This window comes from Streptomyces sp. NPDC050388 (assembly GCF_040655635.1).
Classification (GTDB): Bacteria; Actinomycetota; Actinomycetes; order Streptomycetales; family Streptomycetaceae; genus Streptomyces.
Window position 1 is genome coordinate 114387 of sequence record NZ_JBFAKH010000004.1, and the last position, 56392, is coordinate 170778.

The 56392-nt window shown below is 71.6% G+C and carries 53 protein-coding genes (2 of these 53 only partly in view); 27 read left to right on the forward strand and 26 right to left on the reverse strand.

Translation table 11 applies throughout. The features are described 5' to 3' along the window. A protein-coding gene (locus tag AB0I73_RS03830) for an MFS transporter (protein ID WP_363033433.1) crosses the window boundary here: on the reverse strand, positions 1-592 show its beginning. It extends 761 nt beyond the left edge of the window; the window shows 592 of its 1353 coding nt (coding positions 1-592); its start codon is at positions 590-592; its stop codon lies off the left edge, out of view. Between the two features lie 454 nt (positions 593-1046). Here AB0I73_RS03830 and AB0I73_RS03835 point away from each other — a divergent pair, with 454 nt between their 5' ends. The 8 genes from AB0I73_RS03835 (at position 1047) to AB0I73_RS03870 (ending at position 7553) form a co-directional block, all read left to right on the forward strand. Continuing rightward, on the forward strand, positions 1047-2270 hold the full coding sequence (locus tag AB0I73_RS03835) for a cytochrome P450 (RefSeq protein WP_363033435.1): 1224 nt from the start codon (positions 1047-1049) through the stop codon (positions 2268-2270). Then, positions 2263-2577 (forward strand): 2Fe-2S iron-sulfur cluster-binding protein, encoded by a 315-nt coding sequence (locus AB0I73_RS03840; RefSeq protein ID WP_363033437.1) that lies wholly within the window; start codon positions 2263-2265, stop codon positions 2575-2577. The genes AB0I73_RS03835 and AB0I73_RS03840 overlap by 8 nt, the downstream gene beginning before the upstream one ends. A gap of 9 nt (positions 2578-2586) precedes the next feature. Further along, complete coding sequence (locus AB0I73_RS03845) at positions 2587-3825, forward strand: FAD-dependent oxidoreductase (RefSeq protein WP_363033439.1); 1239 nt, start codon at positions 2587-2589, stop codon at positions 3823-3825. Continuing rightward, complete coding sequence (locus AB0I73_RS03850) at positions 3822-4607, forward strand: protocatechuate 3,4-dioxygenase subunit beta (RefSeq protein ID WP_363033441.1); 786 nt, start codon at positions 3822-3824, stop codon at positions 4605-4607. The genes AB0I73_RS03845 and AB0I73_RS03850 overlap by 4 nt, the downstream gene beginning before the upstream one ends. Before the next feature lie 9 nt (positions 4608-4616). Next, a complete protein-coding gene (locus AB0I73_RS03855; protein ID WP_363033443.1) occupies positions 4617-5117 on the forward strand; it encodes a hypothetical protein in 501 nt (166 codons plus the stop codon). A gap of 20 nt (positions 5118-5137) precedes the next feature. Beyond that, a complete protein-coding gene (locus tag AB0I73_RS03860; protein ID WP_363033445.1) occupies positions 5138-5911 on the forward strand; it encodes an enoyl-CoA hydratase/isomerase family protein in 774 nt (257 codons plus the stop codon). A gap of 74 nt (positions 5912-5985) precedes the next feature. Further along, complete coding sequence (locus tag AB0I73_RS03865) at positions 5986-6363, forward strand: thioesterase family protein (protein WP_363033447.1); 378 nt, start codon at positions 5986-5988, stop codon at positions 6361-6363. Beyond that, the gene (locus tag AB0I73_RS03870) at positions 6360-7553 is read left to right on the forward strand and encodes a flavin reductase family protein (protein ID WP_363033449.1); all 1194 of its coding nucleotides are present in this window, start codon (positions 6360-6362) and stop codon (positions 7551-7553) included. Before AB0I73_RS03865 ends, AB0I73_RS03870 begins: the two co-directional genes overlap by 4 nt. A gap of 66 nt (positions 7554-7619) precedes the next feature. Here AB0I73_RS03870 and AB0I73_RS03875 read toward each other — a convergent pair whose 3' ends face one another. Then, positions 7620-8519: a D-alanyl-D-alanine carboxypeptidase gene (locus AB0I73_RS03875; protein WP_363033451.1), complete on the reverse strand. Its 900-nt coding sequence runs from the start codon at positions 8517-8519 to the stop codon at positions 7620-7622. 218 nt (positions 8520-8737) lie between these two features. Between AB0I73_RS03875 and AB0I73_RS03880 the strand changes: the two genes are divergently transcribed. Together AB0I73_RS03880 and AB0I73_RS03885 are read left to right on the forward strand one after the other, a co-directional pair. Further along, positions 8738-9391, forward strand: coding sequence for a GntR family transcriptional regulator (locus tag AB0I73_RS03880; RefSeq protein WP_202274811.1), 654 nt, complete (start codon positions 8738-8740; stop codon positions 9389-9391). Beyond that, complete coding sequence (locus tag AB0I73_RS03885) at positions 9388-10704, forward strand: MFS transporter (protein ID WP_363033453.1); 1317 nt, start codon at positions 9388-9390, stop codon at positions 10702-10704. The genes AB0I73_RS03880 and AB0I73_RS03885 overlap by 4 nt, the downstream gene beginning before the upstream one ends. A 79-nt stretch (positions 10705-10783) precedes the next feature. Here AB0I73_RS03885 and AB0I73_RS03890 read toward each other — a convergent pair whose 3' ends face one another. Beyond that, the gene (locus AB0I73_RS03890) at positions 10784-11608 is read right to left on the reverse strand and encodes a maleylpyruvate isomerase family mycothiol-dependent enzyme (protein WP_363033455.1); all 825 of its coding nucleotides are present in this window, start codon (positions 11606-11608) and stop codon (positions 10784-10786) included. A 216-nt stretch (positions 11609-11824) separates the two neighbouring features. Here AB0I73_RS03890 and AB0I73_RS03895 point away from each other — a divergent pair, with 216 nt between their 5' ends. Next, positions 11825-12643 (forward strand): carbon-nitrogen family hydrolase, encoded by an 819-nt coding sequence (locus AB0I73_RS03895; RefSeq protein WP_363033457.1) that lies wholly within the window; start codon positions 11825-11827, stop codon positions 12641-12643. Between the two features lie 51 nt (positions 12644-12694). Here AB0I73_RS03895 and AB0I73_RS03900 read toward each other — a convergent pair whose 3' ends face one another. From AB0I73_RS03900 to AB0I73_RS03920, 5 genes are all read right to left on the reverse strand, one after another. After that, complete coding sequence (locus AB0I73_RS03900; RefSeq protein WP_363033459.1) at positions 12695-13075, reverse strand: VOC family protein; 381 nt, start codon at positions 13073-13075, stop codon at positions 12695-12697. A 26-nt stretch (positions 13076-13101) separates the two neighbouring features. Next, positions 13102-13593, reverse strand: a complete 492-nt coding sequence (locus AB0I73_RS03905; RefSeq protein WP_363033461.1) for an LURP-one-related family protein — start codon at positions 13591-13593, stop codon at positions 13102-13104. Positions 13594-13686: 93 nt separating this feature from the next. Continuing rightward, positions 13687-13935: a DUF6458 family protein gene (locus AB0I73_RS03910; protein WP_363033463.1), complete on the reverse strand. Its 249-nt coding sequence runs from the start codon at positions 13933-13935 to the stop codon at positions 13687-13689. Between the two features lie 102 nt (positions 13936-14037). Further along, a complete protein-coding gene (locus AB0I73_RS03915; protein WP_363033465.1) occupies positions 14038-15345 on the reverse strand; it encodes a M18 family aminopeptidase in 1308 nt (435 codons plus the stop codon). A gap of 159 nt (positions 15346-15504) precedes the next feature. Further along, complete coding sequence (locus AB0I73_RS03920) at positions 15505-17331, reverse strand: acyl-CoA dehydrogenase (protein WP_363033467.1); 1827 nt, start codon at positions 17329-17331, stop codon at positions 15505-15507. Between the two features lie 220 nt (positions 17332-17551). Here AB0I73_RS03920 and AB0I73_RS03925 point away from each other — a divergent pair, with 220 nt between their 5' ends. From AB0I73_RS03925 to AB0I73_RS03935, 3 genes are all read left to right on the forward strand, one after another. Then, a complete protein-coding gene (locus AB0I73_RS03925) occupies positions 17552-18037 on the forward strand; it encodes an SseB family protein (protein WP_363033469.1) in 486 nt (161 codons plus the stop codon). A 196-nt stretch (positions 18038-18233) separates the two neighbouring features. Beyond that, on the forward strand, positions 18234-19214 hold the full coding sequence (locus tag AB0I73_RS03930; protein ID WP_363033471.1) for a pirin family protein: 981 nt from the start codon (positions 18234-18236) through the stop codon (positions 19212-19214). 176 nt (positions 19215-19390) lie between these two features. After that, entirely contained in the window at positions 19391-20470 is a 1080-nt protein-coding gene (locus AB0I73_RS03935) for an AI-2E family transporter (protein ID WP_363033473.1), read from the forward strand. Here the strand turns inward: AB0I73_RS03935 and AB0I73_RS03940 are convergent. Then, positions 20462-22624, reverse strand: coding sequence for a SpoIIE family protein phosphatase (locus AB0I73_RS03940; RefSeq protein WP_363033475.1), 2163 nt, complete (start codon positions 22622-22624; stop codon positions 20462-20464). The genes AB0I73_RS03935 and AB0I73_RS03940 overlap by 9 nt on opposite strands. A 170-nt stretch (positions 22625-22794) precedes the next feature. Between AB0I73_RS03940 and aspS the strand changes: the two genes are divergently transcribed. Continuing rightward, positions 22795-24558 carry an aspartate--tRNA ligase gene (aspS, locus tag AB0I73_RS03945; RefSeq protein ID WP_363033477.1) on the forward strand — a complete coding sequence of 588 codons (1764 nt, stop codon included), beginning with the start codon at positions 22795-22797 and terminating at the stop codon, positions 24556-24558. Positions 24559-24655: 97 nt separating this feature from the next. Here aspS and AB0I73_RS03950 read toward each other — a convergent pair whose 3' ends face one another. The 4 genes from AB0I73_RS03950 to AB0I73_RS03965 form a co-directional block, all read right to left on the reverse strand. Beyond that, positions 24656-25570: a hypothetical protein gene (locus AB0I73_RS03950; protein WP_363033479.1), complete on the reverse strand. Its 915-nt coding sequence runs from the start codon at positions 25568-25570 to the stop codon at positions 24656-24658. 65 nt (positions 25571-25635) lie between these two features. After that, entirely contained in the window at positions 25636-26001 is a 366-nt protein-coding gene (locus tag AB0I73_RS03955; protein ID WP_109381492.1) for a PH domain-containing protein, read from the reverse strand. 102 nt (positions 26002-26103) lie between these two features. After that, positions 26104-27831: a methionine--tRNA ligase gene (gene metG / locus AB0I73_RS03960; RefSeq protein ID WP_363033481.1), complete on the reverse strand. Its 1728-nt coding sequence runs from the start codon at positions 27829-27831 to the stop codon at positions 26104-26106. A gap of 129 nt (positions 27832-27960) precedes the next feature. Then, positions 27961-29628 (reverse strand): VWA domain-containing protein, encoded by a 1668-nt coding sequence (locus AB0I73_RS03965; protein WP_363033483.1) that lies wholly within the window; start codon positions 29626-29628, stop codon positions 27961-27963. A 277-nt stretch (positions 29629-29905) separates the two neighbouring features. Between AB0I73_RS03965 and AB0I73_RS03970 the strand changes: the two genes are divergently transcribed. Next, positions 29906-31993, forward strand: a complete 2088-nt coding sequence (locus AB0I73_RS03970) for a PhoX family protein (protein WP_363033485.1) — start codon at positions 29906-29908, stop codon at positions 31991-31993. Between the two features lie 117 nt (positions 31994-32110). Here AB0I73_RS03970 and AB0I73_RS03975 read toward each other — a convergent pair whose 3' ends face one another. From AB0I73_RS03975 to AB0I73_RS03985, 3 genes are all read right to left on the reverse strand, one after another. After that, entirely contained in the window at positions 32111-33112 is a 1002-nt protein-coding gene (locus AB0I73_RS03975) for an endonuclease/exonuclease/phosphatase family protein (RefSeq protein ID WP_363033487.1), read from the reverse strand. 97 nt (positions 33113-33209) lie between these two features. Next, positions 33210-34169, reverse strand: a complete 960-nt coding sequence (locus tag AB0I73_RS03980; RefSeq protein ID WP_363033489.1) for a hypothetical protein — start codon at positions 34167-34169, stop codon at positions 33210-33212. A gap of 181 nt (positions 34170-34350) precedes the next feature. After that, positions 34351-34791 carry a hypothetical protein gene (locus AB0I73_RS03985; protein ID WP_363033491.1) on the reverse strand — a complete coding sequence of 147 codons (441 nt, stop codon included), beginning with the start codon at positions 34789-34791 and terminating at the stop codon, positions 34351-34353. 138 nt (positions 34792-34929) lie between these two features. Between AB0I73_RS03985 and AB0I73_RS03990 the strand changes: the two genes are divergently transcribed. Together AB0I73_RS03990 and AB0I73_RS03995 are read left to right on the forward strand one after the other, a co-directional pair. Then, positions 34930-36132, forward strand: a complete 1203-nt coding sequence (locus AB0I73_RS03990) for a PP2C family protein-serine/threonine phosphatase (protein ID WP_363033493.1) — start codon at positions 34930-34932, stop codon at positions 36130-36132. 110 nt (positions 36133-36242) lie between these two features. Beyond that, positions 36243-37409, forward strand: coding sequence for a hypothetical protein (locus AB0I73_RS03995; protein WP_363033495.1), 1167 nt, complete (start codon positions 36243-36245; stop codon positions 37407-37409). A gap of 249 nt (positions 37410-37658) precedes the next feature. On the opposite strand, the gene AB0I73_RS04000 is transcribed toward AB0I73_RS03995, so the two are convergent. After that, positions 37659-37826 (reverse strand): hypothetical protein, encoded by a 168-nt coding sequence (locus AB0I73_RS04000; RefSeq protein ID WP_363033497.1) that lies wholly within the window; start codon positions 37824-37826, stop codon positions 37659-37661. A 98-nt stretch (positions 37827-37924) separates the two neighbouring features. Here AB0I73_RS04000 and AB0I73_RS04005 point away from each other — a divergent pair, with 98 nt between their 5' ends. Together AB0I73_RS04005 and AB0I73_RS04010 are read left to right on the forward strand one after the other, a co-directional pair. After that, positions 37925-39268, forward strand: coding sequence for a helix-turn-helix domain-containing protein (locus AB0I73_RS04005; protein ID WP_363033499.1), 1344 nt, complete (start codon positions 37925-37927; stop codon positions 39266-39268). A gap of 59 nt (positions 39269-39327) precedes the next feature. Further along, the gene (locus AB0I73_RS04010) at positions 39328-39597 is read left to right on the forward strand and encodes a hypothetical protein (RefSeq protein WP_363033501.1); all 270 of its coding nucleotides are present in this window, start codon (positions 39328-39330) and stop codon (positions 39595-39597) included. 26 nt (positions 39598-39623) lie between these two features. Here AB0I73_RS04010 and AB0I73_RS04015 read toward each other — a convergent pair whose 3' ends face one another. After that, a complete protein-coding gene (locus tag AB0I73_RS04015) occupies positions 39624-40439 on the reverse strand; it encodes a hypothetical protein (RefSeq protein WP_363033503.1) in 816 nt (271 codons plus the stop codon). A 266-nt stretch (positions 40440-40705) separates the two neighbouring features. On the opposite strand from AB0I73_RS04015, the gene AB0I73_RS04020 reads away from it, so the two are divergent. After that, positions 40706-41701 carry a nucleoside hydrolase gene (locus tag AB0I73_RS04020; RefSeq protein ID WP_363033505.1) on the forward strand — a complete coding sequence of 332 codons (996 nt, stop codon included), beginning with the start codon at positions 40706-40708 and terminating at the stop codon, positions 41699-41701. A gap of 73 nt (positions 41702-41774) precedes the next feature. Here the strand turns inward: AB0I73_RS04020 and AB0I73_RS04025 are convergent, their stop codons facing one another. Beyond that, positions 41775-42743, reverse strand: a complete 969-nt coding sequence (locus AB0I73_RS04025; RefSeq protein WP_363033507.1) for an LAETG motif-containing sortase-dependent surface protein — start codon at positions 42741-42743, stop codon at positions 41775-41777. Positions 42744-43134: 391 nt separating this feature from the next. On the opposite strand from AB0I73_RS04025, the gene AB0I73_RS04030 reads away from it, so the two are divergent. The 4 genes from AB0I73_RS04030 (at position 43135) to AB0I73_RS04045 (ending at position 46457) form a co-directional block, all read left to right on the forward strand. Beyond that, a complete protein-coding gene (locus tag AB0I73_RS04030) occupies positions 43135-44847 on the forward strand; it encodes a glycoside hydrolase family 13 protein (protein ID WP_363033570.1) in 1713 nt (570 codons plus the stop codon). A 241-nt stretch (positions 44848-45088) separates the two neighbouring features. Then, the gene (locus tag AB0I73_RS04035; RefSeq protein ID WP_363033509.1) at positions 45089-45460 is read left to right on the forward strand and encodes a DUF6479 family protein; all 372 of its coding nucleotides are present in this window, start codon (positions 45089-45091) and stop codon (positions 45458-45460) included. A gap of 171 nt (positions 45461-45631) precedes the next feature. Continuing rightward, positions 45632-46012 (forward strand): MerR family transcriptional regulator, encoded by a 381-nt coding sequence (locus tag AB0I73_RS04040; protein WP_363033511.1) that lies wholly within the window; start codon positions 45632-45634, stop codon positions 46010-46012. A 241-nt stretch (positions 46013-46253) separates the two neighbouring features. Next, complete coding sequence (locus AB0I73_RS04045) at positions 46254-46457, forward strand: cold-shock protein (protein WP_004985680.1); 204 nt, start codon at positions 46254-46256, stop codon at positions 46455-46457. Between the two features lie 242 nt (positions 46458-46699). On the opposite strand, the gene AB0I73_RS04050 is transcribed toward AB0I73_RS04045, so the two are convergent. Then, entirely contained in the window at positions 46700-47026 is a 327-nt protein-coding gene (locus AB0I73_RS04050) for an antibiotic biosynthesis monooxygenase (protein WP_202274736.1), read from the reverse strand. 46 nt (positions 47027-47072) lie between these two features. Further along, on the reverse strand, positions 47073-48047 hold the full coding sequence (locus AB0I73_RS04055; protein WP_363033514.1) for a hypothetical protein: 975 nt from the start codon (positions 48045-48047) through the stop codon (positions 47073-47075). Between the two features lie 489 nt (positions 48048-48536). Between AB0I73_RS04055 and AB0I73_RS04060 the strand changes: the two genes are divergently transcribed. Further along, positions 48537-49634: a substrate-binding domain-containing protein gene (locus tag AB0I73_RS04060; RefSeq protein WP_363033572.1), complete on the forward strand. Its 1098-nt coding sequence runs from the start codon at positions 48537-48539 to the stop codon at positions 49632-49634. Between the two features lie 25 nt (positions 49635-49659). On the opposite strand, the gene AB0I73_RS04065 is transcribed toward AB0I73_RS04060, so the two are convergent. From AB0I73_RS04065 to AB0I73_RS04080, 4 genes are all read right to left on the reverse strand, one after another. Beyond that, positions 49660-50031 carry a hypothetical protein gene (locus tag AB0I73_RS04065; protein WP_109379030.1) on the reverse strand — a complete coding sequence of 124 codons (372 nt, stop codon included), beginning with the start codon at positions 50029-50031 and terminating at the stop codon, positions 49660-49662. A 128-nt stretch (positions 50032-50159) separates the two neighbouring features. Beyond that, the gene (locus AB0I73_RS04070) at positions 50160-51491 is read right to left on the reverse strand and encodes a lipase family protein (RefSeq protein ID WP_363033516.1); all 1332 of its coding nucleotides are present in this window, start codon (positions 51489-51491) and stop codon (positions 50160-50162) included. A 564-nt stretch (positions 51492-52055) separates the two neighbouring features. Next, the gene (locus AB0I73_RS04075; RefSeq protein WP_363033518.1) at positions 52056-53576 is read right to left on the reverse strand and encodes a DEAD/DEAH box helicase; all 1521 of its coding nucleotides are present in this window, start codon (positions 53574-53576) and stop codon (positions 52056-52058) included. A 288-nt stretch (positions 53577-53864) separates the two neighbouring features. Continuing rightward, entirely contained in the window at positions 53865-54068 is a 204-nt protein-coding gene (locus AB0I73_RS04080; RefSeq protein ID WP_109379033.1) for a cold-shock protein, read from the reverse strand. 306 nt (positions 54069-54374) lie between these two features. Here AB0I73_RS04080 and AB0I73_RS04085 point away from each other — a divergent pair, with 306 nt between their 5' ends. Further along, entirely contained in the window at positions 54375-56300 is a 1926-nt protein-coding gene (locus tag AB0I73_RS04085) for a cellulase family glycosylhydrolase (RefSeq protein ID WP_363033520.1), read from the forward strand. 67 nt (positions 56301-56367) lie between these two features. Here the strand turns inward: AB0I73_RS04085 and AB0I73_RS04090 are convergent, their stop codons facing one another. After that, positions 56368-56392, reverse strand: the final stretch of a protein-coding gene (locus tag AB0I73_RS04090) for an isochorismatase family cysteine hydrolase (protein ID WP_363033522.1). 533 nt of this gene lie beyond the right edge of the window; only the last 25 of its 558 coding nucleotides appear in the window; its start codon lies off the right edge, out of view — the gene reads right to left on this strand; it ends in the stop codon at positions 56368-56370.

The window sequence follows — 56392 nt, forward strand, 5'->3', positions numbered from 1 at the left end:
CCTTGCCGAGCAGGGCGTTGAAGGCGCCCATCACGGTGATGGCGAGCATCATCCCGAGCGGCACGCCCATCTGCGGGAAGGACCCCATCCGTCCTCGGTGACCGGTCCTGGCGTGTTCCACGGCGAGCATGGCCGCGCCGCCCCACTCGCCACCGGCGGAGAGCCCCTGGAGGCAGCGCAGGAGGATGAGCAGGATCGGGGCCGCGATTCCGATGGCCGCGGTCGTCGGCAGCAGGCCGACCAGCGTGGTCGACACGCCCATCAGCCCGAGCGTCAGCACCAGGACGATGCGACGGCCGAACCGGTCGCCCAGATAACCCGAGACGACGGCGCCGAGCGGACGGAAGAAGAAGCTCACCCCGGCGGTCGCCAGGGCGGTGAGCTGGCTCCACTGGCCGAGCCCGCTGAAGAAGAGGTCACCGAAGAGCAGGGCCGCGACCTGCGCGTAGACCAGGAAGTCGTACCACTCGATGGTGGTGCCCACCAGCGTGGCGTAGACGACCCGGCGGCGTTGCTTCTGCTCGCCCCCTGGAGCGGGGCCGGTCGCCAGGGCGACCGACGCTTTGGGCTCAGCGGTCTGATTCGCTTCCATGACGTCCTCTCTCGACTGGATACCGCTACGGAAGTGCCGCCCCCGAACCGACGATGAGCCGCGACACGAGAAGGCTCGTTCCGGGCACGGGACAGTGCGGCTCAGCAAGGTGTTGAGTGATCAAGGGCACACGCTCTCCCCCCTTTCTTGACTTGTCAAGAGTCAATTTGACAACTGCGGAAAAGGCGCACCTGTCCGCAGTCGGGAGCTCCAGGGTCTCCGTGAGCCTCGCTCGCGGCCGGTCGGCGGGGTTCGGCGACCCCCTGGCCGGCGCGATCGCGTGCCGGTCGGGCCTTGCGCCGCCTCGGTCGCCGAGATCCGTTGACAAATCATCAACCGCCGGGACAGACTCGGCCACCTGTTGACGAAACAACAAGCGGTCGTTGTGGCCGCTGAGGGAGGGTGGAGACGGATGGCGGTGGTGGATCAGCGACCGGCGGCCGCGCGATGCCCCGTGACCAGTGGTTTCAGGCCGTTCGACCACGACGGCACCTACGAGTTCTTCTCGACGGCCCGTCGCGAGGCGCCGGTGTTCTACAACGAGGAGACCGACTACTGGGTCGTCACGAAGCGGGAGGACGTCCTCTCGGTGTTCAAGGACCCCGAGCGCTTCTCCGCCTCGAACGTCCTGGACTCGCTGGAGGGCTACCCCGAGGAACTGACCCGGTTCCTCGCCGACAACGGCTTCACCGTCGAACCGGTGCAGTCCAACACGGACCGGCCCCGGCACACCCGGATCCGGCAGAGCGCCGGCCAGTTCCTCAACCCCAAGCGCTATCGCGAGTACGAGCCGCGGATCCGCGAGCTGGTGCAGGAGTACGTGGCCGGCCTGCGCGGCAAGGACGAGGTCGACATCGTCGCCGAGCTGACGCACGAGATGCCCGCGCGCGTGGTGTTCATGCTCCTCGGTGTCGACGACGTGGACCCCCTGATGATCAAGCGGTGGGCGCTCAACCGCGCCACGATGATCTGGGGCAAGCCGACCCGGCAGGAAATGATCGATGCCGGCCATGAGCTGAACGACTTCTTCCACTTCTGCAAGGAGATCGTCGAGGACCGCAAACGGGCACCGCGCGACGACTACCCCAGCAAACTGCTGGAACTGCGCGGGGGCGACGACTCGGTACTGACCGAGAACGAGATCGTCTGCCTGGTGTTCGCGCTGCTGCTGGCCGGTCACGAGGCCGTGACCAACGGTCTGACCATCAGCATCCTCACGCTGCTGGAGAACCGCGGGACCTGGGAGGAACTGGTCGCGGATCCGGCACTGATCCCGCGTGCGATCGAGGAGGTCCTCCGGCACAGCACCCCGGTCATGACCTGGCGGCGCAGGGCCCTCGAGGACGTCGAACTCAGCGGCGTGACCATCCCCGCGGGAGGCAAGGTCCTGCTGAGCCTGGCATCGGCGAACCACGACGAGGACCGGTACGAACGGCCGTCGGACTTCGACATCCACCGCCCCGACGCACGAGGTCACCTGTCCTTCGGATACGGCATCCACGTGTGCATGGGCGCCCCTCTGGCACGCATCGAAATGAAGATCGTGCTGGAAGAACTCATCAACGCCTTCCCCGGCATGGAGCTGGTGAAGGGACAACGACCCGCATGGACGAAGACGATGGCCCACCGCGGTCCGCAGAGTCTGCTGGTCCGGCTTGGAGGTTCTGACCATGGCTGAGGTGACCTGGATCACCACCGACGGCGAGCGCATCACCGCCGAGGTCGACGACGGCGTCAACCTGATGGAGGCAGCCGTGGCCAACGGCGTGCCCGGCATCGTCGGTGAGTGCGGTGGCGGGATGATGTGCGCCACCTGCCACGTCTACGTCGAGTCCGACCACCGGACCGGCGAGCCCGGCCCGATCGAGGCCGACCTGCTGGACTTCGCCGACGCTCCTCGACGCGACGGCAGCCGGCTGAGCTGCCAGATCTCCGCCCGGCCCGAACTGGACGGAATCACCGTCGAAGTACCGCCGGCCTGGTGACGCCGCGCCATGACACACGGAACCGCGATCATCGGCGCCGGACAGGCCGGTCACACCACGGCCGTGCACCTGCGCGCCGCGGGCTATGACGCGCCGATCACCCTGATCGGCGCCGAAGCCACCGTCCCCTACCAGCGCCCACCCCTGTCCAAGCGCTACCTGCTGCGAGAGATCGGGCAGGAGCACCTCAGGCTGGGCGCACCCGCCGGCCGCGCGAAAACCGAGGTCGACCTGCGCACCGGCGAGCGGGTGGCCCGGATCGACGTCGCCCGGCAGGTCGTGGTCCGGGCGGACGGCAGCACTCTTCGCTACGACAACCTGGTCCTGGCGACCGGTGCGCGGGCCCGACGACTGCCCGACTCGCTGGTCGACGGGCTTCAGGGCGTGCACGTGCTGCGCACACTCGCCGACGCCGACGCCCTGTCCGGGGCACTCGACGAGGCGACGTCGGTCCTCGTCCTCGGTGGCGGTTTCATCGGTCTCGAGTTCGCCTCGGTGGCGGCCCGCCTCGGACGTCGCGTCACCGTGGTCGAGCGTGACCGGCTGCTCCAGCGGGTCGTCAGCGAGCAGGCCGCCGACCATCTCCGCTCGGAGCACCTGCGCAACGGGGTCGAGATCCTGGAGGGCCGCGAACTGCGGTCACTGGACGGTGAGAACGGCCGCGTGGTCGCCGGTGTGCTCACCGACGGGACGCGGATCGACGCCGATCTCGTCCTGGCGGGGATCGGCGCCGAACCGGAAGCCGAACTCGCCGCTCAGGCCGGCATCGCGGTCGACAACGGCATCACCGTCGACGAACTCGGCCGGACCAGCGCCCCCTCGGTCTACGCGGTGGGTGACTGCGCCAACTTCGCCTGGCAGGGCGGCAGGCTCCGCCTGGAGTCGGTCCAGAACGCGGAGCACATGGCGAAGGCGGCAGCGGCGCACATCGCGGGTCGCACGGCGCCCCCGCGGCCGGCGCCCTGGTTCTGGTCGGACCAGTACGACGTCCGACTGCAGATCGTCGGCCTGACCGGCGACGGCGACCACGTCGTCAGGAGAACCGCGGAGGACGGTGCGGGCTTCTCGCTGTGGCACTACCGCGGGGACGACCTGAGGGCCGTCGAGGCACTGAACGACCCCGGCGCCTTCCTGACGGCCAGGAGGCTGCTGGACCGCGGCATCAGTCCCGCGCGTCACCACCTGGCGGACGAGAGCGTCGGCATCCGGGCCATTGCCGCACAAGCACTGGGGAGGGCAACCTCATGATCGAATCATTCGATCCGCCGTTGGCGGACTCCAACTCCAGCGTCAGTACGCTGCGCGTGCCGTTGGCGGCACCGGTCCATCTGGACAAGGAGTGGTTCCACCACCTGCCGGGCCCCGCCTTCGGGCAGTTGAAGCTCGGCGCGTTCGACCACGACCTCACGGTGCAGGGCGTCTCGGAGCCCATCGGCACCCGGGTCATCGTGCACGGAACGGTCACCGACAGCGGCGGCATCCCGGTCAAGAACGCCCTGGTCGAGATCTGGCAGGCCAACGCCGCCGGTGGCTATCGCGACTCCATGGACGTGTCGGGCTTCCCGCTCGACGCCAACTTCTACGGAGCGGGCCGCTGCCTGACCGACAGCCGGGGCGCCTACCGCTTCGTGACGATCCGTCCGGGCCCGTACCCGGCGATGTTCAAGGACGGCGCGCGTGCTTGGCGGGCGTCCCACATCCACTTCTCCGTCCTGGGCGCCGGGGCCGCCGGCCGGCTCGTCACCCAGATGTACTTCGAGGGCGACCCGCTGATCCGCATGGACCGCATGATCAACGCCGTCCCGGACCGACGGGGACAGGAACGCCTGATCGCCAGGCTCGACGAGGAGAACTCCATCGCTCAGTCGTTCGGTCCCCAGCGCACGCTGGCCACCGTCGACGGCAGCGGCGCGGTCGTCCCCCCACCGGAGCGGACCGACCCCGGCGCCCTGCTGACCAGGAACCCCTCGGCGCTGGCGTACCGGTTCGACATCGTGCTCCGCGGCTCGGCCGCGACCCCGTTCGAGTGAGGGATGGTCATGATTCTCACCCCCGCGCAGACCTGCGGCCCCCTGTTCGGCTTCGCCATGACCCCGCCCGGCATCACCCGGACCGTCGCCGAGGACGATCCGAGTGCCGTCGTGATCGAGGGCACGGTCCTGGACGGTCAAGGGGACCATGTCGACTACGGCGCGTTCCTCGAGTTCTGGAGCCGGGAGCAGGCATGCCGGGTCCGCACCCTCGAGGGCCGCTTCCGGGCCGTCGTGCGGAAACCGGAGCCGGTGACGCTGCCCGACGGCAACCGGTTGGCGCCGCACCTGAGCATCTTCCTCTTCACGCGCGGCCTGGCAGGACCGCTGGCGACGAAGGTGTACTTCCCCGACGAGGAGCAGGCCAACGGGTCCGACGCGATCCTGCGGCAGGTCCCCGAGGCCAGGCGGCCCCTCCTGATCGCACAACTCACCGACGTCGAGCGGCACCTGCGGTACGACATCAGGCTGCAGGGCGAGCGCGAGTCCGTCTTCTTCTCCATCGACTAGAGCACGAACGAGGCTGAACCGTGGAAGCGAACCTCCTTGTCGAGCGCCAGGGCCATGTGCTGGTGCTCACCCTCAACCGTCCCCGCAAGCTCAACGCCATGGACAGCGCGCTCTACGAGCGGCTGATCGAGGAGCTCCGGGGAGCCGACCAGGACGACGAGATCCGTGCGGTGGTCGTGCGCGGGGCGGGGACGTCCTTCTGCACGGGCGCCGACACCGGTGAGTTCGCCGAACTCACGCCCGACAACACCGAACGCGTCGAGTACCGCGCCGGACTCACCTACGGTCTGCACAAGACCATTCCCGAGATCTCCAAGCCGGTGATCGCCGCCATCCACGGCTACGCCGTCGGCGGCGGTTGCGGGCTGGCCCTGGCCTGCGACATCACCATCGCGTCGGCCGACGTGCGCATGGGCTACCCCGAGATCAAGCACGGTCTCGTCGCAGCGGTGGTGATGGCCAACCTGACCAAGCAGCTCGGCCGCAAGGCGGGGTTCGAGCTGGTGGCCAGTGGGCGCCTGGTCGGCGCCGAGGAAGCCGAGCGGATGGGCATGGTCACGCGGGTCGTCCCGCAGGGCGAGGAGTTCGCCGAGGCGATGAGGACCGCCGAGGCCCTGGCGGGGCAGGTGCCCATGTCGCTCCAGGCCACCAAGCGCCTGTTCCACGCGGTCGCGGATCTCCCACTGGCCGAGGGCCTCGTGCGGGGCCGTGAGGCGAACGAGGAGATGCGTGAGTACCGTGCCGAGGCGCTCAAGGAGTTCGGCGCCTCCGTCAAGGCCGCGAAGGCCGGCTGAGGATGCCGATGACCGATCAGTCGAGCACCGGGCCCTCGGAGCCCCGCGCACACATCGTCGAGGACACGCTCCGGGTGAGCGACCTCGACTTCCAACGCCACATGGGCAACACCGCGTTCACCGAGATCCTCGCCAATGCGCGCTACGCGTTCATGAACGAGCAGGTGAGGCCGGCGGTGGGGTTCGAACCGATCATCGCGCTGGTCCGGCTGGAGGTGGATTTCAAGGGGCAGGTCCACCACCCCGCGACGATCACCACCGAGACCCGCCTCGACCGCGTCGGCCGCAGTTCGCTGGCACTGGCGCAGCGCATGCTGGTGGGCACGCGGCTGGTCGCGACGTCCCGATCCGTCTTCGTGCTGACCGACCGTTCCAGCGGTGAGGCCACGCCCTGGCCGCAGGAGATCCGCGCGCTGGCCACAACCCCCGAACTTGAAGCGAGCCACCCGTGAGCGGCGGCGCGGTGGACTCCGCCGCCTTCCGGCAGGCCCTCGGGCATCACCCCACGGGGGTGGCCCTGATAGCCAGTACCGACGCGGACGGGGAACCCGTCGGGATGATCGTGGGCACGTTCACCTCGGTTTCCCTCGATCCGCCCCTCGTCGGCTTCCTGCCCACGCGGGACTCCGCGAGCTTCGCCGCGATCAGGAAGTCGGGGCGCTTCACCGTCAACATCCTCGCCCACGACCAGGAAGACACCTGCAGGGCGTTGTCCCGACCCGCGGACAGGAGGTTCGAGGGACTGGCGTGGTCGCCTTCCGGGAACGGGTCGCCGGTCCTCCCGGACGTGGTGTGCAGCATCGACTGCAGCCTCGAGGCCTGCACCCCGGCAGGAGACCACTACTTCGTGACCGGCTCGGTCGAGAGCCTGGAGATCCATCGTCCGGTCGCCCCGCTGTTGTTCTTCCAGGGGGGGTTCGGAGGCTTCGTCCCGGGGTCCTTCGTCGCGCCGAGCGATGCGATCGTGGCCGAGAGCGTGCAGACCGTGCAGCACATCCGCGACGGCATGCGACGCCTCGCGCACGCGGCCGACGGGGAGGTGACCGTGTACGCCAAGGTCGCCGACCACGCGGTGGCCGTGGCGACGGTCGCCGGCCCGGACGTGCCGACGTCCACGCTCCTCGGTTCGAAGTGGCCGCTCACGCCTCCCTTCGGCGAGGTGTTCCTGATCGGCGCTCCCGAAGCGGAGGTCGAGCAGTGGATGAACAGGGCGAGGTCCGCGGGCGAGGAGCTGCTGCGCACGTCCCGGGAACGTCTGGACCATGCGCGCAAGCACGGCTGGGCCGGCTCCTACGCCGGGGACGCACGGGACACGCTGCTCTTTCCCGCGTTGACCGAGTACGGCGTGGAGGGGGTCACGCCGGCGAGGCAGCGTGAGATCCAGGCGATGTTCCGGGCCGCGGGGGAGGACCTCCGGCCGGTGGACCTCGAACCGGAGGGGCAGTACCGGGGCGCAAGTCTGGTGGCGCCCATCCGTGACAGGCACGGGCGGTGCGAACTCATGCTCCGGCTGTGCGGGATCCCGCCGGTCTCCGGATCCCGGATCGAGGTCCTGGCCGACGAACTGTGCCGCCTCGCCCGGGAAGCCGAGAAGTCCGTCGGCGGTTCACCCGACCCGCGGATCCTGGTTCCCTCCCCGTGACCCCGCACGTGACGGGGGCTCACCCGGTGCGGGTGAGCCCCCCTGTGCGTCCGGTGCGGATCAGGCCTAGGCCTTGCTGAAGCCGTAGCCCAGGAGCTTCTTGGCGTCCGTCTCGCGCTGGGCGGACGAGGTGGAGGCGAGGACCGTGCCGATGACGGTCTTGCCGTTCCGCGTCGCGGCGAAGACCAGGCAGTACTTGGCCACCGCACCCGAGCCGGTCTTCACGCCGATGGTGCCGCTGTAGCTGCTGAGCAGACCGTTGGTGTTGGTCCACGGCGCCATCGTGCGGGTGCTGCCCGTCTTCGTGGTGGTCTTCGCCGTGTACTTCTTCGTCTTGACGATCGCGCGGAAGTTGGCGTTCTTCATCGCACTGCTCGCGATCTTCGTCAGATCGCGCGGCGTGGAGTAGTTGTTGCCCTTGCCGATGCCGTCGAACGAGTCGAAGTGGGTGTTCTTCAGGCCCAGGTTCTTCGCGTCGGCGTTCATCTTGCCGATGAAGGACTTCACGCGTGCGGCCCGCGTCGAGCCGGTACCGAACTTGTCCGCCAGGGCGTACGCGGCGTCGCAGCCGGACGGCAGCATCAGCCCGTACAGCAGCTGGCGCACGGTGACCTTGTCGCCGACGATCAGCCGCGCGGACGACGCGTTGTTCGCCACGATGTAGTCGCTGTACGCCATCTGGATCGTGACCTTGGCGTCGAGGTTCAGGTTCTTCTGCGCGAGCACGACCTTCGCGGTCATGATCTTCGTCGTGGAACCGGTCGAGAGGCGGGTGTCGGCGGCCTTGGTGTAGAGGGACTTGCCGGTCCCGTTGTTCATCACGTAGCCGCCCTTGGCGGCGATCGTGGGCGCGGCGGCGGCCTGCGCGGGCGCCGCGTGGAGGGCTCCGGAGGCCAGCACGGCGCCCGTGGCCACGACGACGCCGACGGCTCTGCGAAGACGGATGCCCTGAATGACGGTATTCAAGTGAGGTACCCCGATTGCGTTGAATGCCCTAGTGGTACGGCCGAGTTGAGGCGCGGCCGACAGGGGCCGCACGTTTCTGACGCATACCTGGCGCGGATGGTTGTGCGCGAGGGCCTGTCCGGCACGATCCGCCGGACAGGCTCTGGGGCGGTGGGGCTTCGGGGTCCGCATCGTGGACGGATGTCTCCATGGGTACGTGTTGTATCTATCCTGTCGGCATGAGCCTGGCCCCCGTGAAGCAACCCCCTGCCGCCGACCGCGTCTACACCCATGTCAAACAGGGCGTCCTCGACCGCCGTTACGAGGGCGGCACGCTCCTGACCGAGGGTGAGCTGGCCGAGGCCGTCGGGGTCTCGCGCACACCGGTGCGTGAGGCGCTGCTGCGGCTGGAGGCCGAAGGGCTGATCCGGCTCTACCCGAAGAAGGGCGCCCTCGTCCTGCCCGTCTCCGCGCAGGAGATCGCCGACGTCGTCGAGACCCGGCTGCTCGTCGAGGAACACGCGGTGCGCAAGGCCGTGCCCGCGCCCCCCGGGCTCATCGAGCGCCTGGAGGGACTGCTCGCCCGGCAGCGGGAACAGGCCGCCGCCGGTGACTTCGCCGCCGCGTCCGTCACCGACCGCTGCTTCCACGCGGAGATCGTCCGCAGCGGCGGCAACGAGATCCTCTCCCGCCTCTACGACCAGCTCCGCGACCGCCAACTGCGCATGGGCGTCGCCGTCATGCAGTCGCACCCCGACCGCGTCGCCAAGACCCTCGCCGAGCACCAGGAGATCCTCGACGCGCTGCGCTCGGGGGACCCGGAGGCGGCCGCCGGCGTGGTCAACCGGCACGTCGGCTGGTTCTCCCACCTGGCCCGGGGGGAAGTGCGATGACCCGCGCGAACGGAGGTGCCCCGAGCACCCGCCCGCCCGGGGACCCCCCGGGCGGACGACGCGCCCTCGCGGTGTGGGGGGTGGGTGTGGCGGTCTACTTCGTCGCGGTCATCTTCCGTACGTCCCTGGGCGTGGCCGGTCTCGACGCGGCCGACCGCTTCGACGTCAACGCCTCCGCCCTGTCCACCTTCTCCATCCTCCAGCTGCTGGTCTACGCGGGCATGCAGATACCCGTCGGCCTGCTGGTCGACCGGCTCGGCACCAAGAAGGTGCTGGGCATCGGTGCCGTGCTGTTCACGGTCGGGCAACTCGGGTTCGCGCTCTCCCCGACGTACGGCATGGCGCTCGCCTCCCGCGCCCTGCTCGGCTGCGGGGACGCCATGACGTTCATCAGCGTGCTGCGGCTGGGCAGCCGGTGGTTCCCGGCCCGGCGCGGTCCGCTGGTCGCGCAGTTCGCCGCGCTGGCCGGGATGGCGGGCAATCTCGTCTCCACGCTGGTCCTGGCCCGGCTGCTGCACGGCATCGGCTGGACGGCCGCCTTCGCGGGCAGTGCGCTCGCCGGGGTCGTGGTGCTCGTCCTGCTCGTGCTGTTCCTCAAGGACCACCCCGAGGGCCACAAACCGGAGCCCGCCCCGCACAAGGGCGCCGCCTCTGTGCGCCGTCAGATCGCGGCCTCCTGGCGGGAACCGGGGACCCGGCTCGGGATGTGGGTGCACTTCTCCACCCAGTTCCCGGGGATGGTGTTCCTGCTGCTGTGGGGCATGCCGTTCCTCGTCGAGGCACAGGGGCTGTCCCGGGCCACGGCCGGTGAACTCCTCACCCTCGTGGTGCTGTCCAACATGGTCCTCGGGGTCGTCTACGGCCAGGTCATCGCCCGGAACCACGGTGCGCGGCTGCCGCTGGTGCTCATCACCGTGGGCGCGACGGCGCTGCTGTGGGCGGCCGCGCTGTTCCACCCCGCCGAGACGGCGCCGATGTGGCTGCTGGTGGTGCTGTGCACGGGGCTGGGTGCCTGCGGTCCGGCCTCGATGATCGGCTTCGACTTCTCCCGCCCGGTGAATCCGTCGGAGCGGCAGGGGACCGCGGCAGGCATCACCAACATGGGCGGTTTCACCGCCTCGATCACGACCCTGCTGGCCGTCGGCGTCCTGCTGGACGCCACCGGCGACGACTACGCCGTCGCCTTCTCCGCCGTCTTCGTCCTCCAGGCCCTCGGGGTCACCCAGATCCTGCGGCTGCGCGGGCAGGCGGCGCGCAGGGAACGGGAGCGGCTCGTCGCCGCCCGGGTGGAGAACGTGCACGTGCCGGCGTGAGGCCGCGTGCGGCGGCGGGCCCGGCGCGCCGGGCCCGGGGAACGGCTCCCGGGTCCGGCGCGCCGGGCCCGCGCGGGCCTTACGGCGTCACCGCGAAGTGCCGCAGGATCGCCGCCGCCAGGTCCGGGTCGCCCTCCGTCTTCACCCGGTCCGACACCGCCTCCGGCGTCACCCGGCCGCAGGCCATGCGGACGTACGTCTCCCAGTCGAGGGTGAGGGTGACGGCGGGGCCGAGCGCCGGGGCGGTCTCCAGCGTGCCGCGGCCCTGGATGTCGACGCGGATGGTGCGCAGGAACTCCACGGGGCCGTGGACGTCGATGACCACGGCCGAGCTGCGCGGTGCCTGCGCCAGCTCGGCCACCACCCGGGGCAGCTCGGCGAGCAGCTCGTCGCGGGCGACGTGCGCGCCGGGGGAGTCGAGGTTGCCGGGGCGGCCGAGGGCCGCGCGCAGGTCCTGCTCGTGCACCCACACGTCGCACGCGTGCCGGCGCATGGACTCCTCCAGCGTGAGTTCCGTGCCGAACGGGCCGCGCACCTTCGCAGCCGGGTCTCGCGACTCGTTCCGCAGCTGGCGGTTGCGGCGGATGATCATGTACCCCAGCTCGGAGGTCATCTCCGGCGCCGTGTGGTGGCGGCGCACGTCGACCTGCATCTCCGTGTAGCGCTGCTGGTCGTTGGTGACGTGGAACAGGTCGCGCGGCAGCGTGTGGATGGGGCGGGGGTCGCCCAGCATCTCGGAGTCCAGTCCGATGACGTGGGAGACCACGTCACGGACCGACCACCCCGGGCACGGCGTCCGTCGGTTCCAGTCGGCCTCCGCGAGCGGCCGCACCAGCTCGGATATCGCCTCGATGGAGTGGTCCCAGGCGTCGGCGTAGGGCTGGAGGGTGGGATGCAGGCTCACGGAACGGGACCCCTCGGCGGTCGGTACACGGGCAGGTGGCGGCGGCGGTGCCAGTGGGTGGTGGCTGCACTCGGCGGCGTCTCGGGACTCCCCAGGTTCTCGGCTTCGCTCGAACCGGGAGGGCCCCAAGTTACGCTGTTGTGAGGCACCCCGGCAGTGCTTTCGTGTGACGATCGTAGGCCGTGCCGACAAGTCGAATGCCAGGACGGTGGTATCGTGCGCGCTTCTTTGCTCCAAGTCGCCGTGAACGGGGACGAATCGGTCGAATCGCGTCGACGTCGGGTCGCCGATCTGGTACGGGAACAGGCCGGAGCCGATCTCGTCGTCCTGCCGGAGTTGTGGACGACGGGCGCGTTCGCCTACGAGGACTTCGGGCGCGCGGCGGAACCCCTCGACGGACCGACCCACCAGGCGATGGCCGAGGCCGCGCGGGACGCCGGCGTGTGGCTGCACGCGGGCTCCGTCCCGGAGCGCGGCGCCCCGGACAGCGGCTCCGACGCGGACGACGGGCCGCTCTACAACACCTCGCTCGTCTTCTCCCCCTCCGGTGAGCTGGCCGCCGTCTACCGCAAGATCCACCGCTTCGGCTTCGACAAGGGCGAGGCCGTGCTGATGAGCGCGGGCGACGCACTGGTGACGGTGCCGCTGCCGCACACCACGCTCGGTGTGGCGACCTGCTACGACCTCCGTTTCCCCGAACTCTTCCGCTCGCTCGTCGACGCCGGTGCCGAGACGCTCGTCGTCCCGGCGGGCTGGCCGGACCGCCGCCGGTCCCACTGGACGCTGCTGGCCCGGGCGCGGGCCGTGGAGAACCAGGCGTTCGTCCTCGCCTGCGGAACGGCCGGGACGCACGCCGGGGTCCTGCAGGCGGGTCACTCGGTCGTGGTCGACCCGTGGGGCGAGGTCCTCGCGGAGGCCGGTCCCGACGAACAGGTCCTCACGGTCGACTTCGACCCGGCGAAGGTCGCGAAGACCCGCGAGCAGTTCCCGGCCCTGAAGGACCGGGTGCTCGGCCTGGCCCGCCCGCGCGCCTGACCGCCCGCGCGTCTTCCCGCGCGCAGCCGGTGCGGCCCGCCCCGGCTGCCGCTACCCGTGCCGGACCGGGCAGAAGGGGTGCCCGGCGGGGTCGGCGTACACCCGCCGGCCGCGGCCGGCGGACCCCGGGTCCAGGACGGTCGCGCCGAGCGCCGTCACCCGTTCCTCCGCGCGGTCCGGGCCCGGCACCCCGAAGTCCGGGTGGGACTGCTGCGGCACCGAGGGATCCGGCCGGGTCGGCGGCCGGTGGTCCGGGACCCGTCGGAAGGCGGGGACCGGCCCGGTGGGAGTGTGCGGGGCCGCCCGGTCGTCACCGGACGCCCACCGCCGGCCGCGCTGGTCCACCTCGCCCCCGGGCAGCTCCCGGCAGGAGGCCGCGGGAGCCGCCGGGCGGGGGCGGTCCAGCACCACGCACCGCAGTTCGGCGATCACATCGCCCCTCCTGGGGGCGCGGGGCACTACTCCCCCCGTTCCTTCTCCGCCAGGTGGATCACGCACACCGCCACCGCGATCAGCAGGGCCGGGTCAGCGTCCTCGCGCACGACGTCGACGCCGTAGGTCTCCCGGACGTGCAGCCAACGCCGCGAGACCACGGCGAGCAGTTCGCCGTCGTACTCGACGGCGAACTCACGGTCGAGGATCCTGCCGCTGACGTCCAGCTCGGAGCCGTCGGCCAGGGCGACCCGGTAGTGGTTGCGCAGCAGGGACAGCCGCTTGCGCCGGATCGTCGCCAGCGCCTCACCGTCCCGCTCGATCACCATCGTGTCCCGCAGGGCGAACATCTTCTTGCGGATGTCGATGAGGACGCGGCCCTGGAGGTCCTTCAGCTCGAAGGTGTCCCGCAGCCGCATGGCCTTGCCGTCGACGAGGAAGACCCTGTTGCCCCGGTCGTCCTCGATCCAGTAGTCGTCACCGATCCCGAGGATCCGGTCGCGTACGAGGAATCTCATGACACCAGGGGTGCCCTCTCTCCCGTTCTCCGACGCCGCCGCTGGGCCGATTGCCGGAGCCGGCCGTCGACGTCCCGTCAGGCTCCGTGCCCGTCAGACCCCGTACCCGTCGCTGTAGCCGTCGCGGCCGTGCGGCCGGGTGTCGTCGACGACCGGCGTGGCGGGCGGTACGACGACCCGCCGGCGCCGGGCGATGCTGCTGAAGACCGCCACACCGATCAGTCCGACGACCATGAAGATGACGCCGACCAGGTTCACGTTGACGCCCCGCATGTCCCAGTCGGTCGCGAACGTGAGAATCGCTCCCACGGCGATGAGGATGATGCATCCGCCGAGGCCCATGAGTGCCGCCTTCCTGCCCGGTCCTTCCGGTTGCATCCGGGTACCCGGTCGGCCATCACTCATGCAGCACCGGCGGGTTGACCGGGCGTCGGCAGCCCGCGACTACGACTCCAGGAACGCCACCAGCGCGTTCGCCAGCAGGAACGGGTCCCGGACGCCGCACAGTTCGCGCGCGCTGTGCATCGACAGGATGGCCACGCCGATGTCGACCGTCCGGATGCCGTGCCGGGCCGCGGTGATCGGGCCGATGGTGGTACCGCACGGCATGGCGTTGTTGGAGACGAACGACTGGAAGGGCACGCCCGCCTTCTCGCAGGCGGCGGCGAACACCGCCCGGCCCGAACCGTCCGTGGCGTAACGGTTGTTGACGTTGACCTTGAGGATGGGGCCGCCGTCGATGCGCGGGTGGTGCGTCGGGTCGTGCCGCTCCGCGTAGTTGGGGTGGACGGCGTGACCGGTGTCCGAGGAGAGGCAGACGGTGCCGGCGAAGGCGCGCGCCCGGTCCTCGTACGAGCCGCCGCGGGCGAACACCGAGCGCTCCAGCACACTGCCGAGCAGCGGCCCGTCCGCGCCGGTGTCGGACTGGGAGCCGTTCTCCTCGTGGTCGAAGGCGGCGAGGACGGGGATGCAGGACAGCCCGGACGGTCCGGCCCCGGCCGTCGCGACCGCCGCCAGTGCGGCCGTACCGGCGTGCACGGACAGCAGGTTGTCCATGCGGGGGCCGGCCAGCAGCTCCTCGTCGCGGCCCAGGTACGCCGGCGGCTCCACCGAGTGCACCATCAGGTCCCAGCCGGTGACCTCGCCGGACGGGATGCCCGCGGTCTCCTCGAGGAAGGCGATGAGGTCGCCGTCGCGCACGTCGTCGCCCAGGCCCCAGACGGGCTGCATGTGGCGCTGCTTGTCGAGCTTGAGGCCGTCGGCGTTGACCGAGCGGTCCAGGTGGATGGCGAGCTGCGGGACGCGCAGCAGCGGCCGGTCGACGTTCACCAGCCGGGTGGAGCCGTCCCGCAGGGACAGCCGGCCGGCCAGGCCCAGGTCACGGTCGAGCCAGGAGTTGAGCAGCGGACCGCCGTAGATCTCCACGGCCACCTGGCGCCAGCCCTGCGCCCCGCTGTCGGGCCGCGGCTTCACCCGCAGGTTGGGGGAGTCGGTGTGGGCGCCGACGATCCGGAACGGGGTGTGCGGGTCCGCGCCCTCGGGGACGTACCAGGCGACGATGGCGCCGCCGCGCAGCACGTACTTGCCGCCCGACGTCCCGTCCCAGGCATCCGTCTCCACGACCTGCCGGAAGCCTGCCTTCTCCAGCCGCTCGGCGGCGTTCGCCACCGCGTGGTACGGCGTGGGGGAGACGGCGAGGAAGGACATGAGGTCGTCGGTGTGGCCGCGGCCGAAGGGGGAGGGTTCGCTCATGGGTTCACCTTAACGAGGGCGAGGGCCCGCTTCCCCGGTGTGGAAGCGGGCCCTCGTACGGGCTCCGACGGTCGCGTGCGGATGCGCGCGATCCCGTTCGGGCTCGTGCGATCCCGTTCGGGCTCGTGCGGTCTGCCGCGGGACCTCTCGCAGGAGGTCCTAGAAGGCGGCCTCGTCCAGTTCCATCAGGTCCAGGTCCACGCCCTCGGCGACCTTGCGGGCCAGCGTGACACCGGGCAGGACCTCGGCCGCGAAGAACCTCGCCGCGGCGATCTTGCCGGTGTAGAAGGCGACGTCCTTGGCGGAGGCCGTCTGGAGCTTGTCGGCGGCGACCGCGGCCCCCTTGAGCAGCAGGTAGCCGACGATCACGTCACCGGAGGCCATCAGCAGACGGGTGGTGTTCAGGCCCACCTTGTAGATGTTCTTGACGTCCTTCTCGGTGGCCGCGAGGTCCGTGAGCATCAGGCCGACGATGGCCTCCAGCTCGACGGCGGCCTTGGCCAGGTGCTCGCGGGCGCCCGCCAGCTGCTCGCCGCCGGTGCCGAGGGCGAGGAACTGCTTGATGTCCTCGGCGAGCGAGTTCAGGGCCGCGCCCTGGTTGCGGACGATCTTCCGGAAGAAGAAGTCCTGGCCCTGGATCGCCGTGGTGCCCTCGTACAGGGTGTCGATCTTGGCGTCGCGGATGTACTGCTCGATCGGGTACTCCTGCAGGAAGCCGGAGCCGCCGAAGGTCTGCAGCGACTGGGCGAGCTGCTCGTAGCCCTTCTCGGAGCCGTAGCCCTTGACGATGGGCAGGAGGAGGTCGTTGAGCGCGTGCTCCGCCGACACGTCCTCGCCCGCCGCCTCCTTGATCGCGATGGTGTCCTGCACCGTGGCGGTGTAGAGGACGAGCGCGCGCATGCCCTCCGCGTACGCCTTCTGCGTCATCAGCGAGCGGCGCACGTCGGGGTGGTGGGTGATGGTGACCTTGGGCGCGGCCTTGTCCAGGAAGTTGGCGAGGTCCGGGCCCTGGACGCGCTCCTTGGCGTACTCCAGCGCGTTGAGGTAGCCGGTGGAGAGGGTGGAGATCGCCTTCGTGCCGACCATCATGCGGGCGAACTCGATGATGCGGAACATCTGGCGGATGCCGTCGTGCTTGTCGCCGATCAGCCAGCCCTTGGCGGGGTGCCGGTCGCCGAACGTCATCTCGCAGGTGTTGGACGCCTTCAGGCCCATCTTGTGCTCGACGTTCGTGGCGTAGACGCCGTTGCGCTCGCCCAGCTCGCCGGTCTCGGCGTCGAAGAGGTACTTCGGGACGAGGAAGAGCGACAGGCCCTTGGTGCCGGGGCCGGCGCCCTCGGGACGCGCGAGCACGTAGTGGAGGATGTTCTCCGACATGTCGTGCTCACCGGAGGTGATGAAGCGCTTCACGCCCTCGATGTGCCAGGAGCCGTCCTCCTGCTGCACGGCCTTGGTGCGGCCGGCGCCCACGTCCGAGCCGGCGTCCGGCTCGGTGAGGACCATGGTGGAGCCCCACTGCTTCTCGACGGCGATCCGGGCGATCTTCTTCTGGGTGTCGTTGCCCTCGTCGTACAGGATCCCGGCGAAGGCGGGACCGGACGAGTACATCCACACGGCCGGGTTGGCGCCCAGGATCAGCTCGGCGTACGACCAGATCAGCGAGGGGGGAGCCGTCGTGCCGCCGATGGCCTCGGACACACCCAGACGCCAGTACTCGGAGTCCATGAAGGCCTGGTAGCTCTTCTTGAAGGACGCGGGGACCGGCGCGGTGTTGGTCTCCGGGTCGAAGACCGGCGGGTTGCGGTCGGCGTCGGCGAAGGACTCGGCCAGCTCGTTCTCCGAGAGGCGGGTCAGCTCCTCGAGGACGCTCCTGGCGGTCTCGACGTCCATCTCCTCGAACGGCCCGGTGCCGTACAGCTTGTCGCGTCCGAGCACTTCGAAGAGGTTGAACTCGATGTCGCGGAGATTGGACTTGTAGTGCCCCATGGTGACGGCTCCCGGCTCCGTAGAGAGATCGGCGAGGCACTTCGTTCCTCGCACGGGTTTGCATACCAGCAAGTAGCTACGACTATGCTACCCGCCGGTAATAAGAAGCAAGCCCGATCCGGCCATCTGTGACGCGTTACGCGCTCCGGCGGCGGTCGGCGGGGTGCGCAACCCGCCCGTACCGGCTCGGGGATCCGGCGCGCTCGGTACTCTTGCGCGCATGTACGGCTACGACCAGAACGTAGGGGCACAGCAGGGGTACGTCCCGCCGCAACAGCACCAGCAGCAACAGCAGCAGATGCCGGGCGGCTACGGGCAGCAGCAGCCGCCGCTGTACCCGGAGCCGTCCCCGCCCTCGCTCGCGGACGCGGTGCGCGCGTTCACCACGGGCCAGGTGACCGCCGAGGACTTCCAGCAGGTCTTCGCGACGTCCAAGGTGTACTGCCCGCGCGGCGACAACCCCGGGTTCCTCGCCCTGCACAACACCCAGCAGCCGGTGATCCCGATGTTCACCTCGCTGAAGGAGCTGCGGCGGTACGCGGGCAAGGAGTCCAAGTACTTCGTGATCACCGGCGCCGAGGTGATCGACCTGCTGCCCACCGGCTACGGCTTCGTGCTCGACATGGAGGGTGAGCACCGGATGGTGTTCGACGCGAAGGCCGTGGAGCAGATGGTCGAGTTCGCGATGCGACGCATGTATGGCTGAACGCCGCGGTCGTAGCCGTCGGCGCGGCGATCGCTGCGATCGCCACCGCGACCGCGGCCGCCACGTGCCGGGCGGGTGACCCCGCCCGCCCCGGAATCTCTGCAGCCCGGAGGGAATGCCCTCCGGGCTTTCGTCGTTGGGAGTGGCGAGAAGTTCAACGTTCAACTAAGATGGCCGTACAAGAGGAGGTACCGACATGCCTGCAGTGACCGTCGAGAACCCGCTGACGCTGCCCCGTGTGGCCGCGCCCGCCGACGCCGTGGCCCGACCCGTGCTCACCGTCACGACCGCGCCGAGCGGTTTCGAGGGTGAGGGCTTCCCGGTGCGTCGGGCGTTCGCCGGGATCAACTACCGCCATCTCGACCCGTTCATCATGATGGACCAGATGGGCGAGGTGGACTACGCGCCGGGCGAGCCCAAGGGCACCCCCTGGCACCCCCACCGCGGATTCGAGACCGTCACCTACATCATCGACGGCGCCTTCGACCACCAGGACTCCAACGGTGGCGGCGGCTCCATCACCGACGGTGACACCCAGTGGATGACGGCCGGTGCGGGTCTGCTGCACATCGAGGCGCCGCCGGAGCAGCTGGTCATGTCGGGCGGGCTCTTCCACGGCCTGCAGCTGTGGGTGAACCTGCCGGCCAAGGACAAGATGATGGCGCCGCGCTACCAGGACATCCGCGGCGGCAGCGTCCAGCTGCTCACCTCCCCCGACGGGGGCGCGCTGCTGCGCGTCATCGCCGGTGAGCTGGACGGTCACGAGGGTCCCGGCATCACGCACACGCCGATCACGATGATCCACGCGACGCTCGCGCCGGGTGCGGAGCTGACCCTGCCGTGGCGCGAGGACTTCAACGGGCTGGCGTACGTCATGGCCGGGCGCGGCGCGGTCGGCACCGAGCGCCGTCCGATCCACCTGGGCCAGACGGCCGTCTTCGGCGCCGGCGGCACGCTGACCGTCCGCGCGGACGAGAAGCAGGACTCGAACACGCCGGACCTGGAGGTCGTCCTCCTCGGCGGCCGGCCGATCCGTGAGCCGATGGCCCACTACGGCCCGTTCGTGATGAACACCCGCGAGGAGCTCCAGCAGGCGTTCGAGGACTTCCAGAAGGGCCGTCTGGGCACGATCCCGGCGGTGCACGGGATGGCGGAGTCGGGACCGCGGGAGTCCTGACCGGCCTAGTGTGTGGGGTGGCCCCGTCCGGTTCCGGGCGGGGCCACTCGCCGTTCCCGGGCGGAGGCTGTTCGGCCATGCGCCGTTTTCGGGTGGGCCGATCGCCGTTTCTAGAGCAGGGCCCGGGCGGGGCGGCGGAGTTGGACAGGGGGTGTCGGGCGTGATCGTGTGGGGGTGTGCAGGACTCCTCTCCGTCTCCGTTGCTGCCCGAATCCGTCCGGCGTCTCGCCGCCTGGTGCGCCGTCGCCCTGCTCGTCTCCGGGGTCGGCTACGTGGGGGTCCTGCTGTGTGTGCAGTTCCGGGCGGCCGTGATCCCCGTACTGCTGGCCCTCCTCGGTACGGCGCTGTTGCTGCCCCTGCACCGGCGGCTGGTGCGGGCCGGGGTGCAGCGGTCCCTGTCGGCGGGGCTCACCTGTGTCGCGGTCGTCGCCGTGGTCGGCGGCGCGGTGTACATCGTCGTGTCCGCGCTGATCGACTCCGGGGACCAGATCATCGCCTCGCTCAGGATCGCGGCGCGGGATCTCACCCGGCACTTCGGGGCGGCCGGCACCTCGCTGGACGACATCGCGTCGAACGCGCGCGGACTGCTGTCCAGGTTCGGCGGTACGGCCGCGTCGGGTGTCATCAGCGGGGTCAGTGTGGTGGGCCAGGCGTTCGCCATGGCGGTGCTCGCGCTGCTGCTGGTGTTCTTCTTCCTGCGTGATTCCGACCGCGCCGCCGACGCACTGCGCGCGCTGGTGCCGCGCGGCTCCGGGGACACGGTGACGGCCGTGGCCCGCCGGGCCTTCCAGGCGGTCGAGGGGTTCATGCGCGGGACCACCCTCATCGCGCTCATCGACGCGCTCTGCATCACCGTCGGGCTGCTCGTCCTCAAGGTGCCGGGCGCCGTCGGACTGGGCGCGCTGGTCTTCGTCGGGGCGTACATCCCCTACCTCGGGGCGTTCATCTCCGGGGCGGTGGCCGTGCTGGTGGCGCTGGCCGACCGGGGGTTCGTCATCGCGCTGTGGGTGCTCGGCGTGGTGCTCGCGGTGCAGTTGCTGGAGGGGCATGTGCTCCAGCCGATGATCCAGAGCCGCACCGTGCAGATGCATCCGGCGGCCGTGCTGCTCGCCATCACCGCGGGCGCCTCGGTCGCCGGGATCGTCGGCATGCTGATGGCGGTGCCGCTGACGGCGGCGGCCGTCGGCGTCCTGAGCGAACTGCGCCGACGCCACACCGCACCGGGGGGACAGGCTCCGCCGCCGGCATCACCGTGAGGGCCCGGCCCTCGTCCGAGCGGCGGCGTCCGGCACGGCGCCCGGCTCGTGTGGCTCGTGCAGCTCGAACCAGATGCTCTTCCCCTTGCCCCGGGGGTCGACGCCCCAGCTGTGGGCCAGGAATTCGACCAGGAGGAGGCCGCGGCCGGACGACGCCAGCTCGCCGGGTGTGCGCCGGTGCGGGAGGTCGTCGCCCGCGTCGGTGACCTCGATCCGCATCCGGCGTCCCTCCCGCCCGCCGATGACCTCGGCGACGAGCAGTGCGTCGGTGTCGGTGTGCACGAGGACGTTGGTGAGCATCTCCGACAGCAGCAGCACCGCCGAGTCGACCTGGTCCGGTGAGCACCAGTCGTGCAGCAGTTCGCGCAGGTGCTGCCGGGCCTCCGAGACCCGTTCCGGCTCGGCCTGCTCCACCGTCAGCATGGTGCGGCGCACCGACGGCCCCATCAGGCCCTGTCCGGTGCCGTGGCCGCGGTCGTGGCCCTGTCGGAAGAGCAGCAGCAGGGCGATGTCGTCCTCGCGGCGGTCGATCAGGGGTCCGGTGGTGTGGTGCGAGGAGGGGCCGTGGACGGCCTGCACCAGGGCGTCGGCCAGCTCCTCCAGGCCGCCCCGGTGGTGTTCGAGGATGCCGCGCAGCCGCTGCCAGCCGGTGTCCAGGTCATGGCCGCCGGTCTCGATCAGACCGTCCGTGCAGACCAGCATGGTCTCGCCGGGTTCCAGGACTATGCGGGTGGTGGGGTAGTCGGCGTCCGGGTCGACGCCCAGCGGCAGCCCGCCGGCCGTCGGCCGGGTCAGCACGGTCGCGTCGGGCATGCGGACCGCCGGGTCGGGATGCCCCGCGCGGGCGACCTCCAGTACCCCGCTGACGGGGTCGACCTCGACGTACAGGCAGGTCGCGAAGCGCAGCTCGTAGGGGTCGGCCTCGCTGATCCCGTACAGGAAGCGGGAGGCGCGGGAGAGCACGGCGTCGGGCCGGTGCCCCTCGGAGGCGTACGCCCGCAGGGCTATGCGCAGCTGGCCCATGATCCCGGCCGCCTGGACGTCATGGCCCTGCACGTCCCCGATGACCAGGGCGAACCGTCCGTTCGGCAGCGGGATGACGTCGTACCAGTCACCGCCGACCTGGAGGCCGCCGCCGGTGGGGACGTACCGGGCGGCGACGTTCATTCCCGGGATGCGCTGCGGGCCGAGCTTCGGCAGCATCGAGCGCTGCAGACCGTCGGTGAGGGCCCGCTCGCTCTCGGCGGTCCCCGCGCGGGACAGCGCCTGGGCCAGCATCCGCGCCACGGTGGTCAGCACCGACCGCTCGTCGGGGGTGAAGGCGACCGGGTGGGCGAAGGCCGCCAGCCAGGTGCCCATCGTGCGGCCGGACACGACCAGCGGCAGGAACGCCCAGGACCGGCGGCCGAAGCGCTCGGCGAGCGGCCAGGTGAGGGGGTAGCGGGCTTTGTACTGCTCCGGGCTGGACAGATAGACGGCGCGGCCCGTTCGTATCACCTCGGCGGCCGGGTAGGCGGTGTCCAGCGGCATGTGGAACGGGCCGTCGGCGCCGGGTTCGTGCCCTTGGTGGCCGATGATGGTGAGCTGGTCGCCCGCGACGCCGAACAGCGCGAACCCGTCCGGTGAGAAGCCCGGCATCGACAGGTTGGCCGCGACCCGCAGTACCTCCTGCGTCGAGTGCGCCTCGGCCAGCGCCCGGCCGGCGTCCAGCAGGAACGCCTCCCGTGACCGGCGCCAGTCGCCGATGACCGCCCTGCGCCCCGCGGGGGTGCCCGGCGCCGGCTCGGTGACCTCCTGAAGGGTGCCGGTCAGTACGTACGCCTTGCGCAGGGGGTCGAAGGCCGGCTTGGAGCGGCTGCGCACCACCCGCACGACCTGCCCCTGATCGTCCATGACCCGGATGCGGACCTCGGCGAGCGTGTCCTCGGCGGCGGCGAGCCGGACCACCCCGGTGATCTCGTTCCAGTCGACCGGGTGCAGCCGGGACCGGACCTGGGGCTCCGTGAGGGTGGTCTCCTCGGCGGGCAGCCCCAGCAGCCGCGCCGCCACCCCGTCGACCACGACCAGCCCGGTTGCCGTGTCCCAGTGCCACCTGCCGGTGTCGAGGAGGGCGAGGACATCCGCCAGGGGCGGCAAGGGCTCGCCAGTTCGCATTGCCCCACTTTATGAAGATTCGATGGGAAAACGCCACCGGCGCTGTCCTCATGGTCGGCGGATCGTCCGGGGCAAGTGATCGCGGGGCGGCCGGTAGGCTTGGGGGAGTTTCACGTGAAACAAAGACCCCGACACCAAGACCCCGATCCGCGAAGGCTGGATGAACGACGATGCATCGGTACAGGTCCCACACCTGCGGCGAGCTCCGCGCCACTGACGTCGGCACCGACGTCCGGTTGAGCGGCTGGCTGCACAATCGGCGCGACCTGGGCGGCATCCTGTTCATCGATCTGCGCGATCACTACGGCATCACGCAGCTCGTGGCCCGCCCGGGCACGCCCTCCTACGAGACCCTCGACCGGCTCTCCAAGGAGACCGTCGTCCGGATCGACGGCAAGGTCGTCTCCCGTGGCGCGGAGAACGTCAACGCCGAGCTGCCGACCGGTGAGATCGAGGTCGAGGTCGACGAGGTCGAGGTGCTGGGCGCGGCGGCCCCCCTCCCCTTCACGATCAACACCGAGGACGGGGTCAACGAGGAGCGGCGCCTGGAGTACCGCTTCCTGGACCTGCGCCGCGAGCGCATGCACCGCAACATCCTGCTGCGCACGTCGGTGATCTCGGCCATCCGTCACAAGATGACGGCACTGGGCTTCAACGAGATGGCGACGCCGATCCTCAGCGCCACCTCCCCCGAGGGCGCCCGTGACTTCGTCGTCCCGTCGCGTCTCAACCCGGGCAAGTTCTACGCGCTGCCGCAGGCCCCGCAGCAGTTCAAGCAGCTGCTGATGATCTCCGGCTTCGACCGCTACTTCCAGATCGCGCCCTGCTTCCGCGACGAGGACGCCCGCGCGGACCGCTCACCGGGCGAGTTCTACCAGCTCGACGTGGAGATGTCGTTCGTCGAGCAGGAGGACGTCTTCCAGCCCATCGAGAAGCTCATGACCGAGCTCTTCGAGGAGTTCGGCAACGGACGGCACGTGACCTCGCCGTTCCCGCGGATCCCGTTCCGTGAGGCGATGCTGAAGTACGGCTCCGACAAGCCGGACCTGCGCGCCCAGCTGGAGCTCGTCGACATCACCGACGTCTTCGAGGGCTCGGAGTTCAAGGCGTTCGCCGGAAAGCACGTCCGCGCGCTGCCGGTGCCGGACGTCTCCGCTCAGCCGCGCAAGTTCTTCGACCAGCTCGGCGACTACGCCGTCGCGCAGGGTGCGAAGGGCCTGGCGTGGGTGCGGGTGACCGAGGACGGTTCGCTGACCGGCCCGATCGCGAAGTTCCTGACCGAGGCGAACGTCGCGGAGCTGACCAAGCGGCTGGCCCTGGCCCCCGGCCACGCGGTGTTCTTCGGCGCGGGTGAGTTCGACGAGGTCTCCAAGATCATGGGCGCGGTCCGGGTGGAGGCCGCGAAGCGGGCCGGCCACTTCGAGGAGGGCGTCTTCCGCTTCTGCTGGATCGTCGACTTCCCGATGTACGAGAAGGACGAGGACACGGGGAAGATCGACTTCTCCCACAACCCCTTCTCCATGCCGCAGGGCGGTCTGGAGGCCCTGGAGACCCAGGACCCGCTGGACATCCTGGGCTGGCAGTACGACATCGTCTGCAACGGCGTCGAACTGTCCTCCGGCGCGATCCGGAACCACGAGCCGGAGATCATGCTCAAGGCCTTCGAGATCGCGGGCTACGACCGCGACACCGTCGAGGAGCAGTTCGCCGGCATGCTGCGGGCGTTCCGCTTCGGCGCCCCGCCGCACGGCGGCATCGCGCCCGGCGTCGACCGCATCGTGATGCTCCTCGCCGACGAGCCCAACATCCGCGAGACCATCGCCTTCCCGCTCAACGGCAACGCCCAGGACCTGATGATGGGCGCGCCGACGGAACTGGACGAGGCCCGCCTGAAGGAACTCCACCTGACGGTCCGCAAGCCGCAGCCGAAGTAGTCACACAGCGGCGAGGGCCCGGAACCGATGTCCGACATCGGTTCCGGGCCCTCGCCGTCGTTCACGACGGATGTGAGCGGCGTCTGACGTTACTTCTTCATGGCTGTTCGGAGGCGTCGTCCATCGGCACGTCCGAGCCCTCCTCGAGAACGTCCTCGGCCGTGGTGGCCGTCAAGGAGCGATCGAACCAGGCGGTGAGCGTGTCGAGGTCGGTGCAGGTGGTGATGCGCTCGTGGACGCCGTCGGAGACCGTGAGCCCGCGTACCTGCAGTACGCGCAGGATGTCCTCGGCCTTTCCCTCGGCCTTTCCCTCCAGGTATTTCTCCTCGAAGAGCGTTCCGTGCCCCGGGAAGTGGGTGACGACGTTCTGCATCAGCTTCCTCCAGTTCTCTTTGGCCGGAGTGGACTCCAGACCGACCTCCACCACCTCGAACCAGTACTTCGTGATGTCCGGCTCGAAAGAAACGAGTCCGCGGGCGACCGTTTCCAGTATGGCGGCCGCCCTCCGGCCTTGGCTGTGAACGATGGCCGACAGTGCCGCCATGGCCGGCTGCTGGACCACCACTGACTCGTCGGCGACCTCCGGGACGGTCTGCGGGCCCAGGACGAACGGGCGGGTGACCTGGGTGGTCCAGGGACCCACGGTGCACTCGAAGGGGCCCATCGCCCAGGCCGCCGTCGAACGGTCGCGGCAGACGGCGACCAGCAGGACGGGAAGGTCGTACTTGGCACGCAGGTGGGCGACGTAGTACGCCCAGCTCTTCGCCTTGTCCGGGTCCTTCTTCGTCTGGGCCTCCACGGCCAGGACGAAGTGCTCACCCATGTCGGGCTCGAACATGAGGACCGTGTCCGCGCGGCGCTCCATCGGACGGATCTCGGTGACGTCGGTGGAGAGCTCGTGGAAGTCCGTCTTCACGGGCAGCGGCAGGCCCAGTGCTTCGAAGACGGGCGCGAGGGCCTCCGGGTGGTCCTGGAAGAGCCGGTGGGAGGCCTCGTGTGTTGCTGTGACCATGAGCGCAAACCTGGTGCACCCATGGTTCATGCACCCGATATATGTGCAGCATTCACCCGATCGGGTCAGCGGGCCACGAACTGGGTGAGGATGGCCTGGACCTCGTAGATGTCGACGCCCTTGGTGAAGGTCTTCTCCACCGGCGCCGGGGTGCCCGAGATCCAGATCTTCAGCTCGGCGTCGAGGTCGAAGTGGCCGGCGGTCTCGACGGCGAAGTGGGTGATGCTGCGGTACGGGATCGAGTGGTACTCGGTCTTCTTGCCGGTGATGCCCTGCTTGTCGATCATGATCAGCCGGCGGTCGGTGAAGAGGATGGTGTCGCGGATCAGCAGGTAGGCGGCGTGCACCTGCTCGCCGTGGCCCAGGAGGCGGGCGTAGTCCTGCTGTGCCGACGCCGGGTCGATGCTGTGTGCGTTGCCGAACAGTGCCATGAGTGCTCCCCCTGTGTGACGTGGTCGTACCGCGACGCTAACGGACGCGTCAGGGCCCGGGAACCTTTGTTCCCGGGCCCTGACGTCGGTGGTGCGCGGTCGTTACGCGGGCTCCGGCTCGCCGCCGAAGCGCTCCTTGTACGCCTCCAGGTCCTCGTCCGTCAGCTTGGCGAAGAGGACCGGCGGGACGGTGAAGGGGGTGCCGGCGGGGACCGACGTGAGAGCGCGGGCCTCCTCGGCGGTGACCCAGGTCGCCGTGTCGTCGGCGAGGGAGAACGTCTGGCGCATCGCCGCCGCCGCCGTCGGGATGAGCGGCTCCGACACCACCGCGTACAGGCGGATCAGGTTCATCGCCGTACGCAGGGTGAGGGCGGCGGCGTCCTTGTCGGTCTTGATCTCCAGCCAGGGGGCCTTCTCCTCCAGGTAGGAGTTGCCCGCGGACCACAGGGCGCGCAGCGCGGCCGCCGCCTTGCGGAACTGCTTCGCCTCCATCTGGGACTCGTACTCCGCGAGGAGCCCTGCGATCTCCTCGCCGAGCCGGGTCTCCGCCTCGCCGGGTTCGCCGCCCGCCGGGACCTCCTCGCCGAAGCGCTTCTTCGAGAAGGACAGGACACGGTTGACGAAGTTGCCGAGGGTGTCGGCCAGGTCCTTGTTCACCGTGGCGGTGAAGTGCTCCCAGGTGAAGGACGAGTCGTCCGACTCGGGCGCGTTGGCGATGAGGAAGTACCGCCAGTAGTCGGCCGGGAGGACGTCCAGCGCCTGGTCGGTGAAGACGCCCCGCTTCTGGGAGGTGGAGAACTTGCCGCCGTAGTACGTCAGCCAGTTGAAGGCCTTGACGTAGTCGACCTTCTTCCACGGCTCGCGGACTCCCAGCTGGGTGGCCGGGAACATCACCGTGTGGAAGGGGACGTTGTCCTTCGCCATGAACTCCGTGTAACGGACGGTGTCGTCCGCCTCGTACCACCAGGACTTCCAGTCCCGCGTCTCACCCTCGGGCGCGGAGTCCGCCCACTCCTTCGTCGCGGCGATGTACTCGATCGGGGCGTCGAACCAGACGTAGAAGACCTTGCCCTCGGCCGCCAGCTCCGGCCAGGTGTCGGCCGGCACCGGGACGCCCCAGTCCAGGTCGCGGGTGATCGAACGGTCGTGCAGGCCCTCGGTCAGCCACTTGCGGGCGATGGAGGCCGCCAGGTGGGGCCACTCCTCCTCGTGCCGGGCGACCCACTCCTCGACCTCGTGCTGGAGCTTCGACTGGAGGAGGAAGAGGTGCTTGGTCTCGCGGACCTCCAGGTCCGTGGAGCCGGAGATCGCCGACCGCGGGTCGAGCAGGTCGGTCGGGTCCAGTACGCGCGTGCAGTTCTCGCACTGGTCGCCGCGGGCCTTGTCGTAGCCGCAGTGGGGGCAGGTGCCCTCCACATAGCGGTCCGGGAGGAAGCGGCCGTCGGCCGGGCTGTAGACCTGCCGGATCGAGCGCTCCTCGATGAAACCGTTCTCGTTCAGACGGCGGGCGAAGTGCTGGGTGATCTCGACGTTCTGCGGCGACGAGCTGCGGCCGAAGTGGTCGAAGGCGAGGTTGAAGCCGTCGTAGACCGCCTTCTGAGCGTCGTGCGCCTGCGCGCAGAACGTGTCGACCGGGAGGCCCTGCTCCTTCGCCGCCAGCTCGGCGGGGGTGCCGTGCTCGTCGGTCGCGCAGATGTACAGGACCTCGTGGCCGCGCTGGCGCATGTAACGGGAGTAGACGTCTGCCGGGAGCATGGACCCCACCATGTTGCCCAGGTGCTTGATCCCGTTGATGTAGGGAAGGGCGCTGGTGATGAGGTGTCGAGCCATCGGTGGCTGCTCCCAGGTCGAAACGTACGGAACCTTCAAATCGTAGCCGACACGGGTGCGCCGCCCGCTTCTCGTTCTACGTGCTGAGAAGCGGGCGGCGCGGGACGTGCTGGGGGTGCCCCCGTGGGACTACGGGCGCCAGGACTTCAGGACGGCCTCGTAGAGCTCCTTGTCGGTGAGTTCCAGGGGGGACGGGCCGGCGAGGAAGTGGGCCGTGTTCGGCGTCTTGAGCTTGCGGAGGTAGTCGAAGGCCTTGTTCTCCGGGTCGCCGAAGGCGACGAAGGAGAAGAAGACCGCGGGGTGGGTCTTCGCCGCCTCGGTGAGGGCCTGGGTGGCGGGGGTCTTCGCGTCGGGGGCGCCGTCCGTCTGGAAGACCACCAGGGCGGGGGTGCCCGCGGGGGCGGCCTTGTCGTGCAGGGCGAGGACCTCCGCCACGGCCGCGTGGTAGCTGGTCCGGCCCATGCGGCCGAGGGAGGCGTGCAGGGTGTCGATCTTGTTCTCGTGGTCGGTGAGGGTGAGCTCGCCGGTGCCGTCGACCTCGGTCGAGAAGAAGACGACCTTGACCGTGGTGGTCCCGGGGTCGCCGGTGAGGTGGGCGGCGAGGGCGAGGGTCTGCTCGGCGAGGGCCTGCGCGGAGCCGTCCTTGTAGTACGGGCGCATGGACGCGGAGCGGTCGAGCACGAGGTAGACGGCGGCGCGGGTGCCGGTGAGGCCGTGCTCCGCGAGGGTGGTGGCGGCGGCGGTGTGGGCGGTGGTGAGTGCCTGCGGCAGCGAGGGGGTGGTCGGCTCGGCCTCGGCTTCGCCTTCGGCCTCGGTGTGGTTCCCACCCGCACCACCCGTGCGGCTTTCGTTGTCGGGTGCGGGTGGCCCCTGGGGGGTGTCCTCGCCGTCGGCGGGTGCGGGCTCCGGTTCCGGTTCCGGTTCCGGCTGTGCTTCCGGGGCGGCAGCCGTCGCGGGCTCCGGCTCGGTTTCGACCTCGGGCTCGGGCTCCCCTTCGGCCGGGGCCTCCGGCTCTGCGGTGACCTCGGGCTGAGGCGTCGGCTCGGCTACGGGTGCTGCCGTGGCCTCGGCCTCGGGGGCCTCGGACGCGACCTCGGGCTTCGCCTCGGGCTCGGGTGCGGCCTCGGCTTCGGGCTCGGGTGCGGCCTCCGGCTCGGGTGCGGTCTTGGTTTCGGCCTCCGCCTCGGGCTCGGCTTCGGGGGTGACCTCGGGCTTGGTCTCGGCCTCGGCTTCGGGGGTGACCTCAGGCTCGGGCTTGGTCTCGGCCTCCGTCTCGGGGGCGACCTCGGGCTCGGGCGCGGGCTTGACCTCGACCTTCGCCTCGGGCTCGGCCTCCGCTTCGGGCTCGGCTGCCTCGGGCTCGGCCTTCGCTTCGGGCTCGGGAGTCGGCTCGGGCTCGGGAGCCGGCTTCGGGGCGGGGGTTTCTGTCGGGGGAGTGGTCGAGGGGGACGGGATGGTGGGGGTCGGGGGCGTTACGTTGTCGAAGGCCGCTGAGACGAGGTCGTGTTCGTCGGTGCGGGGTTCCGGGACGGAGGCCTCGGCCTTCGGCGTCGGTTCGGGTGTCGGTTCGGGTGTCGGTTCGGGGGAGGGGGACGGAAGCCTCGGGGCCGCCGATGCGGCCGCGGCAGGCTCGTCGGTCCGATCGGGCGGCGTCGGGGTGGCCGCGGTCGCCTCGTCCGCACGGGCGGACTGTTCCGCACCGTCCGTTCCGGCGACCGGCGTCGCACCCTCCGCCTCTGCGGTGCTCGCTCTGCGTGACCGACCGAACGCGTTCCGCAGGAGAGTGAGAATGCCCATGTGCGCAACCCTTCGCATGAGTTGTAGCCCGTCAATCCCTGGCCAGGACGGACACGTAAGGTTAGCGGCCCTTGTGGGTGATCTTGGGTAGGGTCGGGTATCGGGCGTCGCACTTGTCAAGGGCGGCATCCGGCCCCGCACGGGCCCTCGTGCCGCGCTTCCGGCAACTCCCTTCATGCTGCCGCAGGTTCACTCTCCGTTCACTCCGGCGCCCGGCTGTCGCACATATGTGTCCCTATGGTCACGCTGACACCCCGGGTTTCCAAGGAGAGAACACGTGCGCAAGCTGCTGCCGTTGATCGGAACGCCGTCCGGTTCGCACCCCGGCGGCCGGTCCGCCATGACCTGTCGTTTCCGGTGTGGTGACGCCTGCTTCCACGAGGTGCCCAACACCAGCTCCAACGAGTACGTCGGTGACGTCATCTCCGACGCCCTCAGCCGCCGTTCGATGATGCGGGCCGCCGCCGCCGTCACGGTCGTCGCGGCCGGTGCCGGCGCCGTCAGCCTCGCCGGCGCCCCCGAGGCCCAGGCGCTGCCCGCGGCCGGAAAGGGCCACGGTCACGGCCACGGCAACAACAAGGCGAAGGGCGCCCGCGGCCTGCGGTTCACACCGGTCCCGCCCAACACCGCCGACACCGTCACCGTCCCGGCGGGCTACGACCAGAACGTCGTCATCCGCTGGGGCGAGCCCATCCTGCGCGGAGCGCCCGCCTTCGATCCCGAGAACCAGACCGCCGCGGCGCAGGCCGGACAGTTCGGATACAACGTCGACTTCCTCGCGCTGCTCCCCCTCAAGGGTGAGCGCGGCCGGCAGGTGCTCGTGGCCAACCACGAGTACACCGACGAGATCCTCATGTTCCGCGACTACGACTCCGAGAACCCCACCCGTGAGCAGGTGGAGATCGCCTGGGCCGCGCACGGGCTCGCGGCGGTCGTCGTCGAGGAGGACAAGAAGAGCGGCAAGCTGACGCCCGTCACCCGGCACCACCTCAACCGGCGTCTCACGGCCACCTCCGAGTTCCGCCTGACCGGCCCCGTCGCCGGGTCCGACCTGGTGAAGACCTCCGTCGACCCGAGCGGCACCAAGGTGCTCGGCACCCTCAACAACTGTGCCGGCGGCACGACCCCGTGGGGCACCACGCTGCACGCCGAGGAGAACTTCAACCAGTACTTCGCCAACGGCAGCCGCGCCACCGACAAGCGGTACGGCATCGGCACCGGCGCCACCGACCGCAAGTGGGAGCGCTTCGACAAGCGCTTCGACCTCGCGCAGGAGCCCAACGAGGTGCACCGCTTCGGGTACGTCGTCGAACTCGACCCGTACGACCCGGACTCCACCCCGCGCAAGCGCACCGCGCTCGGCCGGTTCAAGCACGAGGCCGCGACCGTGCGGCTGACGCACGACGGGCGGCCGGTCATCTACTCCGGTGACGACGAGCGGTTCGACTACATCTACAAGTTCGTCGGCAGCAAGCGGATGAAGAACGGCAACAGCCGGGCCGCGCGCGAGCACAACCTCACGCTGCTCGACGAGGGCACCCTGTACGTCGCCAAGCTGACCGGTGACTCGCCGGCCATCGAGATCGACGGCACCGGCAAGCTCCCGAAGGACGGCGAGTTCGACGGCAGCGGTCAGTGGATCCCGCTGGCCACCGCCACCGCCGACGGTGCCGTCTCGCACGTCGAGGGCATGACCGCCGAGGAGGTCTTCGTCTTCACGCGCCTCGCCGGTGACAAGGTGGGCGCCACCAAGATGGACCGGCCCGAGGACGTCGAGCCCAACCCGGTCACCGGCAAGGTGTACGTGGCCCTCACCAACAACTCCCGGCGCGGTGTCGACGCCAACCCCAAGGCGGACGAGGCCAACCCCCGCAACGCCAACAAGCACGGCCACGTCCTGGAGCTGACCGAGCGCTGGAACCGGCCGGAGAGCACGAAGTTCGCCTGGTCGCTGTTCCTGGTGGCGGGCGACCCGCAGGACCCGGCGACGTACTTCGCCGGTTTCCCCAAGGACTCCGTCAGCCCCATCTCCTGCCCGGACAACGTCGCCTTCGACGACCACGGCAACCTGTGGATCTCCACCGACGGCGCCGCCCTCGGCTCGCACGACGGGCTCTTCGGCGTCGCCACGCGCGGGGAGCGGCGCGGTGAGCTGAAGCAGTTCCTGACCGTACCGAGGGGCGCGGAGACCTGCGGCCCGATCATCCAGGACCGGCGCGTGCTGATCGCCGTGCAGCACCCGGGCGAGGTGGACGGGGCGTCGGTCGACAACCCGGGCAGCACCTGGCCCGACGGACCCGGCACGTACGTCCGGCCGTCCGTGGTCGCCGTGTGGCGCGCCGACGGGCAGGACATCGGCGTCTGACGCCGACGCCGGCGGACAGCGCGCCGGCGGACACCGGTACGCACACGGCCGGGGTGCGGGCTCCCGCTGGGGCCCGCACCCCGGCCGTCTCCGGGCGCGACCGGGGGCGGGCCCGGGTCAGCCGCCGCGGTGCAGCGTCAGGTCGACGACCAGCGCGCGGTGGTCGGTGTCGGCGAGGTCGAGGAAGCGGGCCCGGTCCGCGGCGAACCGCTCGGACACCAGCACGTGGTCGATCTGGGCGCCGAACGTCGGAGTGGTCCTGGCCGGCCAGGTCGGAACCCGGTACGAGCCGTCCAGCCGGGCGGCGTCGCTGAGACCCGTGTCGAGGATGCGCCGGAAGGCGGCGTGGTCCTGGGAGGCGTTGAAGTCCCCGGCGAGCACCGTCGGGGTGGTCCGGTCCGCGGCGGCCGCGTCGCGCAGCCTGCCGAGCTCGCGCTGCCAGACGTCCACCTGGCCGGGGAGCGGTGGCATGGGGTGGGCGAGCTGGAGCCGTACCGCGTGCCCGTCGACGTCGGCGACGGCGCCGGGCATGCCCATGGTGCCGGGGACGCCGTCGGTGCCCTCGAGCGGGAAGCGGCTGAGGATGACGGAGCCCTCGGAGCCGCCGCCCGCCACGGCCCGCCGGTGCGGATAGGCGGCCGCCAGTTCCCGCTTCAGCACCGCGTCGCAGGTGTACTCGCACTCCTGGACGAACACCAGGTCGGGTTTCTCCCGGAGCACGGCGTCGACCAGCCCTTCGGCGGCCCGGCCGAACTCGACGTTGGAGGTCATGACCCGCAGCTCGGCGACGGGGGGCCCGACGGGCGCGCCGGTCTTCCCGTACGGCTCGATGAACCAGGCCAGCAGCCCGAGCAGGGCGACGCCCCACACCGCGCCGGTCCACCACCGGGCGAGCACGGTGCACAGCAGCCCGGCGGCGGTGGGGACGAGCAGCCAGGGCAGGAACGCGAGCAGCTGGGGAACCGGGGTGACGCCGTCGGTGCCGACGGTCCGGCAGCCGATGACGGCGCTCACCCCGGCGAAGAGCAGCGCCGCGCACCACGCGCCGGACCGCCGCCCGCCGCCGCGGCGCCCGGCGCCGTCCTCGGTGGCCGCCCACCGGGCAGTCGCAGTGTCCAACGTCCGGCCTTCCGTTCGCGGGTGGGATGCACCGGGATGCACGGAGATCCTCCCTCAAGGACGAGGGCGCACGACGGGAGGTTGCGGCGATCCGCGCTCAGACCCGCGCCCGGGGCGGGGCGGCCGTGGGAGGTGCCGTCGTTCCGCGGAGCCGCGGGGCACGGCTGCCGTGCCGGGCGGTGCGACGACCGCGGAGTCCGGTCAGCCAGGAGGCGAGGGCCATGGCCAGGCCCAGCGCGAGCAACAGCCAGGACGCGGGGTGCAACGTGGCGGTGAGGGCGTCGTACACCGCGCCCGCCGCGGGGCGGTGGGCCCGCTCGGGCAGGTCGGCCAGGGTGAGGTGGCGGCCGATGACGACGGCGGCGGCGAGCAGACCACCGCCCAGCGCGATGCCGAGCCCGGTCGCGGTGACCGCGCGGCGGCGGCGGACGGCGACGGCGATCCCGGCGACGACCAGGACGGCTGCCGCGGGCGGCAGCCGGAAGGCGGCGGCGGTCAGGACGCGGTATCCCTGCCGGAGCCCGGCCACTTCCCCCGCCGGCACCACCGCGACCTCGGTGTGCCGGACCGGAATGCGCTCGGCCCACGGCATGTGATCGGCGGCGAGTCGCTGTTTCATCCGGGCGGTGACGGGCGCGAGGTCGACGGTGACCGGGCCGGGGGCCGCCCGCTCGTCGCGCAGGGCGTGCAGGACGGCGTCGTGGACGGCCCGGTTCCCCGCCTCCCACGCCGTGGCGAACGCCTCGGTGCGGGTGAACGAGCGGACCGCCTCCCGTACGAACGGCTCGAACGTGCTGCGCGCCGGCCCCGGGTCCAGCTCCCGCAGGACCTCGTCCCCGACGGCCTCGGCGACCGCGTCGCGTACGCCGGGGTCGGCTGCCAGCGGCGCCATCGTGTCGACGTACCGTCCGGTGTCGGCCAGCCCGTACGTCGCCCAGGCCGCGAGCGCGCCGCAGGGCGCGAGCAGGCACGCCAGGGCGAGGAGCGCCGCCGACAGGGCGTTGCGCAGGCGTGCGGCGGTCGGTTCGCGGCGGGGCGCTTCGGCGGCGGGAGGCATCCCTCCAGCCAAGGTGCCGGGGGCCGGACGCGCGAGCGCGGGGCGGGCATCCGGAGTACCCGGATGTCCGGAGCACCCGGATGTCCGGAGTGCTCGGATCACCCGCCCCGTGCCCGGCGCCCGCGATGCCGGACCGGAGGCAGCGGCGAAGGAGCCGGCGGCCGCCGCGAAGGAGGCCGCGTCACTCGATGCGGTGACCCTTCGCGTCCTCGTGCGTGTAGTAGCGGTAGAACGTGAACACGAAGACGCACGCCGCGATCACCAGCCCCAGCACCGTCGACCGCAGCACGCTCGTGCCGGACTGGTTGACGAGGAAGCCGACCGCGATGCCGGAGAAGGCGCCCCACAGCGCCGCGTGCACTTCGCGGCGCAGCTTCGGCGCGACGCTCAGCAGGGCCGCGCACAGAACGGCGAACACCAGCGCGGTGACGAACCCGAACAGGACGTTCCCACCGGTGATGGGCCCGCCGTGGCGTGCGTTGGTCGCCGCCCAGCAGCCGTAGACGAGCCCGAGGACGACGGGCACCGCCAGCCTGGCGACGCCGTGGGTCCGGTCGCTGAAGAGGCGGATCGTGCCGGGCCGCCCGCTCGCGGTCCTGGGTCCGGGTGCCGCATGAGACATGAGAGCGCTCCTCTTCCTCAGCTTCCCCTGGATGGGCTTCCCCTCGCTTCCTCCTCCAGAGCACACCGGTACGGGGCCGTCGGCAAGTCGGCGTACCGACCGGATGCGTGCCGTGCGGCCGCGTGCTTCGCTGGGGCGGTGCGCCAGGGCAGCAAGGGACACGACCGGCACTCCCGAGCCGGTCGCGGGGATGCCGTGCACCGGTACGAACTGCTGCGGGTACGGGGACGCGGTGTCGCCTGGGTGCCGCCGCTCCTGCTGCTGGTCGTCATCGCGGCGGCCGACTACCACACCGGCGGAGAGTTCCGGATCATCTCCTGGATCGTGCTGGTGCCGGGCATCGCCGCCGCGATCTGCGGGGTGTGGGGCACGGCCGTGTTCGCGGCGCTCGCGATCGGCACCTTCTCGGCCGTCGACAGCGCCTGGCCGCACGAGTTCCAGACGGGGCTGCCCGATTTCATCCTCGTCACCGTCGGCGGTGTCCTGGCGACGCTGGCGTGCGCGGTCCGGGTGCGCGGTGAGCGGCGCGCGCTGTACACGCGGGACGTGGCCGACACGGTCCGCCGCACGGTGCTGCGCCCCCTGCCGCCGCTCTGGGGCGGCCTGGAGCACGCGGGCGTCTACCTCAGCCCGGAGGTCGGTGCCCGGGTGGGCGGTGACTTCTACGACATCCAGCCGGGCCCGTACGGTACCCGGGTCCTCGTCGGGGACGTCCAGGGCAAGGGGCTGGGCGCGGTCGAGACGGCGTCGGTGCTGCTCGGCACGTTCCGCGAGGCGGGCTGCCACGAGCCGCGGCTGACGACCGTCGCCGAGCGGCTGGAGGAGCGGATGCTGTCTCACCGGGACTACACCAGGGCCCTCGGCCGGGCCGAGGGCGACCGCTTCGCCACCGCCGTGCTGCTGGGCTTCCCCGCGGCCTCCTCCGACACGGTGGAGACCGTCGTCCTCGGCCACGAACCGCCGCTGGTCGTGGGGCCCGGCAGCGTACGGTCGCTGCCCGTGACCGGTGGTCTTCCGCTGGGCCTGCGCGAGTTGGACCCCGCCCCGGTGCGCGTGCACCGGCTGCCGCTGGCCGTCGACGAGACGCTGCTGGTGGTCACCGACGGGGTGACCGAGGCGCGGGACGCCCACGGGGCGTTCTACCGGCTCGCCGAGGAGGTGGCGCGGGCGGTCACGCGGGACCCGGGCCTCGCCGAACCGGGCCGGCTGGTCGCCTTCGTGAGGGAGGGGACACTCCGGCACAGCGGCGGCCGGCTGACCGACGACACGACCGCCTTCGCCGTCCGCCGAATCCACGCACCCGGGGGCGAACGCCCCGAAGGGGGACGTTCACGGATCTGAGCCCCCCGGCGGGAGCCACAGCGGTTACGGTGCTGGTCTGGGTGATCGACGGGCCGATCGCAGGCCGATCGCAGGCCGATCGACAGGGCGATCGACAGAGGGAGGGAATCGTGTCAGGGACCACGCCCGGGACCGTGCTGCTGCTGGCGGCCTCGCCGCTGGGACGGGGGCGGCTGGTGGACGCGGCGTCGGTGCTCCCCGTCCTCGCGGCCGTACCGCCCGCCGTGCTGTCCGGCACGGACACCGCGAACGTCGTCGAACTCGCCGACCCGCTCGAGCCGCAGGCCGTCCTGACCCGACTGCGCGCCGCCGCGACCGCTCCCGGACCGCTCACCGTGTACGTCACCGGACAGCTGCTGCTCGACCGCCGCCAGCGCCTGCCCCATCTGGCACTGGCCCGCACCACCGCGTCGACCGCGCGCTACACGGCGTTCCCGTGGCACTGGTTCCGGGAGGAGCTGCGGCTGCGGCCCCCGGGCGCCACGACGTTGGTCCTCGACCTGTACGCGGACCCGGAGACCTGGCAGGCACTGTGCTCCCCGCAGCCACCGGGTTCCCCGCAGGCACCCCGGCTGCTGCCCCACCAGCAGTCCGTCCCGCAGACCCCGGTGCCGGCCCCGGCGCCGCTCGTGCTCGACTCCGGCCGTGACACCGCCGTGTACGGCCGTGTCGCGCCGCCGCCCTCCCGTCGTACGGTCGCGGTGCCGGCGTACATGAAGGCGGTCGCGACGCTGCTGCGCAGCGGACGGCGTCCGTCGAACGAGGAACTGCACCAGCAGGCGCTGACCCGGGTCGCCGCGGAGAGCGCGCACCCCGGTCTGGTACTGGCGCGGCGCGGGTCCGGGCCCGCCCCGGGGGACCCGCACGCGGCCATCACGGCGGCCGTGCGGTCCGGCCGCCACGCGGACGCCGACGCGCTCGCCGCGCGGCACGAGCACAGTGCCGTCCTCGCGTACGGGCCCGCCTCCGAGGAGGCGCTGCACTGGGCCGAGGTCCGTGCCGATCTGGCGATGCTGGCCGGGGACGCGACGCTCAGCTGCCGTACCTGGCTGACGGTGGCCGCCGCACGGCTGAACACCGGCCAGGCGGTGGACGCCTCCGTCGTCGAAACGGCCGTGGACCGGGCGCACCACCAGTGGGGCCGGATCGAAGACCCGGTACGGGCCCGTGAACTCGGCCTGCAGCTGGCGGAGTTGCGCGCCCGCGTACCCGGACGGCAACAGGGGGCCCTGGACCACGTGCGGCGGCAGCTGAGCCAGTTGCAGACGCAGAACTGAAGAGCCCGCACGGTGGTGGGGCATGGCTGAGACGGCTCCTGCCGGAGGAGCGGGGGCCGGGGTGCCCCGGGCCTGCCCGGCGGATCCTGCCGCGGACGCGGGGCCCGGCACGCCCTCCCCCGAGCTCTTCGAGCAGGGGACCCCACAAGCGGGAGGGACCTCCATGAGCGAGGGGCGCCCCCATCGCCCCGCTCACCCGCGCCGACAGAGCGCCGTCGATTTCCTGCGCCCTGCTCCGCCGGGCGGGCCCTAGCGGACCGCGGCCTCCACCGGGGCCGTGGTGCGCTGCTCCGACTCCTCGACGTGGGTGGTCTCGGCCGGGCCCGCGTTGGCTGCCAGGACCAGTGCGGCGACCGCGGCGACGGCCGCGACGAAGCCTCTGGCGTAACGCCTGGTGGTGCGAATGCGTTCCAGCACGGCGACCTCGCAACAACGACGGGTTAAGCGGGTTTAATCCGCGGTTTAACCTAGGGGCTGTCGGTCGCGAACGGCAAGAGGCGCAGGGGGAGTTGGCGGTGGGGGAGCGTGACGATCCGGACATCATCGGGCGTCGGGTGCAGCGGCTGCGCATGCAGCGCGGACTGACCCAGAAACAGCTGGCCGAGCCGGTGTACACCCCTGCCTACGTCTCCACGCTGGAGGCCGGACGGGTGCGGCCCTCCGACGACGCCCTGCGGCATCTCGCCGACCGGCTCGGAGTCACGTTCGACGAACTGGCGACCGGGCGTTCGGCGCGGCTCGTCACCGAGTTACGGTTCCGGCTGACCGAGGCCCAGCGCTCCCTCGCCCTCGGCGAGGCCGCGACGGCGGTGCGGCAGTACTCCGGGCTGCTCGCCGAGGCCGAGGCGCAGGACCTCGCCGAGGAGCAGGCCGCCGCGCTGCTCGGGCTCGGCGAATGCGCACTGGAGGCCGGTGAACTGGAACCCGGCCGCGAGTACTTCGAACGGGCGGAGAAACGTCTCGCCGACGCCCCGCTGCCGGCCCGGGTGCCGGCGCTGCGCGGACGGGCCGTCGCGCACTACCTCGCGGGCGAACTCCGGTACGCGGTCTACCTGCTGGAGTCCACCCTCGACGAGCTGAACCGGGCCGGGCTGCACGACCCGGACGCGCTGCTGCTGCTCTACGCCAGCGCGATCGGCCCGTACATGGACATGGGCGCACACGCGCGTGCCGCCCAGGCGGCGGAGCTCGCACTGACGCTCGCCCCGCAGGCCGGTGACCCGGCGCTGGTGGCGCGCATGCACCGGTCGGTGGCCCGCACCCTGCTCGCCGAGGGCCGGATCGCCGAGGCCGACGCCTCGCTGGCCAAGGCGGCCGAGCTGTACCGCGGGCTGCACCTGCGTACGGAGCTCGCCAACTGCCACTGGATGCGCGGGTACGTGTATGCGCAGAACGGTGAACTCGAGCTTGCGGAACGGGAGTTACGTCAGGCGTTGGAGATGCTGTCGGCCACCCGTGCCGTCCTCTACAGCAGTCAGGTCACCGTGGAGCTGGCCGACGTACTGCACCGGCGCGGAAGTTCACAGGAGGCGGCCGCCCTGCTGCGGGACGTGCTCGGCGGCCTCTCCCCCGAACGGGGCGCGGTGCACGCGGCGGCGGCGCACCGGCTGCTCGGCATCATCGCCGAGGACGTGCGCGACCCCGAGCAGGCCGAGGAGCACTACGTCCGCGCGATGAGCCTGCTGGAGCGGGCGGGGGCGGTCGGCGACCTGGCCGACCTGTGCCGCCTCCTCGGCGACCTGCTCCGCCGCACCGGCCGCGTCGAGGCCGCCCTGGACGCCTACCGCACCGGTCTCGGCCACCGCACGGCCCCGGGCACCACGACCCTGGGACCGGCCCCGGCCCAGCCGCCGGTCTGAACACGAGCCCGGAGCCGAAATCCTTCGGAGGCGCAGCCCCCGCCGCCTGAGCTGCCGGAATGGACGTAGCCGTGCCCTTCCTCATCGTGTTCCTCGGCATCATCACCGTCAAGGTCGAGATCTCCCGGGCCGGCCGCCGTGCCGCCCGCCTCGAACGCAAGCTCGACCTCGTACTCGAGCACCTGGACCTGCACGAGGAGGTCCCGCACCGGGAGGAGATCGTCGCGCTCGTGCGGGAGGGCAAGAGGATCCAGGCGGTCAAGGCCTACCGCGAGGCCACCGGAGCGGGCCTGGCCGAGGCCAAGGAGGCCGTGGACCGTCTGGGCTGAGCGGTGCCGGGCGACCGGAACCGCGGTCAGACCTCCGCGCGCCCCTGCTTCCTGATCTCCGTCAGCCGGTCAGCCCCGAACTCCGCTATCACCTGGGTGAGTTCGGACAGAACCTCGCCGAATCCGCCGTTGGTGAGGGTGATGGTGTCCTCACCGATGCGGACCACCGCGACGTCCAGGGTGAGATGCGTCGGCTCCCCGTCGGGCGCCTTGCCGGTCATGCTGACCCGCAACGCCTGCCGCGCGTCCCCGATCTTCGGCAGCCGCAGCGCGTCGACCTCGGTCTCCTGCACGCCGTCCCGCTTGGTCGTCGCCTTGAACTCCCCGCACTTGCCAGGCAGTCCGCCGAGCCACTTCAGTGTGCGGTCCACGTCGGCGGGCCGGTACGCGGCGACCTGGTAACGCAGTTGGGCGCCGTTGTAGGCGTCGTCCAGGGTGACCACGGCCCGCGGTCCGGTCGGCGTGCCGAACAGCTCCTCGGTGTAGAGGACGTCGAGCAGACGCCGGCAGTCGGCGTTCTTCGTGTCCGCCTTGAGCAGCCCGTCCCGCCAGGTCGCCGCACCCCGCGTCGGCACCCAGGGCTGTCCCAGGTCCGTCTCCGTGATCAGTGCGGCCCGGACCTGCTCCTTGCTCAGCCCGGCGTCGGGCGGTGACGCGGAGGGCTGCTCGGCGGCCGGCGCGGCGGAGGACGACGAGGCCGACGCCGGGGCGGGGACGGACGACGGCACCACCGTCCCGGGGCCGTCCTGCCCGCCGACGGAACAGGCGGCCGTGGCCAGCAGCGCGGACACCGACAGCGCGGAGGCGAGAAGGACGCGGGCGGCGGCCTGGGCGTGCGTCATCGGGGTGCCTCCTGGTGGAGCCGGGCTGCGGCTGTGTTCTGCTCGCCCAGGGTCGGGACGTGCTCTTACGGCACCACCGAGCCGCCCGCCCCACCAGCGCGGCGGTCCGTCCGGGTGAACGCGCGGGGGAAACCGTCCCTGCCCCCTTCGCGGCTCCTCTGTGCCACCTTTGTGTTCCCTTCCCGTCCGTGGTTTCCGCTCGTGGTTCCCGCTCGTGATTTCCGTCCCTGGCTCTTCCCCGACCCCACCCCGAAGGAGTCCGCGCCGTGCCGAACGGTCTGCCCATCCCGGTGATCATCGACTGCGACACGGGTGTCGACGACGCCCTGGCCCTGCTGTTCGCCGTCCGTCACCCGGGGATCGACCTGCGCGCGGTGACCTGCGTGGTCGGCAACACGGACGTGGACGGCGTCGTCCGCAACACGCTCACCGTGCTGGAACAGGCGGGCGCGCCCGGCATTCCGGTCGCCCGGGGCGCCGAGCGCCCGCTGATCGAGGCGCCGCGTTCCGCACGGCACGTCCACGGCCACGACGGGATGGGCGACCTCGGCCTGCCCGCCCCGCGGCGCCTCCCGGCGGACGTGGACGCGGTGGCCCTGCTGCGCCGCGAGATCCTCGCCTCCCCGCGCCCGGTCACCCTGGTGCCCACCGCCCCGCCGACCAACATCGCGCTGCTGCTGCGGACACATCCCGAGGTCACCCGCAACATCGAGCGGATCGTGTTCATGGGTGGCGCGGCGGGCGTCGGCAACGCCACCCCGGTGGCCGAGTTCAACGTCTGGCACGACCCGGAGGCCGCCGCGATCCTGCTCACCGCGGGGGTGCCGATCACGATGTACGGCCTGGACGTGTTCCACCGGGTCGTCGTCCCGGCGGCCGAGGTGCGCAGGCTGCGCGCGAGCACCGAACCGGGCGCCCGGCTGGCCGGTGACCTGCTGGCCCACCGGCCCGCGACACCCGGCAGCGCCCCCGAGGACCCCACCGAGGACGCGGGCGGGCTCGGCGACGCGGGTGCGCTGTGCGCGGTCGTCGATCCGGAGGGCCTGACCACCCACCGGCTCCCCGTCGAGGTCTCCCTGGGCCCCGGCCCGGCCCGCGGCCAGACCGTGGTCGACCGCCGCCCCCGGATCGGCGAGTCCGAACTGCACGAGGGCACGCGCGAGCAGTGCCTGGTGGACGTCGGGCTGGACGTGGACGTACGGCGCTACGTGCGGCTCTACCTGGCGACCGTGGAGGGAGGAGGGGCCGGAGCGCAGCGGTAGGCCCGCCGTCCGCCCCGACCCCGAACGCCCGGCCCGCGGGGGACGGGCCGGGCGTGCAGGTGGGCGCTACCGGTTACCGGCCGTCGGCGCTGGTGCCGGTGCGCTTGCGGCGGGTGACCACGACGAGCGCCGCGCCGCCCGCCAGCAGAACCGCCGCGCCGATCGCGAACGGGCCGGTGTTGCCGTCGGCGCCGGTCTCCGCGAGGTTGTCGCTGCCGCCGTTCGGCGAGGCCCCCGGTTCGGTGGCCGGCTCGGAGGGGGACTGGTCGGGCGTGTCGGTGCCGGGCGTCGCGGACGGCTCGCCCGGCGTCCCGGAGGCCGGCGCGGTGGTGTCCTCGGCGGGCTTCGACGGCTCCGACGGCTTCGACGGCTCCGGTGCGGAGGTGGACGGCTCGGGGGCCGGCTCCTCGGCCGGGGTGTCGGCGGTGCAGTCCTTCGTGCCGCCGTTCCAGGCCGCGATCAGCTTGTCCTTGATGACCGGACGGTCCGGCCCCTTCGGCAGCTCACCGTGCTCGAAGCCGTCGTTCGCGTCCAGCTTGCCGTCGAACTTCACGGCGCCCCGGTAGAGGTCGATCTGCGCGAAGCAGCCCTTGTCCGGGACGGCGATGTCGAGGGAATCGGTCGTGCCGGGCTTGACCGTCACCGTGTCGAAGTCGACGAAGACCTGCTCGCCGGAGGAGGCGAAGGTGGCGCCGTGCGCCAGGTAGGAGGCGAGCGAGGCGGTGCAGGTGGACGCGTCACCGGCGGTGCGGACCTCGAGGTGGACCTTGCCGTCCTCGCTGGGCCGCAGGTTCTGGTCGTCGACCTTGACGGAGTCGAAGAAGTTCTTGCCGTCGAGCGAGAACTGGCAGCGGTCGGTCTCGGTGACCGTGCCGGCACCGGTACCCGGCCGGTAGTCGCCGCCCGACTTCCAGCCGCCCCCGCCGGGAGAGCCGTGGGCGGAGGCGGAGGTCGCGGCGACGGTGGTGGCCGCGCAGAGGGCGAGGGTCGCGGCGCCCGTCCCCAGCAGGCGGCGGGTGAGGACACGTCTCGCTATGGACATGCGGATCCCATTCTTGGCGTGTGCCGGAGACCGGGGCACGGCGGCAGGGCAGCAGGGCAGCACGCGGCGGCCGGCCGTCCCGGGCATGAGTGGTCGAAGAAACACGAGGCTCATTGGTCACATGTGCCTCAGTGCGCCTTCATGGTGACCGCGCCGCATCACCCTGTCAACCTGCGCTGACGCAAGGGGAGTTGCGCGCTCTTCACGTGCCCGTCACACAAGGAGGGAATGCCTCCGCTCCGCCCGTGTGTTCGCTTTTGCGGCCTTCTGGACAGATTCATGCTGTCGCCCGCACCCACCCGGAGGAGACCGCGTGACCGACCGCACCGCTCCGCCCGCCCCCCGGCCGACCCCGCCGGCCTCCGCCCCGGCCCCACCCGTCACAGGCGTTCTGTCCGACGCCGCGCCCGACCTCTCCTCGCGCAACCCCGACTGGTGGCGGCAGGCCGTCGTCTACCAGGTCTATCCGCGCAGCTTCGCCGACGCCGACGGCGACGGTCTCGGCGACCTGCGCGGCGTCACCCGGCGCCTCACCCACCTCGCCGCCCTGGGCGTGGACGCCCTCTGGCTGAGTCCGTTCTACCCCTCCGAACTCGCCGACGGCGGCTACGACGTCGCCGACCCACGGGACGTCGACCCGCGCCTCGGCACCCTCGACGACTTCGGCGCGCTGGTCGCCGAGGCCCACCGCCTGGGCCTCAAGGTGATCGTCGACATCGTCCCCAACCACACCTCCCACCAGCACGTCTGGTTCCAGGAGGCGCTGCGCGCCGGCCCCGGCTCCCCGGCCCGCGAGCGCTACGTCTTCCGCGACGGGCGCGGCCCGCGGGGCGAACACCCGCCCACCGACTGGCAGTCCGTCTTCGGCGGCAGTGCCTGGCGGCGGGTGCCCGACGGACAGTGGTACCTGCACCTCTTCGCCGCCGAACAGCCCGACCTGAACTGGGCGAACGAGGACGTCCGCGCCGACTTCCGCACCACCCTGCGGTTCTGGGCCGACCGGGGGGTGGACGGCTTCCGCGTCGACGTCGCGCACGCCCTCGCCAAGGACCTGGGCGAGCCGCTGCGCGACCTCGGCACCACCGAACCGGGCGGCGAGGCCGCCCTCGCCGAGTTCCCGCCCGGCACCCATCCGTTCTACGACCGGGACGAGGTGCACGAGATCTACCGCGACTGGCGCAAGATCCTCGACGCCTGCTCCCCGCCCCGCACGGCCGTCGCGGAGGCCTGGGTCCCCGGCGCCCGGCGCGCCCTGTACGCCCGGCCGGACGAACTGGGCCAGGCCTTCGACTTCGAGTATCTGCAGGCTCCCTGGGAGGCGGAGGCGCTCCGCCGGGTCATCACCGACTCGCTCGCGACCGCCCGTGCGGCGGGGTCCCCGGCGACCTGGGTGCTCTCCAACCACGACGTCGTACGCCACGCCTCGCGCCTGATGCTGCCGCCGGGCACGGACGACAACGCCTGGCTGCTGTCCGGCGGACACGCCCCGGCCGTCGACGCCGCCGCCGGGCTGCGCCGGGCCCACGCGGCGACCCTGCTGATGCTGGCGCTGCCCGGCTCGGCCTACGTCTACCAGGGCGAGGAACTCGGCCTGCCCGAGGTCGCCGACCTGCCCATCGAGGTCCTCCAGGACCCGATCTGGGAGCAGACGGGGCGTGTCCGCAAGGGCCGCGACGGCTGCCGGGTGCCGCTGCCCTGGACGACGACCGGACCGTCGTACGGCTTCGGCGCGGGTGGCGCCTGGCTGCCGCAGCCGCCGGACTTCGGCGCGTACGCCGTCGAGGCGCAGGACGGGGCGCAGGCGCGGGAGGGGGTGCCGGGCTCGACCCTGGAGCTGTACCGCGCGGCCCTGCGCCTGCGCCGCAAGCTCCAGGAGGGCGAGACGCTGACCTGGGCGAAGGACCCCCCCGCCGGGGTGCTGCGGTTCGACCGCAACGACGGCTGGCGCTGTGTGGCCAACCTGTCACCCGACCCGGTCCCCCTCCCCGCCGGCGAGGTCCTGCTGTCCAGCGCCCCCCTGACCGACGGCAGCCTGGGCCCGGACACCACGGCATGGCTGCTCCCCGGAACACCCCCCGCCCCGAGCTCCCGGCCCGACTCCTGATCCTGTGTCCGTCTCGAGGGACCGGGTGGGGTGAGCGGGAAGGCCGGGGGCGGGCCCCGAGCTGCACACGTGGGGACGCGACGGCCCGTCCCGGCCTTCCCTCCGTCGGTAATTTGTCACGGCACGGGGGCCCCCGCCTGCCGGAGCGGCTGAATGAGCGCGGGGCACCCGCCGAGACCTCCCGAAGGGGCGAATAGGGCATTCGGGTGCTTTATCTCACTTTCTCATCCATAATCGGACCATGAACGCGACATCGTATGAACTGCTGGCCGCGAGCCAGCAAATACTGAGCCTGCTCGCGGCCTTCGTCGGCGGGCTGGTCGTGGCCGGCGCGCTGGTCTGGGCCGTACTTGTCGGCATGAAGGTCATGGATCAAGAAGAACGCCGCCCCAGCCCCGAGGACCAGCCGAAGCTGCCGGAGACCGGCGCGGTCCACGAGATGCGGGAGATGCGGGAGCCGGACGAGGTGCCGGTGGTGTCCAGGGACGGCGAACGGCTCATGCCCTACCAGCTCCGTCACTCCGCGACCAGAACCGGGAAGGACCAGCAGCGGCGGCGCTGGCTGCCCGGCTCCAGCGGCGGCTTCGGCAGCGGAGGCCCCGGGCACGTCTGAGTGCTCCCCTCGTGAAAGGGGGATCCCCGTCTCCCCCGCAAGCGGAACAGGGGCAGGCACGGACATCTGTGTGCGCCGCGACAGTTTTTCCGCCGAGGCGATTAGAGTTCCGGTGTGGGGAACCCGTCCCCGTGGCGGTCCGTGTCCCCTGCGGTCCGCAGGAAGGTGCGCATGCCCCCGGAGAGTCAGCCGTATGCCGGCGCCCCGCAGCCGGACGACGCCCGGCTGCCCGTCGCCGACCGGCTCGACGACGACCATTTCCCGGCCTACACCATGGGCAGGGCCGCCGAACTGGTCGGAGCGACACCCGCCTTCCTCCGTGCCCTGGGCGAGGCGGAACTGATCACCCCGATGCGCTCGGAGGGCGGCCACCGCCGCTACTCGCGCCACCAGCTGAAGCTCGCCGCCAGGGCCCGCGAACTCGTCGACCAGGGGACTCCGGTCGACGCCGCGTGTCGCATCATCGACCTGGAGGAGCGGCTGGAGCAGCTCGAGCGGCTCAACGAGGAGCTGCGTCGACGGGGCGCGGATGCCGTGCACCAGCACCGCTGAAAATCTGTTCCCACCGGAACAGAAATCCAGTATCCGTCACGGAAATCTATTTCCTTAAACGCGTTGTCGACGTTGTTTTCGGTGATTTTCCTCGCTTGCCGTGGATATGGTCCATGCTAAGCTGACGTCAGTTGCAGTTGTGGTTGCCAGTTTGCTACCGGTTCTCCGGGCAGGTGATCATCGCGACGATGAGGGAATTCGTGAAGTGCGTTTTCCCGTGCACTGTCTCAGGAGATTTGATATGGCCACCGGTACGGTGAAGTGGTTCAACTCGGAAAAGGGCTTCGGCTTCATCGAGCAGGACGGCGGCGGCGCCGACGTGTTCGCCCACTACTCGAACATCGCCACCTCGGGCTTCCGTGAGCTCCAGGAGGGCCAGAAGGTGACCTTCGACGTCACGCAGGGCCAGAAGGGCCCGCAGGCCGAGAACATCGTTCCCGCCTGACCCGTACGTACGCGAGTACGCAGGGATTTCAGCAGGGGCCCCGCACATCGGTGCGGGGCCCCTGCTCCGTGTTTTCCGGGCTCCGGCTCCTGCGTGTGTTCCGCCGCCCGGGAAGGAAAGGGCCGGCGGGCCGAGGCCGCCCCTTTCCGCCGAGTGCCCGCTCGTCGGCTCGTGCGCTTCTCCGCCGGACGGGTGACCGACGTGTACGGTCCGGGCGAACGCGGGGGCGCCGCAGCGGTGGGTCAGGCCTGCTGGGGGCCGGTCTGCTGGACCACCTCGAAGGACCACAGCGTCGCTCCCGTGGCCGCGGGCTTCGGGCGGTCGCCCTGCGCGCCCTCACCGCCGTGTGCGGCCTGGGCGCGGCCCTCCATCCAGCGCTGGAAGTCCTCCTCGGACCGCCAGCGGGTGTAGACGAGATAGGTGTCGGTGCCCTCCACCGGGCGCAGCAGCTCGAACCACTCGAAGCCGTCCGAACCCTCCACCGCCCCCGCCCGCGCGGCGAACCGCTGCTCCAGCGTCTCCCGCTGCTCTTCCGGGACCGTGAGTACGTTGATCTTGACGATGCTCATGTTCCGATTGTTCCGCAGCACGGCGCGGAACACGTGCCGGGGGCGGTCAGCCGAGGCAGATCACCAGCAGGCACAGCTCGGAGCGGGGCGTGCTCGGTGAGTCGGGCGGGGGCGTCGAGGGAGCCTGCGGGGCGGGCTGCGAGCCGCTCTCGCCTTCCGACCTCCCGCTCCCGCCGCCGCTGCCGTCCCCGGTGCCTCCGGTGCCGGAGGCGGCCACGGGCGGGCTCGTCGGACGGGTCGCCGCGGCGGAGCCGGAATCGGCACCGGTGCTGCCCTCGGCGGAGCCGGAGCCGGAGCCGGCTTCCGCACCCGAGCCGGTGGACGGCGAGGTGGTCCGCGGCGGGGGCGCCGCCGTCGTGGGCGTGCCGGTGACGCCGTCCGACCGGGTGCCCGACGCGACGGCGGGTGTCGACTCGGCGCCGGTCGGCTGCGGGTCCGGGGCGTCGTCCGGGGCCGACTGCGGGGGCCGGTCCGGGGAGGACCGGTGCGTGCCGGGCGGGGGCACCGCGGGTGCGGGGTCGCCGTACTGCTCCGCGGGCTCCTTCGCGCCACCCATACCGGTGACCTCGGGTGCCGTCGCGGCCTGGGTGCGGTCGCCGGAACCCCGGTCCATCGAGGCGACGGTGAGACCACCGCCGACGAACGCCACCGCCGTGGCGACCAGGGCGCGGCGCTGGGTCTTCTTCCACCGCGCCAGTTGCCGTCGCCGCGCCGCCCGCCCCGTGGGCGCGGCCATCGCGGACATCGCAGGCGTCGCAGATACTGCGGACACGGACGCGGACGCCGCCGCGGGGTCGGGGTCGAGGCCGGAGTCGTGGAACGCACCGGCACCCGCGTCGACACGCTCCGCGGCCTCGGTGACCCCGGCGGCTTCCGCACCCGGTGGCGCGGTCGTCGTCACCGGGGCGGTGACCGTGCGACCGTTTATGGCGCTCGGCGTGATGTCGGGAGCGTAGGCGCCGCATCCGGGGCACACCAGGGCGCCGTTCAGATGCCGGCGACACGTGGAGCAGTAGTCCATCCGTTGTCTTCCTGAGTCGGCATGCGCGCACCCGCCGAGCCGGGGACGGCCCGTTCGCATTCGCACGCGAGAGCGAGTGGAGCAGGAACAGCAACGCTAACGACACCCGCGAGCCGCTGTGTGCAGTCCGTGTGTCACTCCTGCGCACGTTCTCCGCCCGCTTCGCGTGAATGCCGTGAGCATGTGCGGCGTCCGGTGCGCGGGGCGCTCCCGGCTGGATGATGTTCAGTGAAAATCCCCTGGAGCAACGGCGGTTCCGGAGCGGAGAGCACAGCCCATTCGGGTCGTCACTGCCATGAATCGGACCGGTGGCGGCCGCTCGGGCCGTGGCACCGACAGGTGGGGCCGCGTGACGGGCACGGCTTGACGCTGCCGGGCCGCGCGGCGTTGGCTGCCCCTCACCGGTCGCCGCGCTGCCCCCTCGCCCGGAAGGCACCTGATGTGAATCCCTGCACTCCTCGCACCACCCGTACCACCCGCACCACTCTTGTGACGGTCGGCCTCACGGCCCTCTCGCTCCTCTCGCTCTCCGCGTGCGGTGCGCTCGGCGACACCGGCGGGAGCAGTGACTCCGCGTCGCCGAGCGAGCGCAACGACATCACGGTGGGCCTCCTCCTGCCCGACAAGGACGCGGCGCGCTACGAGAAGTTCGACCGCCCCCTCATCGAGGAGCGGGTCGGCGTTCTCACCGGCAAGAAGGGCAGGGTCGCCTACGCCAACGCCGGGGGGAGCGCGGCCGAGCAGAGCCGGCAGTTCGGCCGGATGATCGACGACGAGGTCGACGTGATCCTGGTGAACGCGGTGGACTCCAGGGCCGTCGGACCGGACGTGAAGAAGGCCAAGGCCGCGGGCATCCCCGTCATCGCCTACGACCGGCTCGCCGAGGGCCCGGTCGACGCGTACGTGTCGCACGACAACGAGCTCGTCGGCGAGGTGCAGGGCCGTGCGATCGTCGACGCGCTCGGCGGCGAGGGGAAGGACGGCAAGGTCGTCGTGATGAACGGCGCGCCCGCCGACCCGAACGCGGCCCTGTTCAAGAAGGGCGCGTTCAACGAGTTGAACGGGAAGGTGGACGTGGTCAAGACGTACGACACCGAGAAGTGGAGGCCCGAGGTCGCCAAGGCGAACATGGAGAAGGCGATCGACGCCATCGGCGCCGACGACGTCGCCGCCGTCTACTCGGCGAACGACAGCATGGCCGGAGCCGTCATCGAGGCGCTGGAGGAGGCGGGGGTCTCCGACCTCCCGCCGGTGACCGGGCAGGACGCCGATCTGGAGGGCGTGCAGCGGGTCGTCGAGGGCACGCAGCACATGACGGTGTACAAGTCGTTCCGGCTCGCGGCGGGCGGCGCCGCGGAGATCGCGGTGGCCCGGGTCCAGGGGCGGGACATCCAGTTCGACTCGCTGACCGTCGACCGCGTCGACAGCGCGACGCAGAAGGACATCCCGACGATGCTGATACCGGTGGTCGCCCTGACGCGGGACAACATCGAGGACACGGTGATCCGGGACGACGTCTACGACGTCAAGGACATCTGCACCGCCGAGTACCGGGCGGCCTGCGCCTCGATCGGCCTCATCCCGTAGACCACCGGCCGGCCTCGTCCGCGTACTACGTCAGCTGGTCCGCGTAGCCGATGTCCCCCACCGTCCAGGCGCTCACCTCGGCGAGGGCGACGCGGTACATCCCCCCGGTGTCGGGGATGCCGTAGCTCCCCTGGAGGATGCGGGCGACGTGGAAGTGGAGGTGGGAGGGGCGTGACGGGCTCCCGCCCCCGCCGGCCTCCTCGAACGGAACGGCGAAGTGGGTCAGCCGCGCGGAGTCGCGCAGCACCTCCGCCACCCGCTCTCTCCACAGGGCCTCGGGGGCCAGCCGTCCGGTGATGACGGCGCCGGGGACCACCACGGTGAGCGACATCTGGCTGTCCCGGTCCGCCTCGACCATCGCGGCGACGGCGACGAGCAGATCGTCAGGGTGCGACATGGTCGAAGAGCCTAGCCGAGCCCCGGCCCGGCGGGGGGCCGGCGGCCCGGATCACTTCGACGTGGCGGCACTTCGCGGCGGTGGTGCCCGGGCTGCCGGGAGCCGCGGACCAGGACCGATCGCCGTCGTCAGGGCTGTACGGGCATGCTCCGGCAGGTGGAGGCGGCCCGCTTGCCGGACAGCCGGTCGGTCAGCCAGTCGATGGCGCTGCCCTGGTCGGTCAGCAGCGGTGCGAAGTGGTTGAGCAGTGGGCTGCCGACGTCGGGCAGGACGACGGCCTTGTAGGTGACGTCGGCGCCCTTGCGGCACCAGTCGACGGCGAGGCCGCGGGCCTGTCCGTGCGGTACGAGGTCGTCGCTGACGCCCGTCGCCACGCGGACGGGACCGGACGGTTTCAGCGTGCCGATGCGCTGGCTGTCCAGGAACGCCCGGAGGGCCGGCGTGGCGGCGATGATGTCGCTGATGGAGCGCCCGTCGCGGGTCCATCGGGTGCTCTTGGCGTAGCCATGGCCGAAGAGGGCGTCGCCGAGGCACATCGTCGACAGGTCGGTGAGCGCCGCCTTGCCGACGGCGTTCAGATGTGCCTCGGCGAGGGGTCTCAGGGACGGGTCGGACTGGAGGAAGCCGTTCAGCGACCAGCCCAGCGCACCCGCCAGTTCACTGCCGTCGATGGCCCTGGTGACCGAGGTCAGATCGGCGGGCGGCGCTCCGGCGTACGTCCCGGCGAGGGGGACGTCGGGGGCGTAGGAGGGCTGGAGTTCGGCGGCCGCCGCACTCGCCCCGCCGCCCTGGCTGTATCCGAAGAGCCCGACCGGGGAGTCGGCGGTGACCGAGGCTCCGCGCACCGAGCGGACGGCGCGGACGGCGTCCAGGACCGCGTGGGCCTCGTCGACCCGGTTCACGTAGGTGTGCAGCCGGTCGGTCGTGCCCAGGCCCGCGTAGTCGGTGACGACCACGGCGACGCCCTTCGCGAGGAGGCGGTGGATCGTCAGGTTCTCGTAACCGACGGACACCGTCCGGCCGTTGAGCGTCAGCGGGCGCTCGAGCCCCAGGGACGCGGCGCACTGGTCGCCCTGCCCCATGGTGCCGGGTGCCACCGCGACCAGGGGCCGGGGCCCGCGGCCCTTCCAGCGGGCGGCCGGTTCGAGGTAGGCGCCGGTGACGGCGACCGGTTGCCCGCTGGAGTCGGTGGACTTGTACATCAGCCGGGTCGCGCTTCCCGGCAGCCGACCCTTGAGGCCGGGCAGGCTCAGGGCCAGCGGGAGGGGCTCGCTCCGGACGAGGGTGCCGTCGGCGGCGGGCAGGTGGGCGGGCGGGTGGTAGAACGCGGGGATGGTGACGCCCCGGGACACGACCTCGTCCGTCGCCGCGGCGGGGACGGCGGCGATCGCTTGGGCGCCGATGCAGGCGGCGGCGGTGACCGTCGCGGCCAGAAGCCTGGTGCGCGGGCGTGGGGGCATGGCGAACCTCCTGTGAAGCAGCAGGCGGGAAGCGGCCTCCGCGCCGCTCGGGGGGTGGTTCGAACTGAACTTACCTAGGGGTAAGTTACTCGCGGTAGCAGTCGGGAGGTCACGGTTCGGCAATGCGCCCGCAGGCGCAGGGCCCGGCGCGCGGTCGACGGCCTGGTGTCACCACCCGTGGGAGTCCGGTGACCTGACGCCACGTCCGTACGGCGCGCCCGCCCGCTTTCCCTCCGGAGGCCACGGATGACCGCCCCCGCCCCCGCCCCCGGTTCCGGCGTCCCGGTCCGTGTCCTGGACGGAAGGGAGGCGGCCCGCCTGCCCGGCCGGACCGGGCGCCGCCGGGCCGATGAAGGTCCTGGTGGTCACCGCCTTCGACCTCGACGAGCACGTGTACGAGGCGCTGTCCGCCCCGGCGCCTCGCGAGACCGAGGCGCCGAAACCCGTCGCCGAGAGGCTGTCGAACGCCGAGACCGCTGCCCGGGTGGTCATCGGCCGCGAGACCGTCGAGACGTACGTGTCGCACATCCCGACCGAGCTCGACCCGCGCGACCGGGGCCTGCCCTACCCCTTGGCGGACGGGCGGCGGCGCCCCTGGCCGGGACGGCCGCGTCGGCCGCGGGACGAGGACCCGGAACGCGCGGGCTTGTTCTGGGCGGGCGGCGGAGCGAGGACGACGGGTACGCCCGAGGGAGCCTGGGCTCCGGTGATGCGGTTCAGCTCGGTCCCGCCGGGGCGTACCCGGGTGGTCTGCGGGGTGATGCCGGCGTCGTTCATCAGACGGGTCATGTCGCGGCGCTGGTGCGGCAGGACCAGGGTGACGACGGTACCGGACTCACCGGCGCGGGCGGTGCGCCCGCCGCGGTGCAGGTAGTCCTTGTGGTCGCCGGGCGGGTCGACGTTGACGACGAGGTCCAGGTTGTCGACGTGGATGCCGCGGGCCGCGACGTTGGTGGCCACCAGGACCGTGACGTGGCCGTCCTTGAACTGGGTCAGGGTCCGGGTGCGCTGGGACTGGGACTTCCCGCCGTGCAGGGCCGAGGCGCGCACCCCGACGGCGAGGAGCTTCTTGGCCAGCCGGTCGGCGGCGTGCTTGGTGTCCAGGAACATGATCACGCGCCCGTCGCGGGCGGCGATCTCCGTGGTGGTGGCGTGCTTGTCGTCGTCGTCCACATGCAGCAGGTGGTGCTCCATCGTGGTGACCGCGCCCGCGGACGGGTCGACCGAGTGGACCACGGGATCGTGGAGGTAGGTGCGCACCAGACGGTCGACATTGCGGTCCAGCGTGGCGGAGAACAGCATGCGCTGGCCCTCGGGGCGCACCTGGTCGAGCAGGGCGGTCACCTGCGGCATGAAGCCCATGTCGGCCATCTGGTCCGCCTCGTCCAGGACGGTGACGGCGACCTGGTCCAGGCGGCAGTCGTCCCGGTCGATGAGGTCCTTGAGCCGGCCGGGTGTCGCGACGACGACCTCGGCCCCGGCGCGCAGGGCGCTCACCTGCCGGCCGATCGACACCCCGCCGACCACGGTGGCGATGCGCAGGCGCAGTGCGCGTGCGTAGGGGGTGAGGGCGTCGGTGACCTGCTGGGCGAGTTCCCGGGTGGGTACGAGGACGAGGGCCAGCGGCTGCCGGGGCTCGGCCCGCTGCCCGTCGGTGCGGGCCAGCAGGGCGAGGCCGAAGGCGAGCGTCTTGCCCGAGCCGGTGCGCCCGCGGCCCAGCACGTCCCGGCCGGCCAGCGAGTTCGGCAGCGTCGCGGCCTGGATCGGGAACGGGGTGGTCACTCCCTCGGCTCCGAGGGCGGTCAACAGCCTCTCGGGCATGTCGAGTTCGGAGAAGGACTCGACCGGCTCCAGCGCCGGGGTGAGGGTGACCGGCGGGGCGAACTCCCCACCGGACGCGACGGGACGGCCTCCGCGGCCTCCGCGGCCGCCGCCGTGCCCGGCCTTGCCCGAACGGGAAGCGGCGCCCTGGCGGCCCGTCCCCTGCGAGCGGACGCGACCGCCCCGGCCGGAGCCCGTGGGGGCCTTGTCCGTACGGGAGCGGGAGGAGGTGTTGTTCGAACGGGCTGTGCGGTTGCGGTTCATGCGGAACCTTCCTCGATGCGGCACGTATCGAGGAATTCCTCCCGGCGGGGACCTGCGCGGCCGCATGAGGATTCGCAAGAATGAGCCGAAGTAACAGGGAGACGAAGAATCGGTCGGCGGCCGGGAGTGTCGGATCGCAGGAGCGAGAGCGGGGCGCGCCGTGGGTGCGGGAACGGCACCGGCTTCGTTGCCGGGCCGAGGACCGGGGGGAGAGGGAGAACGCAGTGGGCCGGGGCCCGCATCACAGAAGTGCGGGTCCCGGCCACGCGCCGTGCGTCGGCGTCGACGTCAGGCGGGAACGATGTTCTCGGCCTGCGGGCCCTTCTGGCCCTGCGTGACGTCGAAAGTCACCTTCTGGCCCTCCTGAAGCTCGCGGAAGCCGGAGGTGGCGATGTTCGAGTAGTGGGCGAACACGTCGGGGCCGCCGCCGTCCTGCTCGATGAAGCCGAAGCCCTTTTCCGCGTTGAACCACTTCACGGTGCCAGATGCCATATTGAATCTCCCTTGAGGGCAGTGCTCGGGGCCCACACCTTGTGGGCCCGTCGTTGCAGCAACGATCCACCCGGCCGTATTCCTGGTGAGCCGCGAAGCTCTCCAGCAACAAAAAAGAGTGCTCGTCGACGGAAGGCCGGAAGAGCACTCGAAGTCTCTGGGTCTCTGGTAACCGAAACTGCAACTCTTCACGGTAGCACGGCCCCCGGTGTGCGCCGGCTCGGTCGCGCGCAGGACTGGACCAATGTCGCGCCGGCCCTCATGATGGTCGCAGTGTGAGAATGGGCATGACAACTCAGCCTCGGGGTGGTGACCGTGCGCGGATTCTTCGGCAGGGCGGCTCTGGCCACCGTACTCGTCCTGGCGCCCCTGGCGCCCGCCGCGACCGCGGCGCCGCAGGGGCCCGCCCCCGGGCCGGCGTCCGCCTCCGCCGAGGACTGGACGGCGCCCCTCAGCACCCGGGGCCGCTGGATCGTCGACGCGGACGGTGACCGTTTCAAGCTGCGCTCCGGCAACTGGCACGGAGCCAGCGGCACGTGGAACGGCTCGGGAAGCAGGGACGAGGACGCCCGGCACCACGCCGGGGAGAACGCCGGCCGGATGCCCCTCGGCCTGGACCGCGCCCCCATGGCCGAGATCATCTCCGGCTTCCAGGAGATCGGGATCAACAGCATCCGGCTGCCCTTCTCCAACGAGATGATCCACGACGGCCGTCCCGTCACGGACGGCTCCGTCGCCGCGAACCCCGCCCTGCGCGGAAAGACCCCGCTCCAGGTCTACGACGTCGTGGTCCGCGAACTCACCGCCTCCGGACTCGCGGTGATCCTCAACAACCACACCAACACCACCCGTTGGTGCTGCGGCGTCGACGGCAACGAACGCTGGAACGCGAGCCGGTCCACCGAGAAGTGGGAGGACGACTGGCTGTTCATGGCCCGCCGCTACAAGGACAACCAGCGGGTCGTGGGCGCCGACCTGTACAACGAGGTCCGCCGCACCGTCTGGGACGACCCCAACTGGGGCCTGGGCGACCAGCACGACTGGTTCACCGCCTCCCAGCGCCTGGGCGACCGCATCCTGACGGAGGCGAACGCCGACCTCCTCATCATCGTCGAGGGCATCAACTGGACCGGCATCCCCGTGGACGGCTTCGCGCACGGACGCCCCACACTGGAGCCCGTACGCCGGCTCTCGCACACCCTCGTCGACTCCGGCAAGCTCGTGTACTCCGCCCACTTCTACGGCTACACCGGCCCTCACCACAGCGGTGCCACCGGAATCGGCGAGACCACCGACCCCCGCTACCAGGACCTCGCCCCCGCCGAACTGATCGACGTACTGAACCGCCAGGCCTTCTACGTGTCGGCCGAACAGGACCGGCACTTCACCGCCCCTGTCTGGATCAGCGAGTTCGGTGTCGGAGGCCGCGGTGAGACGGGTGCCGGACAGCGGGCCTGGTTCGAGAACTTCGTCGACCACCTGATCCGTACCGACGCCGACTTCGCGTACTGGCCGCTCGTCGGCTGGCACGACAACCGCGCGGGCAACGGCTGGGCGCTGCTGCACTGGGACGCCGCGGGCCGCCGCATGGGCCTCTACGACGGCGACGACTGGCGTGCCGCCGCCTGGACCCGGCTCATCGGGGCCTCCGGTCGCACCGGCCGCATCAGCCCCGTGGCCGACTGGTCGATGCTCAGCCCCGACCACGCCGACTTCGTCGCCTCGCGGCGCATGCGCGCGCTCCCCGACTGGGACTCCGGCGCCCGCAAGGCCGTCTGCCCCGACGGACAGCGCCTCCTCGGCCTCAGCCACACGGGCAACCGGGGCCTGTGCTCCGACGTGACCGCCGGGCCCTTGTGGGACCCGGCCCGCGGACACCGGGTGGTCACCGACGAGCGGCACGTCGCTCCGGGCGGCGACTGGGCGTCCGGCTACACCAAACTCCAGTGCCCCGACGGGTACTTCCTCACCGGTTACAGCGTCCGCGGCTCCGCCGTCTCGGCCGCCCTGTGCGCGGCCGCCCGGCCCGGCGCGATCACCGCCACGACCGGCCGCACGGTCTGGTTCGACCGGGGCGACAACAGGGGGCCGGCCCCCGGCGGCGGCGACTTCGCGCACGGCCACCACAAGGGCCAGTGCGCGGACGGCGAGTACGCCGCCGGCATCGCCCACACCGGCCGTTTCGGCTCCTTCCGGACCCCGGACGCGCTGTACTGCCGCACCCTCGGCTGACCGGTCCCCCGTGGTCGAGGGGCGGGCGGTCCCGGAGCTCGGGGCGCGGCGGGAAGCGCGGTTCCCGTCACGGGAAGTCGATCTCCTTCGCC

Coding starts and splice junctions, on each gene's coding strand:
- AB0I73_RS03915 (WP_363033465.1), bottom strand. CDS start 15,345: ATGAGCGAACCCTCCCCCTTCGGCCGCGGCCACACCGACGACCTCATG.
- AB0I73_RS04045 (WP_004985680.1), top strand. CDS start 46,254: ATGGCCACCGGTACGGTGAAGTGGTTCAACTCGGAAAAGGGCTTCGGC.
- AB0I73_RS03985 (WP_363033491.1), bottom strand. CDS start 34,791: ATGTCTCATGCGGCACCCGGACCCAGGACCGCGAGCGGGCGGCCCGGC.
- AB0I73_RS03920 (WP_363033467.1), bottom strand. CDS start 17,331: ATGGGGCACTACAAGTCCAATCTCCGCGACATCGAGTTCAACCTCTTC.
- AB0I73_RS03845 (WP_363033439.1), top strand. CDS start 2,587: ATGACACACGGAACCGCGATCATCGGCGCCGGACAGGCCGGTCACACC.
- AB0I73_RS04055 (WP_363033514.1), bottom strand. CDS start 48,047: ATGGACTACTGCTCCACGTGTCGCCGGCATCTGAACGGCGCCCTGGTG.
- AB0I73_RS04010 (WP_363033501.1), top strand. CDS start 39,328: ATGGACGTAGCCGTGCCCTTCCTCATCGTGTTCCTCGGCATCATCACC.
- aspS (WP_363033477.1), top strand. CDS start 22,795: ATGCATCGGTACAGGTCCCACACCTGCGGCGAGCTCCGCGCCACTGAC.
- AB0I73_RS03855 (WP_363033443.1), top strand. CDS start 4,617: ATGATTCTCACCCCCGCGCAGACCTGCGGCCCCCTGTTCGGCTTCGCC.
- AB0I73_RS04035 (WP_363033509.1), top strand. CDS start 45,089: ATGAACGCGACATCGTATGAACTGCTGGCCGCGAGCCAGCAAATACTG.
- AB0I73_RS04065 (WP_109379030.1), bottom strand. CDS start 50,031: ATGTCGCACCCTGACGATCTGCTCGTCGCCGTCGCCGCGATGGTCGAG.
- AB0I73_RS03965 (WP_363033483.1), bottom strand. CDS start 29,628: ATGGGCATTCTCACTCTCCTGCGGAACGCGTTCGGTCGGTCACGCAGA.
- AB0I73_RS03950 (WP_363033479.1), bottom strand. CDS start 25,570: ATGGTCACAGCAACACACGAGGCCTCCCACCGGCTCTTCCAGGACCAC.
- AB0I73_RS04040 (WP_363033511.1), top strand. CDS start 45,632: ATGCCCCCGGAGAGTCAGCCGTATGCCGGCGCCCCGCAGCCGGACGAC.
- AB0I73_RS03840 (WP_363033437.1), top strand. CDS start 2,263: ATGGCTGAGGTGACCTGGATCACCACCGACGGCGAGCGCATCACCGCC.
- metG (WP_363033481.1), bottom strand. CDS start 27,831: ATGGCTCGACACCTCATCACCAGCGCCCTTCCCTACATCAACGGGATC.
- AB0I73_RS03885 (WP_363033453.1), top strand. CDS start 9,388: ATGACCCGCGCGAACGGAGGTGCCCCGAGCACCCGCCCGCCCGGGGAC.
- AB0I73_RS04050 (WP_202274736.1), bottom strand. CDS start 47,026: ATGAGCATCGTCAAGATCAACGTACTCACGGTCCCGGAAGAGCAGCGG.
- AB0I73_RS04070 (WP_363033516.1), bottom strand. CDS start 51,491: ATGCCCCCACGCCCGCGCACCAGGCTTCTGGCCGCGACGGTCACCGCC.
- AB0I73_RS04025 (WP_363033507.1), bottom strand. CDS start 42,743: ATGTCCATAGCGAGACGTGTCCTCACCCGCCGCCTGCTGGGGACGGGC.
- AB0I73_RS03905 (WP_363033461.1), bottom strand. CDS start 13,593: ATGAGATTCCTCGTACGCGACCGGATCCTCGGGATCGGTGACGACTAC.
- AB0I73_RS03850 (WP_363033441.1), top strand. CDS start 3,822: ATGATCGAATCATTCGATCCGCCGTTGGCGGACTCCAACTCCAGCGTC.
- AB0I73_RS03980 (WP_363033489.1), bottom strand. CDS start 34,169: ATGCCTCCCGCCGCCGAAGCGCCCCGCCGCGAACCGACCGCCGCACGC.
- AB0I73_RS03955 (WP_109381492.1), bottom strand. CDS start 26,001: ATGGCACTGTTCGGCAACGCACACAGCATCGACCCGGCGTCGGCACAG.
- AB0I73_RS04080 (WP_109379033.1), bottom strand. CDS start 54,068: ATGGCATCTGGCACCGTGAAGTGGTTCAACGCGGAAAAGGGCTTCGGC.
- AB0I73_RS04015 (WP_363033503.1), bottom strand. CDS start 40,439: ATGACGCACGCCCAGGCCGCCGCCCGCGTCCTTCTCGCCTCCGCGCTG.
- AB0I73_RS03930 (WP_363033471.1), top strand. CDS start 18,234: ATGCCTGCAGTGACCGTCGAGAACCCGCTGACGCTGCCCCGTGTGGCC.
- AB0I73_RS04075 (WP_363033518.1), bottom strand. CDS start 53,576: ATGAACCGCAACCGCACAGCCCGTTCGAACAACACCTCCTCCCGCTCC.
- AB0I73_RS03940 (WP_363033475.1), bottom strand. CDS start 22,624: ATGCGAACTGGCGAGCCCTTGCCGCCCCTGGCGGATGTCCTCGCCCTC.
- AB0I73_RS03910 (WP_363033463.1), bottom strand. CDS start 13,935: ATGGGCCTCGGCGGATGCATCATCCTCATCGCCGTGGGAGCGATTCTC.
- AB0I73_RS03880 (WP_202274811.1), top strand. CDS start 8,738: ATGAGCCTGGCCCCCGTGAAGCAACCCCCTGCCGCCGACCGCGTCTAC.
- AB0I73_RS03925 (WP_363033469.1), top strand. CDS start 17,552: ATGTACGGCTACGACCAGAACGTAGGGGCACAGCAGGGGTACGTCCCG.